General features: G+C 72.2%; 45 protein-coding genes, 1 tRNA gene and 1 pseudogene (1 of these 47 running past the window's edge). 20 read left to right on the forward strand and 27 right to left on the reverse strand.

The features are described 5' to 3' along the window. Positions 1-369 precede the first annotated feature (369 nt). Both AC061S_RS06780 and AC061S_RS06785 read right to left on the reverse strand, forming a co-directional pair. On the reverse strand, positions 370-1,107 hold the full coding sequence (locus tag AC061S_RS06780) for an HNH endonuclease family protein (RefSeq protein ID WP_478684928.1): 738 nt from the start codon (positions 1,105-1,107) through the stop codon (positions 370-372). A gap of 83 nt (positions 1,108-1,190) precedes the next feature. Continuing rightward, positions 1,191-1,673 (reverse strand): HNH endonuclease family protein, encoded by a 483-nt coding sequence (locus AC061S_RS06785; protein ID WP_478684929.1) that lies wholly within the window; start codon positions 1,671-1,673, stop codon positions 1,191-1,193. Between the two features lie 110 nt (positions 1,674-1,783). Here AC061S_RS06785 and AC061S_RS06790 point away from each other — a divergent pair, with 110 nt between their 5' ends. After that, a complete protein-coding gene (locus tag AC061S_RS06790) occupies positions 1,784-1,945 on the forward strand; it encodes an Rv0909 family putative TA system antitoxin (RefSeq protein ID WP_478684930.1) in 162 nt (53 codons plus the stop codon). 130 nt (positions 1,946-2,075) lie between these two features. Here AC061S_RS06790 and mfd read toward each other — a convergent pair whose 3' ends face one another. The 3 genes from mfd to AC061S_RS06805 all read right to left on the reverse strand — a co-directional run bounded on the left by mfd (position 2,076) and on the right by AC061S_RS06805 (position 9,306). Next, on the reverse strand, positions 2,076-5,636 hold the full coding sequence (gene mfd, locus AC061S_RS06795) for a transcription-repair coupling factor (protein WP_478684931.1): 3,561 nt from the start codon (positions 5,634-5,636) through the stop codon (positions 2,076-2,078). A gap of 323 nt (positions 5,637-5,959) precedes the next feature. Further along, the gene (locus tag AC061S_RS06800) at positions 5,960-8,533 is read right to left on the reverse strand and encodes an ABC transporter permease (RefSeq protein ID WP_478684932.1); all 2,574 of its coding nucleotides are present in this window, start codon (positions 8,531-8,533) and stop codon (positions 5,960-5,962) included. Next, positions 8,530-9,306, reverse strand: a complete 777-nt coding sequence (locus tag AC061S_RS06805; protein WP_478684933.1) for an ABC transporter ATP-binding protein — start codon at positions 9,304-9,306, stop codon at positions 8,530-8,532. The genes AC061S_RS06800 and AC061S_RS06805 overlap by 4 nt, the downstream gene beginning before the upstream one ends. Positions 9,307-9,649: 343 nt before the next feature. Here AC061S_RS06805 and AC061S_RS06810 point away from each other — a divergent pair, with 343 nt between their 5' ends. Together AC061S_RS06810 and AC061S_RS06815 are read left to right on the forward strand one after the other, a co-directional pair. Beyond that, positions 9,650-11,287: an MFS transporter gene (locus AC061S_RS06810; RefSeq protein WP_478684934.1), complete on the forward strand. Its 1,638-nt coding sequence runs from the start codon at positions 9,650-9,652 to the stop codon at positions 11,285-11,287. A 76-nt stretch (positions 11,288-11,363) separates the two neighbouring features. Then, positions 11,364-12,173 carry a hypothetical protein gene (locus AC061S_RS06815; RefSeq protein WP_478684935.1) on the forward strand — a complete coding sequence of 270 codons (810 nt, stop codon included), beginning with the start codon at positions 11,364-11,366 and terminating at the stop codon, positions 12,171-12,173. Positions 12,174-12,559: 386 nt separating this feature from the next. Here the strand turns inward: AC061S_RS06815 and AC061S_RS06820 are convergent, their stop codons facing one another. The 3 genes from AC061S_RS06820 to AC061S_RS06830 all read right to left on the reverse strand — a co-directional run bounded on the left by AC061S_RS06820 (position 12,560) and on the right by AC061S_RS06830 (position 17,173). Further along, positions 12,560-13,432: a DivIVA domain-containing protein gene (locus AC061S_RS06820; RefSeq protein WP_478684936.1), complete on the reverse strand. Its 873-nt coding sequence runs from the start codon at positions 13,430-13,432 to the stop codon at positions 12,560-12,562. A 170-nt stretch (positions 13,433-13,602) separates the two neighbouring features. Beyond that, positions 13,603-16,104, reverse strand: coding sequence for an SUKH-4 family immunity protein (locus AC061S_RS06825; protein ID WP_478684937.1), 2,502 nt, complete (start codon positions 16,102-16,104; stop codon positions 13,603-13,605). 7 nt (positions 16,105-16,111) lie between these two features. Further along, positions 16,112-17,173, reverse strand: coding sequence for an SMI1/KNR4 family protein (locus tag AC061S_RS06830; protein WP_478684938.1), 1,062 nt, complete (start codon positions 17,171-17,173; stop codon positions 16,112-16,114). 230 nt (positions 17,174-17,403) lie between these two features. On the opposite strand from AC061S_RS06830, the gene AC061S_RS06835 reads away from it, so the two are divergent. Next, on the forward strand, positions 17,404-18,060 hold the full coding sequence (locus AC061S_RS06835) for a YwqJ-related putative deaminase (protein ID WP_478684939.1): 657 nt from the start codon (positions 17,404-17,406) through the stop codon (positions 18,058-18,060). Positions 18,061-18,065: 5 nt separating this feature from the next. Beyond that, the gene (locus AC061S_RS06840) at positions 18,066-18,590 is read left to right on the forward strand and encodes an SUKH-3 domain-containing protein (protein ID WP_478684940.1); all 525 of its coding nucleotides are present in this window, start codon (positions 18,066-18,068) and stop codon (positions 18,588-18,590) included. Positions 18,591-18,663: 73 nt separating this feature from the next. Here AC061S_RS06840 and AC061S_RS06845 read toward each other — a convergent pair whose 3' ends face one another. The 3 genes from AC061S_RS06845 to AC061S_RS06855 are packed head-to-tail and all read right to left on the reverse strand — an operon-like array spanning position 18,664 to position 21,044. Continuing rightward, a complete protein-coding gene (locus AC061S_RS06845) occupies positions 18,664-19,206 on the reverse strand; it encodes a hypothetical protein (RefSeq protein WP_478684941.1) in 543 nt (180 codons plus the stop codon). A 29-nt stretch (positions 19,207-19,235) separates the two neighbouring features. Further along, positions 19,236-19,772, reverse strand: coding sequence for a hypothetical protein (locus AC061S_RS06850; RefSeq protein ID WP_478684942.1), 537 nt, complete (start codon positions 19,770-19,772; stop codon positions 19,236-19,238). A 6-nt stretch (positions 19,773-19,778) separates the two neighbouring features. Further along, on the reverse strand, positions 19,779-21,044 hold the full coding sequence (locus AC061S_RS06855) for a sensor histidine kinase (protein WP_478684943.1): 1,266 nt from the start codon (positions 21,042-21,044) through the stop codon (positions 19,779-19,781). 154 nt (positions 21,045-21,198) lie between these two features. Between AC061S_RS06855 and AC061S_RS06860 the strand changes: the two genes are divergently transcribed. The 5 genes from AC061S_RS06860 (at position 21,199) to pth (ending at position 25,390) form a co-directional block, all read left to right on the forward strand. After that, a tRNA-Gln gene (locus AC061S_RS06860) sits at positions 21,199-21,270 on the forward strand. Positions 21,271-21,379: 109 nt separating this feature from the next. Next, on the forward strand, positions 21,380-22,828 hold the full coding sequence (gene glmU / locus AC061S_RS06865) for a bifunctional UDP-N-acetylglucosamine diphosphorylase/glucosamine-1-phosphate N-acetyltransferase GlmU (RefSeq protein ID WP_478684944.1): 1,449 nt from the start codon (positions 21,380-21,382) through the stop codon (positions 22,826-22,828). Between the two features lie 133 nt (positions 22,829-22,961). Next, positions 22,962-23,939 (forward strand): ribose-phosphate diphosphokinase, encoded by a 978-nt coding sequence (locus AC061S_RS06870; protein WP_112451977.1) that lies wholly within the window; start codon positions 22,962-22,964, stop codon positions 23,937-23,939. Positions 23,940-24,132: 193 nt separating this feature from the next. Next, a complete protein-coding gene (locus tag AC061S_RS06875) occupies positions 24,133-24,708 on the forward strand; it encodes a 50S ribosomal protein L25/general stress protein Ctc (protein ID WP_327253104.1) in 576 nt (191 codons plus the stop codon). Between the two features lie 91 nt (positions 24,709-24,799). Continuing rightward, complete coding sequence (pth, locus tag AC061S_RS06880; RefSeq protein ID WP_327253105.1) at positions 24,800-25,390, forward strand: aminoacyl-tRNA hydrolase; 591 nt, start codon at positions 24,800-24,802, stop codon at positions 25,388-25,390. 79 nt (positions 25,391-25,469) lie between these two features. Here pth and ppc read toward each other — a convergent pair whose 3' ends face one another. Continuing rightward, positions 25,470-28,235, reverse strand: a complete 2,766-nt coding sequence (gene ppc / locus AC061S_RS06885; protein WP_478684945.1) for a phosphoenolpyruvate carboxylase — start codon at positions 28,233-28,235, stop codon at positions 25,470-25,472. A 362-nt stretch (positions 28,236-28,597) separates the two neighbouring features. Between ppc and AC061S_RS06890 the strand changes: the two genes are divergently transcribed. Next, complete coding sequence (locus AC061S_RS06890) at positions 28,598-29,578, forward strand: acyl-CoA desaturase (protein ID WP_478684946.1); 981 nt, start codon at positions 28,598-28,600, stop codon at positions 29,576-29,578. Beyond that, complete coding sequence (locus tag AC061S_RS06895; protein ID WP_250737780.1) at positions 29,578-30,249, forward strand: TetR/AcrR family transcriptional regulator; 672 nt, start codon at positions 29,578-29,580, stop codon at positions 30,247-30,249. The genes AC061S_RS06890 and AC061S_RS06895 overlap by 1 nt, the downstream gene beginning before the upstream one ends. A gap of 113 nt (positions 30,250-30,362) precedes the next feature. Here the strand turns inward: AC061S_RS06895 and AC061S_RS06900 are convergent, their stop codons facing one another. Further along, positions 30,363-31,277 carry a trans-aconitate 2-methyltransferase gene (locus AC061S_RS06900; protein ID WP_478684947.1) on the reverse strand — a complete coding sequence of 305 codons (915 nt, stop codon included), beginning with the start codon at positions 31,275-31,277 and terminating at the stop codon, positions 30,363-30,365. 161 nt (positions 31,278-31,438) lie between these two features. Here AC061S_RS06900 and AC061S_RS06905 point away from each other — a divergent pair, with 161 nt between their 5' ends. Continuing rightward, on the forward strand, positions 31,439-31,936 hold the full coding sequence (locus AC061S_RS06905; protein WP_243335294.1) for a MarR family winged helix-turn-helix transcriptional regulator: 498 nt from the start codon (positions 31,439-31,441) through the stop codon (positions 31,934-31,936). Here the strand turns inward: AC061S_RS06905 and AC061S_RS06910 are convergent. From AC061S_RS06910 to AC061S_RS06940, 7 genes are all read right to left on the reverse strand, one after another. Further along, positions 31,895-32,680 carry a response regulator transcription factor gene (locus AC061S_RS06910; RefSeq protein ID WP_478684948.1) on the reverse strand — a complete coding sequence of 262 codons (786 nt, stop codon included), beginning with the start codon at positions 32,678-32,680 and terminating at the stop codon, positions 31,895-31,897. The genes AC061S_RS06905 and AC061S_RS06910 overlap by 42 nt on opposite strands. A 488-nt stretch (positions 32,681-33,168) precedes the next feature. Beyond that, complete coding sequence (gene galE / locus AC061S_RS06915) at positions 33,169-34,143, reverse strand: UDP-glucose 4-epimerase GalE (protein ID WP_478684949.1); 975 nt, start codon at positions 34,141-34,143, stop codon at positions 33,169-33,171. 96 nt (positions 34,144-34,239) lie between these two features. Next, positions 34,240-34,929, reverse strand: coding sequence for a response regulator transcription factor (locus AC061S_RS06920; RefSeq protein ID WP_478685103.1), 690 nt, complete (start codon positions 34,927-34,929; stop codon positions 34,240-34,242). 156 nt (positions 34,930-35,085) lie between these two features. Then, positions 35,086-36,828: an outer membrane protein assembly factor BamB family protein gene (locus AC061S_RS06925; protein WP_478684950.1), complete on the reverse strand. Its 1,743-nt coding sequence runs from the start codon at positions 36,826-36,828 to the stop codon at positions 35,086-35,088. Positions 36,829-36,886: 58 nt separating this feature from the next. Continuing rightward, positions 36,887-38,563, reverse strand: coding sequence for an outer membrane protein assembly factor BamB family protein (locus tag AC061S_RS06930; RefSeq protein ID WP_478684951.1), 1,677 nt, complete (start codon positions 38,561-38,563; stop codon positions 36,887-36,889). Positions 38,564-38,715: 152 nt separating this feature from the next. Beyond that, entirely contained in the window at positions 38,716-40,515 is a 1,800-nt protein-coding gene (locus AC061S_RS06935) for an ABC-F family ATP-binding cassette domain-containing protein (RefSeq protein ID WP_478684952.1), read from the reverse strand. A 28-nt stretch (positions 40,516-40,543) separates the two neighbouring features. Next, positions 40,544-41,881, reverse strand: coding sequence for an acyltransferase family protein (locus tag AC061S_RS06940; RefSeq protein WP_478684953.1), 1,338 nt, complete (start codon positions 41,879-41,881; stop codon positions 40,544-40,546). 246 nt (positions 41,882-42,127) lie between these two features. Between AC061S_RS06940 and AC061S_RS06945 the strand changes: the two genes are divergently transcribed. From AC061S_RS06945 to AC061S_RS06965, 5 genes and pseudogenes are all read left to right on the forward strand, one after another. Beyond that, positions 42,128-42,727, forward strand: a complete 600-nt coding sequence (locus AC061S_RS06945; RefSeq protein WP_478684954.1) for a hypothetical protein — start codon at positions 42,128-42,130, stop codon at positions 42,725-42,727. 479 nt (positions 42,728-43,206) lie between these two features. Further along, positions 43,207-43,794 (forward strand): DUF5819 family protein, encoded by a 588-nt coding sequence (locus AC061S_RS06950; RefSeq protein ID WP_478684955.1) that lies wholly within the window; start codon positions 43,207-43,209, stop codon positions 43,792-43,794. A 7-nt stretch (positions 43,795-43,801) separates the two neighbouring features. Next, positions 43,802-44,992 (forward strand): HTTM domain-containing protein, encoded by a 1,191-nt coding sequence (locus AC061S_RS06955; RefSeq protein ID WP_478684956.1) that lies wholly within the window; start codon positions 43,802-43,804, stop codon positions 44,990-44,992. Positions 44,993-45,060: 68 nt separating this feature from the next. Then, positions 45,061-45,108: pseudogene (locus AC061S_RS06960) on the forward strand (hypothetical protein); the annotation flags it as partial. A 634-nt stretch (positions 45,109-45,742) separates the two neighbouring features. Then, the gene (locus AC061S_RS06965; RefSeq protein WP_478685115.1) at positions 45,743-46,441 is read left to right on the forward strand and encodes a phytoene desaturase family protein; all 699 of its coding nucleotides are present in this window, start codon (positions 45,743-45,745) and stop codon (positions 46,439-46,441) included. A gap of 2 nt (positions 46,442-46,443) precedes the next feature. Here the strand turns inward: AC061S_RS06965 and AC061S_RS06970 are convergent, their stop codons facing one another. From AC061S_RS06970 to rsmI, 6 genes are all read right to left on the reverse strand, one after another. Then, on the reverse strand, positions 46,444-47,355 hold the full coding sequence (locus AC061S_RS06970) for a 4-(cytidine 5'-diphospho)-2-C-methyl-D-erythritol kinase (RefSeq protein ID WP_478684957.1): 912 nt from the start codon (positions 47,353-47,355) through the stop codon (positions 46,444-46,446). Continuing rightward, entirely contained in the window at positions 47,352-48,218 is an 867-nt protein-coding gene (gene rsmA, locus AC061S_RS06975; RefSeq protein ID WP_478685104.1) for a 16S rRNA (adenine(1518)-N(6)/adenine(1519)-N(6))-dimethyltransferase RsmA, read from the reverse strand. Before rsmA ends, AC061S_RS06970 begins: the two co-directional genes overlap by 4 nt. A gap of 68 nt (positions 48,219-48,286) precedes the next feature. Continuing rightward, positions 48,287-49,501, reverse strand: coding sequence for a ubiquitin-like domain-containing protein (locus AC061S_RS06980; RefSeq protein ID WP_478685105.1), 1,215 nt, complete (start codon positions 49,499-49,501; stop codon positions 48,287-48,289). 1,006 nt (positions 49,502-50,507) lie between these two features. Continuing rightward, a complete protein-coding gene (locus AC061S_RS06985) occupies positions 50,508-51,386 on the reverse strand; it encodes a TatD family hydrolase (RefSeq protein WP_383956350.1) in 879 nt (292 codons plus the stop codon). A 20-nt stretch (positions 51,387-51,406) separates the two neighbouring features. Next, positions 51,407-51,778 carry a hypothetical protein gene (locus AC061S_RS06990; protein WP_478685106.1) on the reverse strand — a complete coding sequence of 124 codons (372 nt, stop codon included), beginning with the start codon at positions 51,776-51,778 and terminating at the stop codon, positions 51,407-51,409. A 292-nt stretch (positions 51,779-52,070) separates the two neighbouring features. Beyond that, positions 52,071-53,000, reverse strand: coding sequence for a 16S rRNA (cytidine(1402)-2'-O)-methyltransferase (gene rsmI / locus AC061S_RS06995; protein WP_478684958.1), 930 nt, complete (start codon positions 52,998-53,000; stop codon positions 52,071-52,073). A gap of 88 nt (positions 53,001-53,088) precedes the next feature. On the opposite strand from rsmI, the gene AC061S_RS07000 reads away from it, so the two are divergent. Both AC061S_RS07000 and AC061S_RS07005 read left to right on the forward strand, forming a co-directional pair. Further along, a complete protein-coding gene (locus tag AC061S_RS07000; RefSeq protein ID WP_478684959.1) occupies positions 53,089-54,870 on the forward strand; it encodes a dolichyl-phosphate-mannose--protein mannosyltransferase in 1,782 nt (593 codons plus the stop codon). A 143-nt stretch (positions 54,871-55,013) separates the two neighbouring features. Continuing rightward, complete coding sequence (locus AC061S_RS07005) at positions 55,014-56,660, forward strand: penicillin-binding transpeptidase domain-containing protein (protein ID WP_478684960.1); 1,647 nt, start codon at positions 55,014-55,016, stop codon at positions 56,658-56,660. 22 nt (positions 56,661-56,682) lie between these two features. Here the strand turns inward: AC061S_RS07005 and AC061S_RS07010 are convergent, their stop codons facing one another. Further along, on the reverse strand, positions 56,683-56,954 hold the 3' portion of the coding sequence (locus AC061S_RS07010; RefSeq protein WP_478684961.1) for a YbaK/EbsC family protein. Its footprint extends 202 nt past the window's final position; the window shows 272 of its 474 coding nt (coding positions 203-474); its start codon lies beyond the right edge, outside the window; its stop codon occupies positions 56,683-56,685.

Genomic DNA, 56,954 nt, shown 5'->3' on the forward strand with positions numbered 1-56,954 from the left:
GGGTGTCGTAACCGCGTCACTACCAAGGGGCCCGTTCTTTCATGCCCGCGGTCGCACCCGTACCTCCGTCCAGATGATCACCCGCGCCCGCACGCCTCGAACGAAATCCGGTTTGCCACAACGCACTTAGCCGGTCAGACCCAACATGCCTACCGAACGCCCTCTCGCGCGCAATATGGCTGAGCTGTTTCCGGGCATCGTCCTGGGTCATCTTGGGCTTCTTTGTCGATGGTCGGGGCAGCACTCTTGCACGGCCACCGACGCTTTCGCCATCGGGTTCCCAGGCGCCCACCTGGCGATCAGGACGTCAGGCACGCTTCTGCTGCAGACCGAAGCCGACACAGCCGGACATCTGGCGCCTGGGTCTCTTCAGTCGCCGCACTGCTTGAGCATCGCGCTCTGGTCCGCCGTCGTCACCGAGAGCTCGTACTTCTCCGCTACCTGCGCGAACCGGACCGCGTACGAACAGCGGATCTGCTTGTTCGGCGGCAGCCAGGACGCCGGGCCCGAGTCACCCTTTGCGGAGTTGGCGGGGCCCGACACCGGCAGGAGATTCAAGACGTCGTTGGCCAGGCGCTGCCGCTTCGGCTTGTCCCAACGGGCGGCGCCCATCTGCCAGGCGTAAGAGAGCGGCACGACATGGTCTATCTGGACCTCCGCCGCCTCTTCCTTCTTCCAGGCCAGGTCCTTGCCGGTGTACGGATCGGACAAGGTCATCGACACCACCACGCAATCCGAGCCGGACCGGAATCTGACCCCCTGGCCATCGCGTTTGAGCACGTCATTGCGGGTGTCGCAGCCGTTCCGCGCCAGGGGCACACCGTCCGCGGAGTCCATCCAGGCCGAGCCGAACTCCCTCCGGTCGTACCCCGTCTTCGGACCACGCCCCTTGGTGACGAGTCCGGAGATCAGCTTTCGCGCCGCCGCCTGGTCCTGCACGGAGCTGATGGCCGCCAGCCCCGGTTTCATGCCCTCCGGATTGGCCAGCGGACCGCTGCCCCTGGCACCGGACGACGACCCGGCCGCGGACCCCGTCGGCGCCCCGTTCACCGTGCAGCCGGCCAGCACCGCGCCGACCAGAACAGCCGCGCATCCGGCCGCCGACACGCGCGATGTCCACTCCCCGAGCCGCTTCACCCGCACACCCCATCAAGACGAATTCGTACGTGAGACACAACCGCATGAGACACCTAAACCGCCAACATAAGATCGTTGGCGAAGGCGACCCGCTTGCCCTTGTCCCAGGATCCGGCCCCCTTCTGCCAGGCGTCGGAGAGGGCCACGACGTGGTCGATGTCCACGCCGGTGCGGCCCCGTTCGTGTGCGATGCGGGCGCCGGTGTAGGGGTCCTTCTCCAGCACCCCGGTCAGCACCTTGCAGCCGTCCTTGAAGGTGGTCCGGGCCAGGTCCCGCTTGAGGATGTCCTCGCGGGTCCCGCAGCCGCTGCCGTCCGTGTCCAGCCAGCCCTTGCCGAACTGCTCGCGCGCGTACCCCGTCTTCGGCGCCCGCCCCTTGACCGCGAGCCCGTCCACCGAGGCCAGGGCCACGGGCCCGTTGGCCGGGCCCACGGCGTTCGCACCCGCACCGACGCCGGGCTCGGGAAGCCCCGCACAGCCGGAGACCGCGAGGGCCGAGGTGAGCAGGAGGGCGGGAAACAGCAGGTGGGGACGCATAGGACAAGATCATAAACTCCATGGCTTTACAGGGCGTTCCGACTCTCCAGCGGGCGAACCACCCCAAACGGGCGTAGCGTCGCAAACGGGATTACGGAAGGAGCCCGAGCATGGGGATTTTCGACAGGTTCAAGGAAAAGGGCAAGGACATCTCGGACAACCTCGAACAAGAGGCCAACGAGAAGACCGGCAACAAGTACGCCGACCAGATCGACAAGGCCCAGCAGCAGGCGGAAGAGAAGCTCGGCATCGACGACGACCCGAACAAGTAGCCCCCGCGGGAACGCGATCGGCCGCGACCCGGGACCGGAAGGCCCCGTCGCGGCCGTCGCCGTGCCTGCGCGCCGTGCCTAGGCGCCGTGCCTACGAGCCGCGCCTACGCGCCGTACCTACGCGCCACGCCTACGAGCCGAGGATCGTGGCAAGGAACTCCCCGGTCCAGCCCAGCAGTTCCCGTCCGACCAGCGGCTTCCCGCCCACCCGGGCGGTCTTCGGCCGCGGCACCAGCACCTGCGAGGCGGCCGACTTGATCACCGAACCCGGGTAGAGCCGCTTCAGCCGCAGCTCCTGCGACTCGCGCAACTCCACCGGCCCGAAGCGGATGTTGGGCCCCTGGAGGGTGATGTCGCCGACCCCGCAGGCGCGGGCGAGCATCCGCAGTCCGGCCACCAGGAGCAGGTTCTCCACCGGCTCCGGCAGCTTGCCGTAGCGGTCGGTGAGCTCCTCGCGGACCGCCTTGACGTCCTCCTCGGAGTTGGCCGACGCGATGGACCGGTACGCCTGGAGGCGCAGCCGCTCGCCCGGTGCGTAGTCGTGGGGGACGTGCGCGTCGACCGGCAGCTCGATCTTGACCTCCAGCGGCGGCTCCTCCTCCACCCCTCCGTCGATCGCGGCCCGGTAGTCGGCCACGGCCTCGCCGACCATCCGGATGTAGAGGTCGAAGCCGACGCCCGCGATGTGGCCGGACTGCTCGCCGCCGAGCAGGTTGCCCGCACCGCGGATCTCCAGGTCCTTCATCGCCACGTACATGCCGGCGCCCATCTCGGTGTGCTGGGCGATCGTCGCGAGCCGCTCGTGCGCGGTCTCGGTCAGCGGCTTCTCCGGCGGGTAGAGGAAGTACGCGTACCCGCGCTCGCGGCCTCGGCCCACGCGGCCGCGCAGCTGGTGGAGCTGGGAGAGGCCAAAGTTGTCGCCGCGCTCGACGATGAGGGTGTTGGCGTTGGAGATGTCGATGCCGGATTCGACGATCGTCGTGGAGACGAGCACGTCGAACTTCTTCTCCCAGAAGTCCACCACGACCTGTTCCAGGGCCTGTTCGGACATCTGGCCGTGCGCCGTCGCGATGCGCGCCTCGGGCACGATCTCGCGGAGCTTGGCGGCCGCCCGGTCGATGGACTCGACCCGGTTGTGGATGTAGAAGCACTGGCCCTCGCGGAGCAGCTCGCGGCGGATCGCGGCGCCGATCTGCTTCTCCTCGTAGGGGCCTACGAAGGTCAGGACCGGGTGGCGCTCCTCGGGCGGGGTGGTGATCGTCGACATCTCGCGGATGCCGGTCACCGCCATCTCCAGCGTGCGCGGGATGGGGGTCGCGGACATCGTCAGCACGTCGACGTTGGCGCGCAGCTTCTTGAGCTGCTCCTTGTGCTCGACGCCGAACCGCTGCTCCTCGTCGACGATGACCAGGCCCAGGTCCTTGAACTTGGTCTCCTGCGAGAACAGCCGGTGCGTGCCGATGACGATGTCGACGGAGCCCTCACGCAGGCCTTCCAGCGTCGCCTTGGACTCGCCCTCGCTCTGGAAGCGGGACAGCGGCTTCACCTTGACCGGGAACTGCGCGTACCGCTCGGAGAAGGTCCCGAAGTGCTGCTGCACCAGCAGCGTGGTCGGGACGAGGACGGCGACCTGCTTGCCGTCCTGGACCGCCTTGAAGGCGGCGCGCACCGCGATCTCGGTCTTGCCATAGCCGACGTCGCCGCAGATCAGGCGGTCCATGGGGACCGACTTCTCCATGTCCTCCTTGACCTCGGCGATGGTGGTGAGCTGGTCGGGGGTCTCCGCGTACGGGAAGGCGTCCTCCAGCTCGCGCTGCCAGGGGGTGTCGGGGCCGAAGGTGTGGCCGGGGGCCGCCATGCGGGCGCTGTAGAGCTTGATCAGGTCGGCGGCGATCTCCTTGACCGCCTTCTTCGCCCGCGCCTTGGTCTTGGTCCAGTCGGCGCCGCCGAGCCGGTGCAGGGTCGGGGCCTCGCCGCCGACGTACTTGGTGACCTGCTCCAGCTGGTCGGTGGGGATGTAGAGGCGGTCGCCGGGCTGACCGCGCTTGGCCGGCGCGTACTCGACGAGCAGGTACTCGCGGGTGGCGCCCTGCACCGTGCGCTGCACCATCTCGATGTAGCGGCCGACGCCGTGCTGCTCGTGGACGATGTAGTCGCCGACCTCCAGGGTGAGGGGGTCGATCGTCTTGCGGCGCCGGGTCGGCATCCGGCCGAGGTCCTTGGTGGCGGTGCGCTGGCCGGTCAGGTCGGTCTCGGTGAGGACGGCGAGCTTGAGGACCGGGTCGACGAAGCCGTTGTCGAGGGAGCCGCACGACACGTGGACCAGCGAGGGCTCCAGGACCGTGACGTCCGCTTCCAGGCGGGCCGCGATGCCCTCGCCGCCGAGCACCTCGACGGTACGGGCGGCCGGGCCGTGGCCCTCGGTGAGGTAGACGGTGCGCCAGCCGTCGGCGATCCAGGCCTTGGTGTCGGCGAGCGCGCGGGCGGTGTCGCCGCGGTAGGCCTCGGGGGCGTGCATGCCGAGGGTCAGGCTGTCGCTGCCCGCGGCCCCCGCCGCGTCAGCGGCATATGTGAGCGTGTCGTCGGCGGCGAACGGGGACACCGACCACCACATCATGCCGAGCTCGCGCGCGTGTTCCCGTACGTCGGCGATCCCGCGGAGCGAGGCCGCGCCCACGTCGATGGGGGCCTCGCCGCCGCCCGCGGTGGCCGCCCAGGAGGCCATCAGGAACTCCTGCGAGGTCGCCACCAGGTCCGAGGCCCGCGTCCGCACCCGCTCGGGGTCGCACACGACGGCCATCGAACCGGCCGGCAGTACGTCGATCAGCAGCTCCATGTCGTCGACCAGGACCGGGGCCAGGGACTCCATGCCCTCGACCGCGATCCCCTCAGCGATCTTGTGGAGCAACTCCCCGAGCTCGGGGTGGAGCTCGGCGAGGGCCGCGGCGCGCCCGCGCACCTGGTCGGTGAGGAGCAGCTCCCGGCAGGGCGGGGCCCACAGACCGTGCTCGGCGATCTCCAGGGAGCGCTGGTCGGCGACCTTGAAGTAACGGATCTCCTCGACCTCGTCGCCCCAGAACTCCACGCGCAGCGGGTGTTCCTCGGTGGGCGGGAACACGTCGAGGATGCCGCCGCGCACCGCGAACTCGCCGCGCTTCTCGACGAGCTCCACGCGGCCGTACGCGGCCGCGGCGAGTGCCTGCGTCACCGCGCCGAGGTCCACGCTCTCGCCCTGGCGCAGGCTCACCGGGACCAGGTCCCCGAGCCCCTTGACCTGCGGCTGGAGCACGGACCGGATCGGTGCGACGACCACGGAGACCGGGCCCGTGGCGGGGTCGTCCTTGCTCGGGTGCGCGAGGCGGCGCAGTACGGCGATGCGGCGGCCCACGGTGTCGCTGCGCGGGCTCAGGCGTTCGTGCGGCAGCGTCTCCCAGGACGGGTACTCGGCGACCTCGTCGGGGGGAAGCATCGAGCGCAGTGCGGCGGCCAGGTCCTCGGCCTCCCGCCCGGTGGCGGTGACCGCGAGCACGGTCCGCTCGGTACGGGCGGCCAGCGCGGCGATGGCGAAGGGCCGCGCGGCGGCCGGGCCGACGAGGTCCACGTGCATGCGGTTGCCGTCCCCGGCCGCGGTGACCGCCTCGGCGAGTGCGGGGTCCCGGGTGACGGCGTCGAGCAGTCCGTGCAGGCTCATGAAGGCGGCTTTCCGTCCGGTGAGGTGCGGCGAGTTCCCGCGAGGCGGCAACGCGAAGGACCCGACACGTCGAACGGGCCGGGGGTTCCCACCCTACGACGCGGGTCCGACAGCCGCGCGTGGGATTCGGGCCTCCCCCGGCGGTGGCGGGGCCGGGGGTCGCCGGCGGCGGCGAGGCGGTCGTCGGCGGGGCCGGTGAGCCGGTCCCCGAGGCGGCCGGCAGGCGCGCGGGACCGCCCGGTCCGCCCCTGGACGACCGCGGCCCCGCCCCACCCGAACGGGTGAGGCGGGGCGGGGCGTTCCCCCGTACGACCGGCCGGCGACTACTCGCTGGCGATCGCGTTCAGGACGTTCATCCGGCCCGCCCGGAAGGCCGGGACCAGCGCGGCCAGCAGGCCGACCAGGGCGGAGCCGGCGAAGACTCCGAGGATGGTGGGCCACGGGATCTCGAGGATCTTCATGCCCTGCAGTGCGAGGAGCTGGTGGGCGGTGGCCCCCCAGCCCATGCCCAGGCCGAGGCCGAGCAGGGCGCCGAAGAGGGCGATGACCACCGACTCCAGGCGGATCATGCGGCGCAGCTGGCGCCGGGAGAGGCCGATGGCGCGCATCAGGCCGATCTCGCGGGTCCGCTCGACCACCGAGAGGGCCAGGGTGTTCACCACGCCCAGGACCGCGACGATGATCGCGAGGGCGAGGAGGGCGTAGACCACGTTCAGGAGCTGGCCGACCTGGTCCTTCAGTGCCTGCTTGTAGTCGGTCTGGTTGAGCACCTGGTACTGCGGGTACTCGGCCAGATCCGCCTTGACCGCCTTGTACGCGGCGTCGTCCTGGCCGTCCTTGGCGGTGGCCAGCAGCATGAAGGGCCTGGGCAGCTTGTCGGCGGGCACGTTCGCCTCGGCGACGGCGGTGCTGATGTACTTCATGCCCTTGTCGAGGTTGCCCTCGTCGCTGGTGATCGCCGCGACCTTGAGCGTGGTGGTCTTGCCGCCGGTGAAGGCGACCGTCAGCTCGTCACCGAGCTTGACCTGGTGCTTGGTGGCGAAGTCGGAGCCCACCGACATCGCGCCCGGCTTGTACGCCGCCGCGTGCTCGCCGGCGATCATCTTGCGGCGGATGTCCTTGGCGTAGGTGGGGTCCATGGCTCCGAGGCCGTAGATCTCCGTGATGCCGTCGGGGGTGGTGATCTTGGCGTCCACCTCCCGGTAGGCCGTGACGTGGTCCAGACTCTGCGTGGCCCGCAGCGCCTCCTCGGCCTGCGGTACGACCGGCTGGCCCGTCATGGACTGCACGATGAAGTCCGCGCCGACCGACTTGTCGAGCTCGTCGGTGGCCGAGGCCACCATCGAGGAGCCGACCACCGACAGGCAGGCGACCAGCGCCAGCCCGATCATCAGCGCGGCGGCGGTGGCGCCGGTGCGCCGCGGGTTGCGCAGGGCGTTGCGCTCGGCGAGGCGGCCTATGGAGCCGAAGGGCCGCAGCACCGGAGCGGACAGGGCCCGGACCACGACTCCCGCGAGGAGCGGGCCGATCACGATGAACCCGATGAGGGTGAACAGCACACCCAGACCCAGCCACTGCGCTCCGGTACCGGCGGTGTCGGCGGTCCCGGCGAGGTACAGGGCCGCGGCGCCGATGCCGGTGAGGCACAGTCCCAGGGCGGCGCGGATCCGCCCGGCCTTCTTGTCGCCGGGGGTGCCGGACTCGCGCAGGGCGGCCATCGGGGAGACCTTGCCGGCCCGGCGGGCCGGTATGAAGGCGGAGATGACGGTGACGACCACGCCGAGGACGATGCCGATGACCGGGGTGGTCCAGGCGACGGTGAGGTCCTCGGTGGACAGGCTCATGCCGAGCCCGCTCATGAGCTCCATCAGGCCGATGGCCAGGCCGACGCCGGCGGCGACGCCGAGGATCGAGCCGACCACACCGAGCAGCAGGGCTTCGATGACCACCGACTTGAGGACCTGGCCGCTGTCGGCGCCGATGGCCCGCATCAGGCCGATCTCACGGGTGCGCTGGGCGACCAGCATCGAGAAGGTGTTGAAGATCAGGAAGATCCCGACGAGGAAGGCGATCGCGGCGAAGCCGAGCATCACCCACTTCATGATGTCGAGGAAGTCCATGTTCTTGCGGTTGGCGTCCGCGGCTTCCTTGGCGGTCTGCAGCTTGTAGGTGTCGGCGCCGACGGCGGCCGCGACGTGCTGCTTGAGCTGGGCGTCACTCACCCCGTCCTTGGCCGTGACGTTCACGTGCGTGAAGGTGTCCGGGGCGCCGAGCAGCTTCTGCTGCGCGGTGGCGGTGTCGAAGTAGACGACGGTCGCGCCCGGGTTGGTCACGGTGAAGGCGGCGATACCGGTGATCTTGGAGCGGATGTCGCCGGTGACGGCGATGGTGCGGATGTCGTCACCGAGCTTGAGGTGATGCTTCTTCGCCGTGTCGGCGTCGATCATCACGTCGGTGGGGCCGCGCGGGGCCTGCCCCTCGATGATCTTCATCGACTTCAGTTCGTTCTCGGTCCAGTTGCCCGCGAAGGTCGGGGCTCCCGTGGACGAGCCGAGGTTCTCGTTCTTGGAGTTGACGACGGTGACCGCCATCGAGGAGACGCCGCCCTCGACGGACTTCACGCCCTCGGCCTTCTTGACCTGCTCGACGACCGAGCCGGCCAGCGCCTGCGGCTTGCCGGTGTCGGGGGTCTCCCCGCTGTTCTCGGCCTCCTTCGGGGTGACCGTGACATTGGCGTTGGTGACCGCGAACAGCTTGTCGAAGGTGGTGTTCATGGTGTCCGTGAACACCAGCGTCCCGCAGACGAAGGCGACGGACAGCAGGACGGCAACGGCGGACAGCGCCATCCGCCCCTTGTGCGCGACGAAGTTGCGCCGCGCGGTCTTCATGACGGTCATGACGTCCGCCCACGGGCGTCGAAGTCCTTCATGCGGTCCAGGACCTGGTCGGCGGTGGGCGTGTGCATCTCGTCCACGATCCGGCCGTCGGCGAGGAAGATGACGCGGTCCGCGTAGGAGGCGGCGACCGGGTCGTGGGTGACCATGACGATGGTCTGGCCCAGCTCGTTCACCGAGCGGCGCAGGAAGCCGAGGACCTCCGCGCCGGCCCGGGAGTCGAGGTTTCCGGTGGGCTCGTCACCGAAGATGATCTGGGGCCGGGAAGCCAGGGCGCGGGCGACCGCCACGCGCTGCTGCTGGCCGCCGGAGAGCTCGGTCGGGCGGTGCTTGAGGCGGCCCGCCAGGCCCACGGTCTCCACGACCCGGTTCAGCCACTCCGCGTCGGCCTTGCGGCCGGCGATGTCCATGGGGAGCGTGATGTTCTCCAGGGCGTTGAGCGTCGGCAGCAGGTTGAAGGCCTGGAAGATGAAGCCGATCCGGTCCCGGCGGAGCTTCGTGAGCTTCTTGTCCTTCAGACCGGTGATCTCGGTGTCGTCCAGGAAGATCTCGCCGCTCGTGACTGTGTCCAGACCGGCCAGGCAGTGCATCAGCGTGGACTTGCCGGAGCCCGAGGGCCCCATGATCGCGGTGAACTGGCCGCGGTGGATGTCCACGTCCACCGCGTCGAGGGCGACGACCCGCGTCTCGCCGGAGCCGTAGGCCTTGACGACCTTCCGCGCTCGAGCCGCGACGGCCTCATGCCCTCCAGTACCCCCGTGCCTGGTTTCGGTCATAGCCGTTGTCACGGTGTTTCCCCTCGTCCTGATGCGTGGCTCGAAGCACGTGATGCGCTTCGTTCGAAGTCTGCTGGCCGGGGGTGCCGCGGCGCGCTGGTGCCAATCGCCGTATCCATAGGGGTGCTAGCCCTACCCCCCGGACTCCCGCCCTGTAGAAACCAGTTAAGGACTTCCGCGGCCTTTCCTCCTCCTCCCCCGGGACGAAGCGCCCCTGGAACCTTGTGAGGACCTACCCCTAGGGGATCTCGACCGTTGGGACGAGGCGACTGAGGGGATACCACCCCGCAATCCCGCAGTGAGATGGTGTCCGCGCAGGTAAGCGCGGGGGGAGGGGTTTTTCATGGGCTCAGGGGAGAGCACGGGCGCGAGTACCGACGACAGCGCCGGAGGCATACCCCGGGGCGGCCCCGCCGGATCCGGAGGCCAAGCCCCCAACGAGGACGACAAGGCCGACAAGGCCGTGAGCCGGCAGGCGGCCGCCCCGCCCGGGCGGCCCAGTACGGCCGTCGTCGCCGCCCTGATGCTGACCATGGGCCTCGTCGCCCTCGACAGCGCCGTCGTCGCCACCGCCGTCCCGCAGATCGTCGGCGACCTCGGCGGCTTCGCCGTCTTCTCGTGGATCTTCTCGGGCTACATCCTGGCCGGAACGGTCACCCTGCCCGTCTACGGCAAGCTCTCCGACACCTACGGCCGCAAGCCCGTCCTGCTCCTCGGCATCAGCCTCTTCCTGGTCGGCTCGCTGCTGTGCGCGGCCGCCTGGAACATGGCCGCCCTCATCGCCTTCCGGATCCTCCAGGGCCTGGGCGGCGGCGCCCTGCAGGGCACCGTGCAGACCCTGGCCGCCGATCTCTACCCGCTCAAGGACCGGCCCCGCATCCAGGCCCGGATGTCCGCGGTCTGGGCCACCTCGGCGCTGGCCGGCCCGGCACTCGGCGGGCTGATCGCCACGTACACCGACTGGCGCTGGATCTTCCTGATCAACCTGCCGCTGGCCGCCGGCGCCCTGTGGATCATCAACCGCCACCTGGTCGAGCCCACCCGCGCCCCCGGCCGCACCGGCCCAGTCGACTGGGCGGGTGCCCTCGCCGTCTTCGCCTGCGGGGGACTGCTGCTCTTCGCACTCGTCCAGGGCGGAGTCGCCTGGCCCTGGCTGTCGGCGCCCTCGCTGGGACTGTTCGGAGCCGCCGTCGCGCTGGGCGTGCTCGTCGTCCGGATCGAGCGCCGGGCCGAGCAGCCCATCCTGCCCGGCTGGGTGTGGCGCCGGCGCACCATCGCCGCCGTCAACCTCGCCATGGCCGGGCTGGGCCTGCTGATGGTCGCCCCGATGGTGTTCATGCCGACGTACGCCCAGTCCGTACTCGGCCTCGGCCCCACCGGCGCCGGCCTGGTCACCTCCGCGATGACCCTGAGCTGGCCGATCAGCGCCGCCTTCGCCCAGCACGTCTACCGGCGCATCGGCTTCCGCAACACCGCCGCCACCGGGGTCGGGCTGGCCGCCCTCGTCCTCGGCGCCTTCCCCCTGCTCCCCTATCCCGCCCCGGTCTGGCAGCCCGTACTGCTCCTGCTGCTGCTGGGCGGCGCCCTCGGCCTCTTCCAGCTCCCGCTGGTCGTCGGGGTCCAGTCCACGGTGGGCTGGGAGGAGCGCGGAACCACCACGGCCTCGGTGCTGTTCTGCCGCAACGTCGGGCAGAGCGTCGGAGCGGCCCTGCTGGGGGCCGTGGCCAACGCCACCATCGCGGGCCGGCTGGCGCAGGCCCCGCTGCCCGGGCTCCCCTCGAACCTGGACGACGCGTCCCAGGCCCTGACCCGGCCCGACCTGCTGTCCCCGGAGGCCGCCGAGTACCTGCGCCAGGCGGTGGCCGCCGCCGGGGACCACATCTTCCTCGGCGCGACCCTGGCGGCGGCCGCGTCGGCGCTGGTCCTGCTGCTGGTGGCGCCGCGGCGGTTCCCGGTGCTGCCGGAGCAGCGGGAGGGATGAGGGGCGAGCGACTTGTCATGCTCGGGCCGAGACGGTAACCCTCTTCGGAGACACCGCACTCCCCGGGGGGACCCACATGACATCCGCATTCCTCACCCTCGCCTTACTCGCCGCCCTGGCGGGCCCGATCGTCCTGCGCCTGCTCCGCCATCCAGGCTTCGTCACCGGCCGCGACGGGCGCCTCTCCACCTCGATCACGCTCGCCCTGGCCTGGACGGTGATCCTGGTCTGGCTGCTCCTGGCGACCCTCGGCTACGGGCTCACCGCGGGCGGCGGCGTCGACTGGTTCCAGGGCCCCGAAGGCCCCCTGTCCTCCCTGACGACCGTCTACCTCCCGCTGCTCGGTGGCCCGTACGCGGCCCTGATCGCGGCGAAGGCGGTGGTCGGCATGCGGGTGGAGCGGGGCTCCATCGCCAAACCGGCCCCCAAGGGCACGGAACGGCGCCCGATGCACGACCTGATCTCGAACGACGGCGGGCGGACCGACCTCGTCGACCTGCAGTACGTCGCCCTGAGCGCGGTCACGATGCTGTACGTGGTGGCGTTCTTCCTGGCGGACGTGGGCGGCGGGCTGCCGAAGCTGCCGACGGAGATGTGGGCGCTGACCGGGGCGCCGGCCGGGGCCTACCTCCTGAACAAGGTGGCGATGCGGGGGATCCCGGTGATCACCGGGCTCTCCGTGACGGACGGTCTCCTGACCGTCGAGGGCGGCGGCTTCGGGGACGACCCCCGGATCGAGCTCGACGGCACGTCCCTCCCGACCACGGCCACCCCGGCCGGGACCCTGACCTCGCCCCTCCCCACGACGGCGCCGCCCGCCTTCACCGTGGTGGCCACCACCCGCGGCCTCCGCAGCGACCCGGCCCCCTACACCCCGCCCTCCTAACGGCTCCGCTGCGCGGGCCGAAGTTCCCCTACCCGCCCTTCGACCGTTCCCAGGGCCAGCCCTGACCCGGTCCTCAAGCGCCGGACGGGCTGGGAAGAGGTCCCGGGCTACGCCCGGACCCCCTGGGGCTCCGCCCCAGACCCCGGTCCTCAAACGCCGGACGGCTGAAAAGCCAAACCCCGGGCGGCTGAAGAGAGCCAACACCCGGCGGCTGAAGGGACCCAACGCCCGGGCGGCCGAAAAGGCCCCAACGCCGGACGGCTAGACCCAACAGCGGGCGGCTGAAGAGACCCACCACCGGGCGGCGGGGAAGGCCCAACGTCGGGCGGCTGGAGAAACCCACCCTCCGGCGGCGGCGCGGTCGGCACCGTCCCCCACCCGCGCCCTCACCCCTCTGCCGGCGCGCGGCCCGTCAGCGCGGCCAGGCTGGAGCGGACGTGGTTCATGTGGGCCCGCATCTCGTCCTGGGACTCCCCGTGCTCCCGCAGGATCCGCTCCGTCTCCCGCCCGACCCGCTCCTCCCGCACCCGCGCCTCCGCGATCAGCTCCGCCGCCCTCGCCTCCGCGTCCTCCTGGCCGTGCCGCGCCGTCTCCTGGCCCTGCGCGAACGCCCGCTTCGCCTCCGCCAGCCGCGACTCCGCGTACCGCTCCAGCTCCGCGTACCGGGACTCCAGCTCCGCCTCCCGCGCCGCCAGCTCCCGCTCCGCCGCGTCCCAGCGCTCCCCGTGTTCCTGCTCGCGCTCAGCGAGCAGCGCGTCCGCCCGGCGAGCCGTGTCCGCCAGCGCCGCCTGCGCCTCCGCGCGCCACGCCGCCGCGTCGTCCCGCGCCTCGGTCCGCGCGTCGTCCGCCTCGCGCCCCGCCCGCAGCAGCCCCTGCCGGGCCCGGACCTCGGTCTGCTCGCGCACCGCCTCCGCGTCGCCGCGCGCCAGCTCCGCCACCCGGTCGGCGTGCGCCTCGGCCGCGGCCGCCGCCGCCAGCGCGTCCGCCCGCGCGTCCCCCCGCAGGGTCTCGGACTCCTCCTCGGCCAGCAGCAGGATCCGGCGGGCGCGCTCGCCGAGCTCCTCGTACATCTGCGGGGCCAGTCCGGAGACCTCCACGCGCAGCCGCTCCGCCTCCGCCTCCATCTGCTTGGCCAGCACGGTCAGCCGGGCCACCCGCTCCCAGGCCTCGTCCCGACTCCCCGACAGCCGGGCGAGGTACCGGTCCACCTCTTCCGCCCGGTAGCCACGGCCACGCACGGTCGTAAAGGGTGCACTCATCCTGGAAGCGCCTCTCTCGCGGGGGTTCCTGCCAAGGATGCGTCATTTGCTCCCAGAAGCCCGAATGGCCGGGCCGAGACCCCGTTCGAGGGTCACGACCCGGCCATCCGGATGAGCGGAGGATCCCAGGAAGATCCCAGGAGGATCCGCGCGAGATCAGCAGAAACCGGTCAGAGGAGCCCGTCCCACATCTGCTCCAGCAGCACCGACCACCAGTTCTCCGGCGACGCCAGCGCCGCACTGTCCAGCCCCGCCAGATTCGCCTGGAAATCGACGGTCCAGCGGCCCGCCTGCTCCGGCGTCAGATGCTGGCGCAGCCGCCACATGTGACCCAGCATCGCCAGGGACCGTACGAACTGCGGCAGCGAGGAGTTCACGAACTGCGGGGGCACCGGCGCCCCGCCCGGACCGCTCTCCACCGGCACCGCGACGATGTGCGCGGTCCCGTACTGCACGCACAGCGCCTTGCCGAAGTCGCTGCCCACCACCAGGTACGAGCCCGCGTCCGAGGCCGGCTGCACCTGCCGCTGCGCCGCCAGCTCGGCCAGCGTGGGCAGCGGGGCACCCGGTACGGCCTGGGCCCAGAAGAACGGCCCGAAGTCGACCGGAAGGCCCGACCACATCAGCGTCTGCGCCACGATCTCCGGCACACCCTGCCGGGACACCGCGCGCTGCTCGAAGCGGAACACCCCCTGCGGTCCGAACGCCCCCGCCAGCTCCTGCGCGATCGCGTCCAGCGGGATCGCCGGCTGCAACGGCACCTGCGGCAGCGGTGCGCGCACCGGCGCGGGGCGCGCCGGCCCGTCCGCCACCTGGTGCAGTTCGCCCTGGTGGGTCAGCAGGTGCCGCATGCCCTGCTGCCGGCCCGCGTGGTCCGTGCCGTACGGGGCCACGCTGGTGATCCGGACCTGCGGCCAGGTCTCCCGGATCATGCGCGCGCAGTAGCCGCCGGGGAGCTCGCACGAGGCCAGCTCGGTGTGCAGTTCCAGCACCTGCTGCGGAGGCACGTTCATCGCCCGCAGCTCGTAGAGGATCTGCCACTCCGGGTGCGGGGTGCCGGGCGCGGAACGGCGGATGAGCTGCTGCTCGGAGCCGTCGGGAGCCCGGTAGCGCAGCACGGCCTGGTAGCCGGGCCCGACCGTGGGCACCCCGGGAGCCGACGCCTGCGGCGCCTGGGCCTGCGGCGCGTGTACGGGTACGGGTGCCTGCGGCGCGGGGCCGGGAGGCGCGGGCTGCTGCGGACCGCCGGGACCGGCCAGCATGGTGGCGGCGTACGCGTCTCCGCGCCCGCCGGACGCCCCGGACGCCCCGGGAGCCCCCGGGGGACCGGGCGGCGCGGGCGGCTGCCCCGTCACGGCCGGACCCGCCAGCATCGTCGCGGCATGGTCCAGCCCACCGCCGGGCACGCCGGGGGGACCAGGCGGCTGGGGTACGCCGGGACCGGCCAGCATCGTGGCGGCGTACGCGTCTCCGCGCCCGCCGGACGACCCGGGAGCCCCCGGCGGACCGGGCGGCGCGGGCGGCTGCCCCGTCACTGCCGGACCCGCCAGCATCGTCGCGGCATGGTCCAGCCCGCCACCGGGAGCACCGGGAGCACCGGGAGCTCCGGGCGGACCGGGCGGCGCGGGCTGCTGCGGACCGCCGGGGCCCGCCAGCATGGTGGCGGCGTACGAAGGCGACTCCGCGGCGCCGCCCGGCGCACCCGGCGCACCGGGCGGACCCGGCGGAGTGACCGGCGCGGGCGCCCCGGGCCGGTTGACCCGGGCCTTGCTCGTCGGCGCGTCGGCGATGTCCCCACCGGACGCGGAACCGGGACCGGACGCGGGACCGGCGGCGGAGCCCTGCCCCGCCCCCTGCCCCGACTCCGGGTTCAGCGCGGGCACGACGGCGGTCTTCGGCAGCTCACTGCCCCTGGGCATCAGGGTCGTGCGCGCCTCCGGTCCCGGCCCCGACGGCGCCGGGGCGTCGTCCAGGTCCGACCCGGACAGCGGCGGCGCGAACACCGTCGCCGGCAGCGGTACGGACACGGAGTCCGCACCGGGGTTCACGTCGGTCCCGGCCCAGGGCGTGGCCCCGGACGGGACGGCGGCGGGCACCCCGTCGTTGGCGGTCGGCTCGTAGGGGACCTCTCCCCCCCGCCGCAGCGGCACCGGCTCCGAGGAGCCCGCCCCGGAGGCGGCCGGAGCCGCCTGCCCGGCCGGCCCCGAAGGCACCACCGGACCGTCCTGAGCAGCGGAAACAGCAGAAGCACCGGAAACAGCCGAAGCAGCAGGAGCCGCGGAAGCCGCCGGCGCAGCCGGGATCCCCGCCCGGTCCGCCGCCTCCTGCAGCCACTCCGGCGGACTCAGCATGAACGAGGTCTGCTCCGAGTCGATGCGCGGCACCGGCACCGAAGCCTCGGCCTGCGCGGCCGACGCCCCGTACTCCTCCTCGTAGCGGCGGATCACCTCGCCCACCGGCAGGCCGGGCCAGAGGGTCACCTCCCCGCTGTCCCGCGCGATGACCAGCCGCTGCCGGCCGCCCCCGGACACGGGGCCCGCCGGGCGGTCCTCCGCCCACACCACGAAACCGAGTCCGAACTCCCGTACGCGCACCTCGCGGTGCTGGTACCCGGGCACGTCCCCATTGATCCATTCCTCGGCGCGCTCCTGCGCCTGCGCAAACGTCACCATCGCGCCGTCACCCCTCCACCGGTGCCGCGGCCGGCCCGGCACCCGGAACCGAACCCGGAATCGAACCAGCGGCCGAACCCGCACCCGCGCCCGGACCCGTCACGGGAACCGAGCGTGCGAATCCGCCGTCCACCATCAGACCGGCCACCGTTTCCAGTTCCGGCGGATTGCCCGCCAGCCGCTCCAGGAAGGCGTCGAAATCCGTACCGCACGGCAGCAGCAACCGCTCCACGCGTTCCTGCACGGACCAGCCGTCCTGATCGCGCGCATCGTCGTACGGGGAGAACCAGACCGAGCCGATCCCCTCCCCGCGCACCTTCACCGCGAGGAGCCCGCCCTGCGCGAAGGCCACGCACAGGTAGTCCTTCGTCAGGTGGTCCCGCAGGCACTTGTTGACGTAGACGAGGTCGTTGACCGCCGCCTCCTCGCGCACCGTGAAGAACGGCTGGTCCACCAGCAGCCCCAGCTCCACGTCGAGCCCCGCGCCCACCGGCGCGCAGCCGCCCGCCGCCTTCAGGAAGGAGCGGTACGCCTCCGGGAGCCGGTAGCCGAGGTCCTCCTCGACGCCCTGGACCTGCTGCTCGGACACCGAGACCACCGTCTTGGGCAGTCCCAGGTGCACCGGGCGCACCTCCTGCAGCGGCCGCGTCCCGCGCTTGCCGTGGTCCACCGCCGCCGTCGCCAGACCGGCGTGGTGCCTCAGCAACGACTTCACCTCGACCGGGACCAGCTCCATCCGGCGGGTGCCGGACACGTGGTGCCAGGTCCAGCCGTGCGGGGTCGACACCGGGCCGACCGTGTCCCACAGTTCGTGGCCGGTGGCCCGCATGGCCGCGTTCGCGGACACGCAGTCGGTCAGGCGCAGCTCGTCCACGCCGAAGCCCTCCGGGGGCTCGGCGATCTCGACGGCCGCGCGCGCGTACAGCGCGAAGTCGGGGTGTCCGTTCGCGTCGATGCGGACCCCGTGGGGATGGCGCGCGGCCCGGACGGGGTCCGGGAAATGCACGACCTGCCCCGAATAAGCGGCGTTGGGTGGCGCGGCCTGATGCCCGAGCCGACCTGTCGTCATGGCGGTAGCCCCCTGCTGGATCTGGCTGGTTCACCACAGCCTATGTGCTCCGGCAAGGGCGTCACCCGCCCGTGTGCGGGGACCCCGCGGGACGGCCGGGAAGATCCGAATTGATACGAATATTCGACCCAGCTTCCACATGCCACGGGACATTTGACAGGCTGTCCCCACAGCACGGGGGCGTGCGCGACAGCGGTCAGCACCGCGGCCACGGGAGGGAAAGCGCAGCCATGCAGAACACGGCAACACGTACAGACGCGGCCGACGCCCACTCAGGAGGCGCGGGAGCCCGGGGATCCGCGGGCCCCGCGGACTCCCGCGGCCCGGCGGGCCCCGCCGGGCCCGCGGGATCCGGCGGCCCGGCGGCCGTCCCGGCACAGGCCCGCGCCGCGGCCGACCAGGGCGCCGGCGACCCCCGGCTGCGCTGGGGCGGCGGCGGGGACGGCCGCCCCGCCGTGCCCACGCTCCGCTTCCGCCGCGACGGGATCCTGCCCACCGTGGCCGCCGCCCTGTCCGTACGCGGCGAGACCCTGACCGGCACCGCCGGCAAGGCGGACCTGCCGCCCGTGCTGCACGCCCTCGTGCAGGATTTCCTCGACACCCTCACGAGCGGCCAGCGCGAACGTTTCACCGGCCGGTGTCCGGAGGCGATCCTGCTCTCCCGCCACCTCGCCACCGTCGAGGGCGCCCGCAGCAAGCGCGCCTCGCGCAAGCCCCTCACCCCCAGCGAGGCCCGCCGCTCGCTGAAGCACTCCAAGATCACCGCGCGCCGCATCCGCGAGGACGGCGACCCGCTCCACGGCAGCTACGCACCTCCCTGCCGCTCCTGCGAGGCCCTCCTCGCCCACTTCGGCGTACGCCCCGTCGACCTCACCCACCCCGAGTAGCCGCCATGACCACGACCTCCGCTTCGTACGCCCGCTCCTCGGCCACCCGCTTCCCCGTCGCCGTGGACTCCGCCCTGCGCACCGCCGGCTGGGAGCCGGGCCGCTGGGACATCAAGCAGGCCGAGTACTGGGCCGACGCCCTGCGCGACCACACCACCCCCGCGGGGCACCGGCACACCGTCTTCCCGGCCGCCGTCGAGGCCTGGGCGGAGTTCGGAAACCTCACCGTCAGCGCCCCCGGCCCGGGCCGCCAGATCGCGCCCACCGCGATCCGCCTGGACCCCCTCACGGGCCTCCACCTCGCCCGCACCTTCGCGGACCTCGGCCGCGCCCTCTCCACCCAGCTCTGCCCGCTCGGCGTCGAGGCCGACACCGAGCTGGCCGGCGGCGGCTCCCACCTCGCCCTGGACCGCGAGGGCCGGGTCTACTGCGTGGACCACACCGGCGACTGGTACCTCGGCGCGAGCCTCGACGAGGCCCTCACCCTCCTCCTCACCGGCCTCCAGCCGACCCGCCTGACGACGGGCTAGGTCGTCTCTTTCGGATCTTGCCGGTCAGGCCCGCGAGAGACGGCCTAGGAGCCGGCCCACGTCCCGGCACGCTTCAGCCGCCCAGCTCCGGAAGCCGCTCCCCGTCGCCGGGGTAGCGGCCCTCCTCCAGCCGGAAGAGGTACGCCCGCAGATCGGCGGCGAGCCCGCCCTCCAGGTACGCCCGGAACTCCCGCGCCCCCACGGCGGCGTCCCGGTCTGCGGGATGGACGCTGTCCCCGTACTCGGCCAGCGTGAGCTCCAGGTGCTCTTCGACCCGGCCCCGCCCGGCCCACCACCGGCGCACCGTCTCCGGGGTCCACCAGCGGTCCCCGTCGTACGCGTACTCCTGGAAGGGCTCCTCGTCGGCCGCGTCCACCACCTGGCGGACCTCGCCCGGACTCCGGGGCTGCCGGAACACGTATTCGAGGCTGCCCTCGGAGCTCGCCGCGTACATCACGTTGCCGGGCGCGTTCAGCCGCCCGGTCCAGCACGTGTCCGTCTCACCCGTGTAGAAGGGCCCCGGCACGTTCAGCCACAGCCGCTTCTCCCACCGCCCCTGGAACAGCTTCCGGTCCTCGTCCGTCAGCTCCGCCACCGGATCCCAGCCCACCGTCATCCCACTCTCCCCCTGTCCGCCGCCGCGCCTCACAGCTCCGGCAGCCTCTCCCCGGCCTCCGGGTACCGGCCTTCCCCCAGCCGGAAAACATACGCCCGCAGATCACCGGCGAGGCCACCGGCCAGATACGCCTGGAAGTCCCGCACCCCGGCGGCCGCGTCGTCCTCCTCCCGGGAGCCGCTCCTCCCGAAGTCCGCGAGCGCCTCGCCCAGATGCTCGGCGACCCGCCCCCGGTCCGCCCACCACTCGCGCACCGCGTCCGCGGTCCAGCGCAGGTCCCCATCGCAGTAGTACTCCCCGCAGGGCTCGGCCTCGGCCGCCGCGGCCAGTTCCCGCACCTCCGCGGGGTTCCGCGGCTGCCGGAACACGCACTCGGTGCAGTAGGCGCTCTCCGCCGTGTAGAGCACGTTGCGCGGCGCCTCCATCCGGCCGGTCCAGCAGTTGTCCGTCATCCCCGTGTAGAACGGCCCCGGCATGTTGAGCCACAGCCGCGCGGAGTGCTCGCCGAAGGTCCGGAAGGCCTTCCGCTCCCCGTCCCTCAGCTCCGCCACCGGATCCCACGCCATCCGCCCCTACCCCCGCTCGCTCGGCAGGACCGCCGAGACCTTGAAGCCGCCCTCGTCCGTCGGGCCGGACACGAACACCCCGCCCAGTCCGAGCACCCGCTCGCGCATCCCGACCAGGCCGTTCCCGCCGCTCGGCAGTCCCGGCTCGGCCGCCTTGCCGTCGCAGGGGCCGTTCTCCACCTGCATGGCCACCTCCCCCTCCCGGTGCGCCAGCCGTACGACCACCCGTGCGCCCGCGGCGTGCTTGTGGCAGTTGGTCAGCGCCTCCTGCACCACCCGGTAGGCGGTCTGCTCCACCTCCGCCACGTACGCGCGGTACTCGCCGCGCACGTCCAGCTCCACGGCCATCCCGGCCGCCCGCGACTGTCCGACCAGCGCCTCCAGCTCGCCCAGCGTCGGCCCGTCGTCGAAGCTCCCCACCAGAGCCGCCACCGGTGCCGTCACGGCCGCCGGCTTCGGCGCCTCCGCCCGGAGCACCCCGAGCATCTCCCGCAGCTCCGTCAGCGCCTGCCGTCCCATGTCCCCGACCAGCGCCGCGTTCTTGGCCGCCTTCACGGGGTCCTTGGCGGCGATCGCCTGGAGCGCCGCCGCGTGCACCACCATGAGCGACACCCGGTGCGCCACGACGTCGTGCATCTCCCGCGCGATGCGGGTCCGCTCCTCCGTACGGGCCCACTCGGCCCGTTCCTCCGCCCGGTCCGCGAGCAGCGACAGCTCCCGCTCCAGCGAGTCCGCCCGCTCCTGCAGGCTCTCCATCAGCCGTCTGCGGGCCGCCGTGTACAGCCCGAACAGCACCGGCGGCACGGTCAGCGCCACCGCCACGAACACGGACAGGGTGATGACGATGGTGAGGGTGACATCGGGGTCGGCCCGGGTGCGCATGTACATCACCACGAAGGTCGCGGCCAGCGACATCGACGCCAGGGTCCCGGTGATCCGCCGGGGCACCTCGGAGGCGGCCAGCGTGTACAGCCCGACCACCCCGAGCAGGAACCCCATGGCCGCCGGCGACACCGCGATGCCGACCAGCACCACGACGATCGGCCAGCGCTGCCGCAGGACGAGCACCGACCCGACCAGCAGCCCGAACAGCACTCCGGCGAAGACCGGGATGCCCGCCTCGTGGGCGAACCCGACGCCTTCCACCCCGCACTCGACGGCGGACACCCCGGCGAGCCCCACGTCCAACACGGCCGACCTGCGCCGCTCCCACCACAGGGGCCCGTCCCGCCCGGCCCCCGCCTCTCCCTGCTCTTCCCCCGTACTGGTCATACGGTCCAGCCTACGCAGCGGCCCCGGTCCGGAGGCGACCGGAAATCCCGCTCAAGGGCACGGATTTGTACCGTCGCATTCAGGGCGCCTGGTGCGGCATAGTAGGTCCCGGCGGCTCAACCACCAGGGCTCAATGTCCGGTTTAGTCCGTTAATCCCCTGTGGTGTAATTGGCAGCACTGAGGCTTTTGGTGCCTTATGTTCGGGTTCGAGTCCTGACAGGGGAGCTCCACGGTCCGGGTCCTGGCTTTCCCAGTCGGGACCCGCCCTCGTTTAGGGCCTTAAACCCACCGGTATCCTTCACGGGTCCACCACCCGAAGCCGAAGGGCACACCCGTGAGCGCCAACCGCCCGGCAGCCGTCGTCGTACTCGCAGCGGGTGAAGGCACCCGCATGAAGTCGGCCACACCCAAGGTTCTGCACGAGATCAGCGGGCGCTCGCTCGTCGGTCACGTCGTCGCCGCCTCCCGCGAGCTGGACCCCACCCACCTCGTCGTCGTCGTCGGGCACGCCCGCGAGCAGGTCACCGCGCACCTCGCCGCGATCGACGCCGACGTCCGCACCGCGGTCCAGTACGAGCAGAACGGCACCGGGCACGCCGTCCGGATGGCCCTCGAAGAGCTCGGCACGGACCGCCCCGCCGGCACCGTGGTCGTCGTCTGCGGCGACACCCCGCTGCTGACCGGCGAGACCCTGGCCTCGCTGACGGCCACGCACGAGGCCGACGGCAACGCCGTCACCGTGCTGACCGCCGAGGTCCCCGACTCCACCGGGTACGGCCGGATCATCCGCGGCGCCGACGGGGCGGTCACCGCCATCGTCGAGCACAAGGACGCCACCGACGCCCAGCGCGCCATCCGCGAGATCAACTCCGGGGTCTTCGCCTTCGACGGCGCCCTCCTCGCGGACGCCCTCGGCAAGGTCCGCACCGACAACAGCCAGGGCGAGGAGTACCTCACCGACGTGCTCGGCATCCTGCGCGAGTCCGGCCACCGCGTCGGCGCGGCCGTGGGCGCGGACCACCGGCAGATCCTCGGGATCAACAACCGGGTCCAGCTCGCCGAGGCCCGCGCACTGCTGAACGCCCGCCTGCTGGAGCGCGCCATGCTCGCCGGCGTGACGATCGTCGACCCGGCGAGCACGCTCGTCGACGTGACGGTGACTTTCGGCCAGGACGCGATCGTGCACCCCGGCACCCAGCTCCTCGGCACCACGCACATCGCTGAGCACGCCGAGGTCGGCCCCAACACCCGCCTGAAGGACACGCACGTCGGTGCGGGCGCCCGCGTGGACAACACGGTGGCGGACACCGCCGTCGTCGGCGCGGCGGCGAGCGTCGGCCCCTTCGCGTACCTGCGCCCGGGCACCAACCTGGGCCCGAAGGCCAAGGCCGGTACGTACGTGGAGATGAAGAACGCCACGATCGGCGAGGGCACCAAGGTCCCGCACCTGTCCTACGTCGGCGACGCGACGATCGGCGAGTACACGAACATCGGCGCGGCCAGCGTGTTCGTGAACTACGACGGTGAGCACAAGCACCACACCACCGTCGGCTCACACTGCAAGACGGGTTCGGACAACATGTTTGTGGCTCCCGTCACCATCGGGGACGGCGCCTACACGGCCGCCGGCTCCGTGATCACGAAGGACGTGCCGCCCGGCGCCCTGGCCGTGGCCCGTGGCCAGCAGCGGAATATCGAGGGCTGGGTGGCCCGCAAGCGTCCGGGAAGTGCCGCCGCCACAGCGGCTCAGTCGGCGGTCCACGAGGACTCCGCCGAACGCTGAGGTGAACTGACCGGAAACGGCTACGCCCGAGACGGCGTACCGTGATAGGCGAACGCAATTCGGCTGGCTCACCGTGTGCGGGACGGACGCACATGGGGGCGAGCAGCTTTCCCACGTCTGAGGAGACAGTGCTGTGACCGGGATCAAGACGACCGGCGAGAAGAAGCTGATGCTCTTCTCCGGCCGCGCCCACCCCGAGCTGGCCGAGGAGGTCGCGCACCAGCTCGGTGTCGGCCTCGTGCCGACCAAGGCTTTCGACTTCGCGAACGGCGAGATCTACGTCCGCTTCCAGGAGTCGGCGCGTGGCGCGGACTGCTTCCTGATCCAGAGCCACACGGCTCCGATCAACAAGTGGATCATGGAGCAGCTCATCATGATCGACGCGCTCAAGCGCGCGTCGGCACGCTCCATCACCGTGATCGTCCCGTCCTACGGGTACGCCCGCCAGGACAAGAAGCACAAGGGCCGCGAGCCGATCTCGGCCCGCCTGGTCGCGGACCTGCTGAAGACCGCGGGTGCGGACCGCATCCTCACGGTCGACCTGCACACCGACCAGATCCAGGGCTTCTTCGACGGCCCGGTCGACCACCTTTCGGCCCTGTCGGTCCTCGCGGACTACGTCGGTGCCAAGGTCGACCGCTCCAAGCTGACGATCGTCTCCCCGGACGCCGGCCGCGTACGCGTCGCCGACCGCTGGTGCGACCGTCTGGACGCCCCCCTGGCGATCGTGCACAAGCGCCGTGACAAGGACGTCGCCAACCAGGTGACCGTCCACGAGGTCGTCGGCGAGGTCAAGGGCCGCGTCTGCGTCCTGGTCGACGACATGATCGACACGGGCGGCACCATCTGCGCCGCCGCCGACGCGCTCTTCGCGCACGGCGCCGAGGACGTCATCGTGACGGCCACGCACGGCATCCTGTCGGGCCCGGCCGCCGACCGCCTGAAGAACTCCAAGGTCAGCGAGTTCGTGTTCACGAACACCCTGCCGGACCCGTCCGACCTGGAGCTCGACAAGATCACGGTGCTCTCCATCGCCCCGATGATCGCCCGCGCCGTGCGCGAGGTCTTCGAGGACGGCTCGGTCACCAGCCTGTTCGAAGAGCAGCAGTAAGCACGTCCGCTGTGCGCTAGATCATTTTTGGGTACGGCCTCCCCGCCGGGTACACTCCTTGAGTTGCTCGGCGAGGGAGGCCGTACCTGTTTTCCACAGGTGTGGATGCTCCGTTATCGACGCGCTCTTCGTAGCAGGCCGTGTTCCGGCCGGGTGACTGTCGTCCATTTCCGTCACCCCACGAGGAGTGAGCATGTCCGAGATCAAGCTTGCCGCGAAGGTCCGCGAAAACTTCGGCAAGGGCTCTGCCCGCCAGGCCCGCCGCGACGCCCTGACCCCCGCGGTCATCTACGGCCACGGCACCGACCCGAAGCACGTCAACGTGGACGCCCACGCGCTCCAGCTGGCGCTGCGCACCCCGAACGTCCTGCTCTCCCTGGACATCGAGGGCGCCGGCACCGAGCTGGTCATCCCGAAGGCCGTTCAGAAGCACCCGCTGAAGCGTTCGATCTCCCACGTCGACTTCCTGATCGTCAAGAAGGGCGAGAAGGTCACCGTCGACGTCGCGATCGTCACCGAGGGCGAGCTGGCCCCGGGCGGCAACATGCTGGAGACCCTCCAGAACACCATCTCCGTCGAGGCCGAGGCCACCCACATCCCGACCGAGGTCACCGTCTCGATCGCGGGCCTGGAGGCCGGTGCCACCATCACCGCCTCCGACCTGGTCCTGCCGGCCGGCACCACGCTGGCCGTCGACGGCGACATCGCCGTCCTGCAGGTCATCGGCGCGGGCGCCGAGGAGCCGGCCGCCGAGGGCACCGAGGCCTGAGCCTCGCGCCTCCCCCTCAGCACTTGCTGAACGACCGCCGTCCGGCTCCACTGGAGCGGGACGGCGGTCGTCTTCGTATAAGGAGCTTTTGATGTCGGACGACGCGGCGCCCTGGCTGATCGTGGGTCTCGGGAACCCGGGTGCGGAGTACGCGGGCAACCGCCACAACATCGGTTTCATGGTGGCCGACCTGCTGGCGGAGCGGATGCGCGGCAAGTTCAAGGCGCACAAGGCCCGCGCCCAGGTGGTCGAGGGCCGGATGGGCCCGCCGGGACCGCTCAACCGGCGCGTGGTGCTGGCCAAGCCCATGTCGTTCATGAACCTGTCCGGCGGCCCGGTGACGGCGCTGCGGGACTTCTACAAGGTGCCGCTGGACCGGATCATCGCGGTCCACGACGAGCTGGACATCGACTACCCGACGCTGCGGCTGAAGCTGGGCGGCGGGGACAACGGCCACAACGGGCTGAAGTCGATGACGAAGTCGATGGGACCCGACTACCACCGGGTGCGCTGCGGCATCGGCCGCCCGCCCGGCCGGATGCAGGTCGCCGACTTCGTGCTGAAGGACTTCTCCTCGACGGAGCGCAAGGAGCTGGACTGGTTCGTCGACCGTTCGGCGGACGCCGTGGAATGCCTGATCCAGGAGGGCCTGGAGCGCGCGCAGTCCACGTACAACAGTTAGTACAGGCAACAGCCGGCACGGCAGAGGGCCCGCACACCTGACGGTGTGCGGGCCCTCTGCCGTGCCGTAGTACGAAACCTCAGCCGGTGTTGCGCAGACCGGCCGCGACGCCGTTGACGGTCAGGAGCAGGGCCCGGGACAGGATCGGGTCCGCTTCCTCGCCGCGCTCGGCGGCCGCGCGCTGGCGGGCCAGCAGGGAGACCTGGAGGTAGGAGATCGGGTCCAGGTAGGCGTCGCGGACCGAGAAGGTCTGCTGGAGCACCGGGTTGGAGTCGAGGAGCTTCTCACCGCCGGTGATCCGCAGGACCTCGCGGACCGTGAGCTCGTGCTCGGCCTCGATGCGGGCGAACACGTGCTTGAGCTCGTCGGGCACCAGGGTGTCGACGTAGTGGCGGGCGATCCGCAGGTCGGTCTTGGCCAGCGTCATCTCGACGTTGGACAGGAAGTTGCGGAAGAAGTGCCAGCGCTCGCCCATCTCGGCCAGCGCGTCGCCCTGGCCCGCCTCGCGCAGGGCCTTCAGGCCCGAGCCGACCCCGTACCAGCCGGGGACGATCTGGCGGGACTGGGTCCAGCCGAACACCCACGGGATGGCGCGCAGGCCGTCGAGGCCGGCGCCGGAGTCGGGGCGGCGCGAGGGGCGCGAGCCCAGGTGCAGGTCGGCGAGCTGGTCCACGGGGGTGGCGGCGAAGAAGTACGCCGGCAGGTCCGGGTCCTCGACGAGCTCGCGGTACGCGTCGTGCGCGGCGTCCGAGACGGTGTCCATGGCCGCATCCCAGCGGGCCAGGTCCTCGTCGGACTGGCGCGGGGCGGTGTGCAGGGCGGAGGCCTGGAGGGTGGCCGCGACGGTCAGCTCCAGGTTCTCGCGGGCCAGCGAGGGGACGAGGTACTTGTCGGAGATGACCTCGCCCTGCTCGGTGACCTTGATCTCGCCCTCCAGGGTGCCCCAGGGCTGCGCGAGGATCGCGTCGTGCGAGGGGCCGCCGCCACGGCCGACGGTGCCGCCGCGGCCGTGGAAGAGGCGCAGCCGGACGCCGTAGCGGTGGGCGACGTCGCGGAGCCGGCGCTGGGCGCGGTGGATCTCCCACTGGGAGGTGGTGATGCCGCCGAACTTGGAGGAGTCGGAGTAGCCGAGCATGACCTCCTGGACGTCGCCGCGCAGCGAGACGAGGCGCCTGTAGGAGGGGTCGGCGAGCATCTCGTCGAGGATGACGTCGGCGGCCTTGAGCTCGTCGGTGGTCTCCAGGAGCGGGACGATGCCGATCTTGGCCCAGCCGCCGTGCAGGTCGATGAGACCGGCCTCGCGGGCGAGGACGGCGGCGGCGAAGACGTCGTCGGCGCCCTGGCACATCGAGATGATGTAGGACTCGATGACCTCGGGGCCGAACTTCTCGAAGGCGTCCTTGATGGCGCCGAACACGCCGAGCGTCTTCTGGCCGGCCGCGTCGAGCGGGGCCGGGGTGGGCGCCAGCGGGCGGCGCGAGCGCAGCTCCTTGGCCAGGAGCCGGCCGCGGTAGTCGCGGGGCATGTCCGCGTAGCGCCAGGACTCCTCGCCGAGCCGGTCGAAGAGCTGGCCCAGCGCGTGGTGGTGGGCGTCCGCGTGCTCGCGCACGTCCATCGTGGCGAGCTGGAGGCCGAACGCGGCCAGCGTGCGGATGGTGCGGTCCATGCGGCCGTCGGCGAAGAGAGCGCCGCGGTGCTCCCGCAGGGAGGTCTGGATGAGGGTGAGGTCGGTGAGCAGCTCGGCGGTGCCGAGGTAGTCGCGGCCTTCCTCGTGCGGGATGCCCTTGGCGAGGCGCTCGCGGGTGTTGAGGAGCTTCTGCCGGATGCAGGTGGCCTTCAGGCGGTACGGCTCCTCGGCGTTCAGCCGCTTGTAGCGCGGGCTGATCTCGGGGAGGCGCTCCAGGTCGGCCTGAAGGGAGGTGAGGAGTTCCTCGGTGGCACCGGTGTAGCGGATGGAGTTCGACAGCAGTCCGCGCAGGAAGTCGATGAGTTCCAGGGCGTCGGTGATGCCGTGCTCGTGCTGGAGGATCAGCACGTCCCGGGTCACGTCGGGGGTGACGTTGGGGTTGCCGTCGCGGTCGCCGCCGATCCAGGTGCCGAAGGTGAGCGGGCGGGTGCCGGCCGGGATCTCGATGCCCACGCGCTGGAGCTCGGCGGCGAGGTCTTCGAGGACGTCGCCGACGGCGCCGGCGTGCAGCTCGTCGAGGTAGTAGATCGCGTTGCGGGCCTCGTCGGCGGGCTCCGGGCGGACCACGCGCAGCTCGTCGGTCTGCCAGACGAGGTCGATGTTCTCCGCGAGGCGCAGGTCGTGGCGGCGGCGCTCGCCGGCGCCCGCGACGGGCTCCTCCAGCAGGGCCGCGATGCGGCGCAGCTTGTTCAGGACGCTGCGGCGGGCCGCCTCGGTGGGGTGCGCGGTGAAGACGGGGCGGACGTTGAGGTTCTTGACCGTCTCGCGCAGGTGCTCGGGGTCCGCGTCCTTGAGCATGTCGGCCGTGCGGGCCAGCAGGCCCCCCTCGGCGGCGCGGTGGGCGCGCAGCTCCTTGCCGCGGTGCACCTGCTCGGTGACGTTGGCGAGGTGGAAGTAGGTGGAGAAGGCGCGCACCAGCTTGGCGGCGGTCTCCAGGTCGGTGTCGCCGAGCAGCTCGGCGGCCGCGATGCCGTCGGTGCGGGTGAGGGCTCGGACGCGTTCGACCAGGTCGAGGAGGTCCTGGCCCTCCTGGCGTACGAGGGTCTCGCCGAGGAGGTCGCCGAGGCGGCGGATGTCCGCGCGCAGCTCGGCGTTGGCGGCGCCGGCGGGGGACGTCGCGGTGGCGGTGGTCGAGTGGGCCTGGTCGGCACTGCTCACAGGTGCGGCTCCTTGCAGTGTTTCGAGCGCTACTGGGAGGTGGGCCCCGGATACGCGCGGTGGTGCCCGCCCGGACGTGGGTCCGGCGGTGCCACCGCTCCTGATGCGCAGCTCGGGCTGCCCGTGCGGACCGCGCTGTCCGACGACACCAGGATAGGTGGCCCGTACCGGTGACCAGGCCCGTGTGTCACCAGGCGGGACGGCGGCCCTGCGGCTCGGGCCCATGGACCCTGCTGCGGGCGCGCTCCTCTTGCCCCGCGGGGGACCTTTGCCATACTTACGTTGCCGTAGGTTACGCGTCCGTAGGGACGCATGGCCGGGCGGCGCGCCTGCCGACTCCCTCACCCTCAGGGGACACACCTATGACCATCAGTCCCGACGTGATCGAGGACGCCTCGGCGTCTTCCGGCGCGTCCGCGCCGTCCGCGACCCTCGGCGGTGAGAACAAGCGGTCCGTCGAGCAGATCGCGCTGCTGCTGTTCATCACCGTCCCCTTCCTCGCACTGCTGGTGGCTCTTCCGCTCGCCTGGGGCTGGGGGGTGAGCTGGCTGGACGTGGGCCTGATGGTGTTCATGTACTTCCTGGCCTGCCACGGCATCACCATCGGCTTCCACCGCTACTTCACGCACGGTTCCTTCAAGGCGAAGCGGCCGCTGCGCATCGCCCTGGCGGTCATGGGCTCGATGGCGGTCGAGGGCCCCCTGGTGCGCTGGGTGGCCGACCACCGCAAGCACCACAAGTACTCCGACCACGAGGGCGACCCGCATTCGCCGTGGCGCTTCGGCGAGACGGTGCCGGCCCTGATGAAGGGCCTGTGGTGGGCGCACATCGGATGGCTCTTCGACGAGGAGCAGACCGACCAGCAGAAGTACGCCCCGGACCTGATCAAGGACCCGGCGATCCGCCGCATCTCGCGCGACTTCGTCTTCTGGACGATGTTCTCGCTGGCGCTGCCGCCGCTGGTGGGCGGTCTGGTGACGATGTCGTGGTGGGGCGCCTTCACGGCGTTCTTCTGGGGCTCCCTGGTCCGGGTCGCGCTGCTGCACCACGTGACGTGGTCGATCAACTCGATCTGCCACGCGGTGGGCAAGCGCCCGTTCAAGTCGCGCGACCGCTCCGGCAACGTGTGGTGGCTGGCGGTGCTGTCCTGCGGTGAGTCCTGGCACAACCTGCACCACGCCGACCCGACCTCCGCCCGGCACGGTGTGCTGCGCGGCCAGGTCGACTCCAGTGCGCGGCTGATCCGCTGGTTCGAACAGCTGGGCTGGGCGTCCGACGTCCGCTGGCCGTCCGAGGCCCGCATCGACGCCCGGCGCAAGGAAGAAGTGTCGAACGCGGCATGATGGGGGGCGTGGGAAACGACGGCAGCAGTTCCAGCAGCGAGAAGCCCAGGCGCAGCCGCCGGGTCCGGATGACGGGCGCCGAACGGCGTCAGCAACTGCTGGACATCGGCCGCACCCTGTTCGCCGAGAAGGGGTTCGAGGGCACGTCGGTGGAGGAGATCGCGGCCAAGGCCGGAGTCTCCAAGCCGGTGGTCTACGAGCACTTCGGCGGCAAGGAGGGCCTCTACGCGGTCGTCGTGGACCGGGAGATGCGCCAGCTGCTGGACGGGGTGACGGGCGCGCTGACGGCCGGGCACCCGCGGGAGCTGCTGGAACAGGCGGCGTTCGCGCTGCTGGACTACATCGAGAACTACACGGACGGTTTCCGGATCCTGGTCCGGGACTCCCCCGTGGCCCAGTCGACGGGCACCTTCGCCTCGCTGATCAGTGACATCGCCACGCAGGTGGAGGACATCCTCGGCCTTGAGTTCAAGGCCCGCGGCTTCGACCCGAAGCTGGCCCCGCTGTACGCACAGGCGCTGGTCGGGATGGTCGCGCTGACCGGGCAGTGGTGGCTGGAGACGCGCCAGCCGAAGAAGGCGGAGGTCGCGGCGCACCTGGTGAACCTGTCCTGGCACGGACTGGAGAACCTGGAAGCCAAGCCGCGGCTGGTGGGCCACCGCAAGAAGTGAGCCCGTACCGCGTGCGCACGACGGCGCCCCGTCACCGGATTCCGGTGGCGGGGCGCCGTCGTGTGGTGCGCGGCGGGCCGTGCGGGCCCGTACGCCTGTGGGGTCGGGCCCGCTCAGGCCTCCCTGCGGGCGACGGCGAAGATCCGGCGGAACGGGAAGACGGTGCCGCGGGGGCCCGTCGGGTAGGCCTCGCGGAGCAGGGCGCGGTATTCGGCGAGGAAGGCCTCGGCGGCCTCCTCGTCGTCGGCCAGCGCGGTGAGCACCGGCCGCAGTGCGGTGCCCTTGACCCAGTCCAGTACCGGGTCGGGGCCTTGGAGCAGCTGGTGGTAGGTGGTCTCCCACACGTCGGCGGCGCAGCCGAGTTCGGTGAACCGCTCCAGGTATCCGGAGGGTTCGAGGATGTGGATGTAGCGGGCTCCGTGTCCGGCGAGCCGGGCCCGCCAGCGCGGGGTGTCGCACAGCTCGGCGAGGATCCGGTGGCTGGGGGCGGTGAAGTTGCCGGGGATCTGGAAGGCGAAGGTGCCGCCGGGGCGCAGTCCGTTGATCCAGGGGGCGAAGGATCCGGCGTGGCCGGGGACCCACTGGAAGGCGGCGTTGGAGACGATCAGGTCGTGGGGCTCCTCCGGGAGCCAGTCGGCGAGGTTCCCGTGCCGGAAATCGAGCGTGCCGCCCCCGCCGGTGGGCCCGGCGTACTCGGCGTCGGCGCGGTGGAGCATCTCGGGGGAGAGGTCGTAGCCGGTGATGTGGGCTTCCGGCCAGCGGTCCGCGATGAGCGCGGTGACGTTGCCCGGGCCGCAGCCGAGGTCGGCGATGCGGGCGGCTCCGGAGGGGAGCTCGGGTATGCGGGCCAGAAGGTCGAGGAAGGGCCTGGCCCGGTGGCCGGCGTGCCGGAGGTACTGCTGCGGGTCCCAGGTGGGGGCCGTGGGGGCGATGGGGGCGTCATCCGTGGGGGATGCGGATGTCGGTGGCGCCGTCGTCGTGGTCGTGGTCGACGCCGGAATCCTGGCCGGCGCGGTATCGGAATGCATGTTCGAGCCTCCCTGCTGGCGGTGCGGTCGGAATCGGAAGCTGCTCCGGCCCCCTCCATGCCCCATGGTGGCGGAAAATATATCTCGACGTCAAGATACTCGACATCGAGATGCTCGATTTAAAGAGACTTCACATCGACAGACCCTTTACACTGATCCGCATGGAGGACGAGGTCGACCGACTGGTCGCGGCATGGCGGCGGGAACGCCCTGACCTCGACGTGGAACCACTTGAGGTGCTCAGCCGCGTCAGCAGGCTCGCGCGGCACCTCGACCGCGCCCGCCGGCTGGCCTTTTCCGAGCACGGCCTGGAGCCGTGGGAGTTCGACGTCCTGACCTCGCTGCGGCGGGCCGGCGCCCCCTACCAGCTCTCCCCCGGCCAGTTGTTGACGCAGACCCTGGTGACCTCCGGGACCATGACCAACCGCATCGACCGGCTCGCCAAGAAGGGCCTCGTCGAACGGCTGCCGGACCCCAACGACCGCCGCGGGGTCCTGGTGCGCCTCAGCCCCGAGGGCCGCGACCGCGCCGACCAGGCGCTCGCCGGGCTGCTGGCCCAGGAACGGGCGATCCTGGCCCAGCTCTCGCGGACGCAGCGCGGCGATCTCGCGGGCCTGCTACGCCAGTTGACCGCTCCGTTCGACAACATCCCCGGCTAGTCCCTGCCCGGGCAGTCCCGGCAGGTCCGCGGGCCGTACGCCGGCCCTCCGGGCCAGGGCGACCGCAGCGAGCGTCGAGTGCACGCCCAGCTTGCCCAGCACGTTCTGCATGTGGGTGCGGACGGTGTGCGGGGAGAGGAACAGCCGCGCGGCCACGTCCTTGCGGCCCAGCCCCGCCACCATGCAGCGCAGCACCTCGTGTTCCCTGGGCGTGAGGGACTCCACCAGCCGTTCGCTGTCGGTACGGTGCTTGCGCGCCGCGGTCAGTTCGCGGAGCACCCCGGTGAGCAGCGCGGGCGGCAGGTGCGTCTCCTCGCGCAGCACTCCCCGGATGACGGCCAGGAGCCGCGAGAGCGAGCAGTCCTTGGCCACCCAGCCCGAGGCTCCCGCCTGGAGCGCGAGGGCGGCCCGGCGCGCGTCGTCGCGCTCGGCGAGCACGACCGTACGGACCCCGGGATGGGACACACGTACGCCTGCCACCAGCGCGATCCCGTCGGCGGTGGGCGGGGCGGAGCCGGACTCCCGCTGGGCGGGGACGCCCGCGGAGACGGCGGCCAGGTCGGAGTCGACCAGCATGACGTCGAAGCGGCGGCCCTCGGCCACCGCGCGTTCGAGGCAGCGCAGCGCTGCGGGGCCGCTGCCGGCCGCGGAGACGTCCACGTCCGGTTCGGCCGCGAGCGCGGCGGCGAGAGATTCGGCGAAGATGCGGTGATCGTCGACCACGAGTACCCGGATACGGACCACAAAACCCCCAAGGGTCGGGGAACGGACGACTGCGGGTACGACGCCCGGACCGGGTGATCCGCAGGCGCCGCGGCCGCCGCCGTGACATCTCTGCACTACCCCGGACCGGACGTCGTACCCGACTTGTCTCGACCCCTGAATCAACACCGGCCCCCACCGGTGTCACGCATCAGCGTAGGGCCGGGGTCGGCTCGTGGTTGGCCGAATTACAGAAGTTTTCCGAGCGATTTTCCGGCGAGGCGCTTCCGAAGGGGCTCCGGGGTGGCTTGAAATCGTCCACTTCCCGTGAGCGGAGGTCCCGTTCCGGCCGGTCGTGTGCCACGGGCAGTTGCACGGAGGGTATTTCACTCGGCGTGCGCACGCCGGGCGCCCGCGCGCAGCGCCCGGCGAGGGCGCGCCCGGAACGCACGTGCGCCCCCGCCCTGGTCGGGGCGGGGGCGCGGGTGGAGCAGAGGGGGGCAGCGCTGGGGCCGGAGGTGCCGGAGGGGTCAGCCGCGCCGGGCGCGGGTGAAGTTCCAGGCGTCCGTCACGATGCCCGTGAGGTCCGAGCGGGCCGGGGTCCAGCCGAGGCGTTCGTGGGCCCTGCGGGCGGAGGCGACGAGGAAGGACGGGTCGCCGGCCCGGCGGGGAGCCACCACCTCGGGAATCGCCTTCCCGGTGACCTTGCGGACCGTCTCGATGACCTCGCGGACCGAAAACCCGTTGCCGTTGCCGAGGTTGCACACCAGGTGCTCCCCCTCGACCGCGACCCGCAGCGCGGCCAGGTGGGCCTCGGCCAGGTCGGCGACGTGGATGTAGTCCCGTACGCAGGTGCCGTCCGGGGTCGGGTAGTCCTCGCCGAACACGGAGATCGACTCCCGCTCGCCGAGCGCCACTTGCAGCACCAGCGGGATCAGGTGGGTCTCGGGGTCGTGCAGCTCGCCGAACTGTCCGTACGCCCCGGCCACGTTGAAGTAGCGCAGCGAGACCGCCGCGAGGCCGTGCGCCGCGCTCTCCCCCGCGATCATGTGGTCGACGGCCAGCTTCGAGGCCCCGTACGGGTTGGTGGGGGCGGTCACCGAGGACTCGGTCAGCGGCCCGTCGCCGGGCTCCCCGTAGGTGGCCGCGGTGGAGGAGAACACCAGCCTGCGCACGCCCGCCCCGCGCATCGCGGCCAGCAGGGCCATGGTGCCGCCGACGTTGTTCTCCCAGTACTTGCCGGGGTTCACCACGGATTCGCCGACCTGCGAGGAGGCCGCGAAGTGCAGGACCCCGTCGTAGGAGGGGTCCAGGTACTCGGCGGCGTCCTGGATGCGGCCTTCGATGAACGCGGCGCCGGCGGGCACTGCGGAACGGAAGCCGGTGGAGAGGTCGTCGAGGACGGTGACCTCGTGACCCGCCTCCAGGAGGTGGGCGGCGACCACCCCGCCCACATATCCGGCTCCGCCGGTGACCAGGTATTTGGAAGACGCCGTCTCGCTCACGTGCCTGCTGCCTCTCGCGTGGGAACGCACGCGCAATCCACGTGCTGATCACCGGCTTACCCCAATCCGGCCCACCAGGGAAATCCGCGGCCCCGATCAGAGCCGGGCGGCCCCGGACGGCGGTGCTCCGGCCCGGTCCAGCAGCCCGGTACGGGCGGCCAGCGCGGCCGCCTCCAGCCGCGAGCCCACGCCCAGCTTCATCAGCACCCGCTGGACGTGCGTGCGCGCGGTGCTCGGCGCGATGGCCATGCCGGCCGCGATGAGCCGGGTGTCCTCGCCCTCGGCGACCCGGACCAGCACCTCCACCTCGCGCGGGGTGAGCAGTCGCAGCAGCCGGCTGCCCTCGTCGTCGGGCTGGGCGGCGGGGTTGAGCAGCTCCGCGAAGGCTCCCTGCAACAGCTGCGGCGCGATGGCGACTTCCCCCGCCCGGGCCTTGGCCAGGGCCCGCTCCACGCCCTCGATGCGCTCGTCGTGGCGTACGTACCCCGAGGCGCCGGCCGCGAAGGCGGCGGCGATCCCGCGCGGGCTGGGCACCGGGCCCAGCACGACCACGGCGATCTGCGGACGCTCCCGCTTGATCCGGACGATCGGCTCGAAGACCCCGGGCTCCGCGGGCGTGGCGGTGCCCAGCAGGCAGACCTCAGGGGCGCGGCTGATGACCAGTTCGGCGGCGCCCGCGGCCGGGGCGGCGGCCGCCAGCACCCGGTGGCCGCGCAGTTTCAGGGCCGAGGCGAGCGCCTCGGCCAGCAGCCGGTGCTCGTCGACCACCATGACCCGTACGCCCATTGAGGCACCCACCCCCGCCCTTCTGCCCCGGCAAGCTACACGCTTGTTCGACGGCGCGGTGCGGTTACCGCGCAGAAGCCCCCGGAAGGACGGATCTTCCGGGGGCTTCGGGGCTTTCGTGGCCTTACGGGGGTGCTGCGCGGGTGCCGCTGCCGGTCAGCCCGTCGTGAAGGAGACGAAGGTGTAGTACGGGTCGGAGGACGCGGAGGACTTGCTGCTCACGGCGTCACGGGCGATGAAGAGCTTCCCGTTGCCGTAGCGGTACTCGTGGGCGTCCGGCACGTACTGGGTCTCGGCGCGCTGGGATTCCTTGGTCGCCGGGTTCTGCATGAGGACGGTCTCCTTCATCGTCTTGCCGTCGATGGAGACGACCTGGCCGCCGCCGTCGTAGGGCGGGACCTTGTAGGCGATGAGATTGGAACCGTCCATGCGCAGCGGGAACACGCTGTGGCGCTCGCCGGCGTCGGCGCGGTCGGCGGTCAGCTTGCCGGTCTCCAGGTCGAAGGAGACGATCTCGTTGGTGCGGCCGGAGTCGGTCGTGCCCTTGTGCTCCTCGGTCGGCATGTAGACCTTGCCGTTGCCGACGACCATGTGGGTGCAGTCCTCGACCTCGGTGGCCCCGCACTCGGGGTCGTAGTTGCCCGAGGTGAGCGGGATGCGCGCCTTGAGCTGGCCCCCGTCGTCGAGGACGAAGAGGTCGCTGACGCCCGTGGCGTTCTTGGAGGTGTCGTTGACGTCCGCCGCGACGACCAGCGGCTTCGTGGAGACGATCTGGGCGAAGTCGAGGCCCGCGGGGAGCTTGTACGAGGACTTCTGCGCGCCGGTGACCGGGTCGAGGCTCTGGGCGGACAGCACGTAGTTCGGGTGCTGTCCGCACCGGCGGATCACGGCGAGGGCCGGACCGCCCGCGTAGCCGAGGTCCGCACAGCGGTCCGCGTCGGTCTTGGGCGCCCACAGGGGCTTGCCGTCGGCGAGGTTCCAGGCACCGCCGCCGCTCAGGCCGCCCGCGGCGACGGTCTGGCCGCTGACGGTGACCTCGCCGAAGGTGACCGGCTTGTCCCCACCGGTCTGGGACTTGGCACTGGCCTTCCACAGGAGCTTGCCGGTGTTCAGGTCGATGACGCCGACCTGGTTGCACGGCTGGTACTTCTTCTCGGCCGTCGGCATGGCCTCGTCGAAGAGGATCGCGGTCTTGTTGTCCGAGACCCAGCGGCTGGCACCGCAGACGTTGGCACCGAGCGGGACTTCCCACTTCTTGGCGCCGTCGGTCAGGTTGTAGCCGACGACCTTGCCCATGTCGGACTTGGCGTAGGTGGTGTCGGTGAGCCAGGAGCCGGGGATCTGGACGATCTCGGCCGACTCCGGCATCGGGACGTTGACCAGCGTCTTCGACTTGGTCTTGGCCGGGGCCTTCTCGGTGCCGCCGCCGCCCGGGGCCTTGTCGCCGCCGGGGCTCGCGCTGCCGCCGGCCACGGGCTGGTTGCCGGAGCCCTCGTCCTCGCCGGAGACGTACCAGAAGCCGCCGCCGACGATGAGGACGATGGCCAGGAGGGCCGCGCCGACGATCATCAGCTGGGTGCGGACCTCGTTGCCGCCGCCGGCGGGGGCCGCCGGGCTCTGGGCCGCGTACATCGGCGCGGTGACGGGCTGCGGCTGCTGCGGGTAGCCGTAGGGCTGCTCCTGCGGGTAGCCGTACGCGGGCTGCCCGGCCGGAACCGTCGGCGGCTGGGCCGGCGGCTGCGGCGGGCCGGCCGGCATGGCCGGGGGTGCGGGCGGGGCCGCGGGAGGGGCCGCGGGCGGGGCGGCGGGCGGGGGCGTGCCGAAACCGCCCGGCGGCGGGTCCTGCGGCGCGCCGAAACCGCCGGAGGGCGGCTGGCTGGGGGGCGGCGGGGTACTCATCGGTGCTACTGCCTCTCGGTGGACGGCTCGGCGGACTGCTCGTTCTCGGGTCGGTCGCTCACTTGCCGAACACCATCAGGAACTTCTCGCTCTGGTTCTTGGCCTGCAGGTGGGAGGCGGAGACGAAGAGCCGGCCGTCCACGTAGTCCACGTTCGGGGCGAGGAAGGAGCTCTCCACCGGGGCGGCGGCGCCGGACGGGTTGCGCAGGACCGCGGTGGGCGTGCCGCCGGCGGCCGGGATGGTGAGGACCTCGCCGCCCTTCTCGCTCTCCGCCTCGCGGTAGACGACGACCTGGCCGCCCGCCGCCTTCAGCGGGGTGAGGGTGCGGCCCTCGCCGGCCGGGGTGCGCCACTTCACCTTGCCGGTGGCGAGGTCGAAGGCGACGATCTCGTTCGGCTTGCCGATGTCGGCCTTGGTGGGCAGGTAGAGCGTGTTCGCGTCCACGTAGGAGGAACCGCAGCTCTGGAGCGAGCGGTTGAAGAGGCCGCCGCAGCCGACCGGGAAGGTTCCTTCGCCGGAGACCGTGGTGCGCTGCTTGCCGTCGGGTCCGAGGACCACGATGGAGCGCTCCTTGCCCTCGCTGTTGCCGAGGTCGAGGACGATCGGGTCCAGCGAGTAGACGTTCTTGACCTGGAAGCCCTTGGGGAGCTTGTAGATCCAGGTGTTCTTGCCGGTGGCCGGGTCGGCGTCCGTGACCTGGACGGTCTTGTCGGCGTCCTGGCAGGACCCGACCGAGATCATCTTGCCGTTCATGGCGACGAAGTCGGTGGGCTGGCAGCCCTCTTCCCGCTTGTTGCTGAAGAGCTTGTCCCCGGTGCTGACCTTGAACGCGCTGCTCGTGCCCATCCGGTTGACGACGAGGGCGTCGCCGGTGAGGGCCAGGTCCGGGGTGGAGAAGATGTCGAAGAGTCCTTCCTTCGGGACCTCCTTCGTCCATCCCTCCTTGCCGGCCTTGAGGTCGATCATCCGCATCTGGTTGCAGTCGGCGGTGTCGGACTCGCCGTTCTTGTACATGACGACGGTCTTACCGTCCGCGGTCATGTCGGTGACCCCGCAGATCACGGTGGGGAGCGTGAGGGTCCACTTCTCCTTGCCGTCCTTGACCCCGTAGCCGGTGACCGACTTCCAGAGGCTCTTGACGACGGTGTCGCCGACGATCCACTGCCCCTTGGAGTCGACGCCCGAGCCGGGTCCGTCGATCTTGCTGGTCTTGAACCAGAGGACCTTGTCCTCGCCCTGCTTGCGGCCGGCGTTGAGGTCCTGCTCCTCCTCACCGCCGTTGCCGCTGCCGTCGCCCTTGTCCACGGAGGCGGAGGGCGAGGCCTTGTCGTCGGCGGGCGGCGTGGTGTCCTGCCCGACGACCTTGTCGGTGCCCTTGCCCTTGCCGTCGAAGAGCAGGAAGTAGCCGCCGGCGCCCAGGACGAGCACGCCGGCGACGGCCGCCGCGATCAGCACGGCCGCCTTCTTCTTCGGCCCGGAGGGCGGCACGGGCGCCATGCCGGGTGCGCCGGGCGGCATGTTCGGGGGCGGCGGTGGGAAGCCGTGGCCGCCGGGCGGCTGCTGGCCGTACGGGCCCTGCGGCTGCTGCCCGTACGGGCCCTGCGGCTGGGGCTGCTGCGCGTACGGGTTCTCGCCCTGCGGCGGGAAGCCGTAACCGGGCTGCGGGGGCCCTGGCAAGTGCCCGTAACCGGAAGGGTTCGGCGGCTGGTTCGGCGGCTGGGGCGGCTCGGTCATCAGCGCATACCTTCGGCTTCGGGTGTGGGAGGAAGCCCTTTCTATCACTGACGGCGAGAACTGCGCCGGGCCGGTCCGACCCCTGTTCCCAAGGGAGGACCGGCCCGTGATGCCGCCGTTATCGGCCAGTTGGGGCCCGCGGGCCCCGGAGGCTACGCGTCCTCGGCGAGCTCCAGCCAGCGCATCTCCAACTCGTCCCGGTCCGAGATGAGTTCCCGCAGCTCGGCGTCGAGCTTGGCGACCTTGTCGAAGTCGGTGGAGTTCTCGGCGATCTGGGCGTGCAGGCTGCTCTCGCGGTCCGTCATCTTGTTGAGCTGCCGCTCGATCTTCTGCAGCTCCTTCTTCGCGGCGCGCGCGTCCCCGGAGGCCGAGGACTTTCCGGCGGCGGCCGGGGCGGGCGCCGGAGCGGCCGCGTCGATCATCTTCTGGCGGCGCTCCAGGTACTCGTCGAGGCCGCGCGGCAGCATCCGCAGGCTCGCGTCGCCCAGCAGGGCCATGACCGTGTCGGTGGTGCGCTCGATGAAGAACCGGTCGTGCGAGATCACGATCATCGACCCGGGCCAGCCGTCGAGGAGGTCCTCCAGCTGGGTCAGGGTCTCGATGTCGAGGTCGTTGGTGGGCTCGTCGAGGAAGAGGACGTTGGGCTCGTCCATCAGCAGGCGCAGGATCTGCAGCCGGCGCCGCTCACCACCCGAGAGGTCGCCGACGGGCGTCCACTGCTTCTCCTTGGTGAAGCCGAACTGCTCGCACAGCTGCCCGGCCGTCATCTCGCGGCCCTGACCGAGGTCGACCCGGTCGCGGACGCGCTGTACGGCCTCCAGGACCCGCAGGGACGGGTCGAGTTCGCCGACCTCCTGCGAGAGGTAGGCCAGCTTGACGGTCTTGCCGACGGTCACGGTGCCGGCGGCCGGCTGGACCTCGCCCTGGGTGCGGGCGGCCTCGCCGAGGGCGCGCAGCAGGGAGGTCTTGCCGGCGCCGTTGACACCGACGAGGCCGACGCGGTCGCCGGGGCCCAGGTGCCAGGTGAGGTGCTTGAGGAGGGTCTTGGGGCCGGCCTGGACGGTGACGTCCTCCAGGTCGAAGACCGTCTTGCCGAGGCGGGCGTTGGCGAACTTCATCAGCGCGGACTTGTCGCGCGGCGGCGGCACGTCGGCGATCAGCTCGTTGGCGGCCTCGATGCGGTAGCGCGGCTTGGAGGTACGGGCCGGGGCGCCGCGGCGCAGCCAGGCGAGCTCCTTGCGCATCAGGTTCTGCCGCTTGGACTCCTCGGTCGCGGCGATGCGGTCGCGCTCGGCGCGGGCGAAGACGTAGTCGCTGTAGCCGCCCTCGTACTCGTGGACGTCACCGCGCTGCACGTCCCACATGCGGGTGCAGACCTGGTCGAGGAACCACCGGTCGTGGGTGACGCAGACGAGCGCGGAGCGGCGTTCCTGGAGGTGCTTGGCCAGCCAGGAGATGCCCTCGACGTCGAGGTGGTTGGTGGGCTCGTCGAGTACGAGGAGGTCCTGGTCGGCGATGAGCAGCTGGGCGAGCGCGATGCGGCGCCGCTCGCCACCGGAGAGCGGGCCGATGACCGTGTCGAGGCCCTGCCCGAAGCCGGGCAGGTCGAGGCCGCCGAAGAGGCCGGTCAGCACGTCGCGGATCTTGGAGTTGCCGGCCCACTCGTGGTCGGCCATGTCCCCGATGATCTCGTGGCGGACGGTGGCCTTGGGGTCGAGGGAGTCGTGCTGGGTGAGCACGCCCATGTGCAGGCCGCTGTTCTGGGTGACCCGGCCGGTGTCGGGTTCCTCCAGCTTGGCGAGCATGCGGATGAGGGTGGTCTTGCCGTCGCCGTTGCGGCCTACGACACCGATCCGGTCCCCCTCGGATACGCCGAGGGAGATGCCGTCGAGCAGGGTACGAGTGCCGTACACCTTGCTGACTGCCTCGACATTGACCAGGTTGACGGCCATCAGGAGCGCTCCAGGGAAGGGGTGTGGATCAGCCCCTCAGCCTAACCCTCCGCGAAGTGCCGGACCGTTCCACCAGCAGCCAGCCGCCCAGCGCCATGCCGATCGCGGCGGGCGCGGTCAACGGGAGCGCGATCAGGGTGGCGCTGTGGCCTTCCAGGAGCCCGCCGAGGCCGGTCGTGGAGAGCCCGAGGACGCCGAGGAGGCAGAGCGCGGTGCCGAGGGCGGCGCGGGGGCCGGAGCCGGGGCCGGAGCGCGTGTCGCTCGCCACGGGCGCCTCGAAGCGCCGGAAGACGGCGACGAGTACGCAGGTCAGCGCGGCGGCGGCGAGGAACCGGACCGGGACCTGGGCCCACCAGGCCGCCCCGGCGGGCTCGGGCAGGGCGATGCCGAGGCCGAGCTGGGCGGCGTAGACGGCGAGCATCGCCGTGAGGTGCCAGAGGAAGGCCGTCATGGCGACCCCGTTGGCGGCGACCACGCCGCGCCAGACCCGGGGCCGGGCCAGCCACGCGCCTGCCGGGGCCCTGAGCAGCTCCACGGCGCCGACGAGCCAGATCCCGTGCGCGAGCAGGGCGAGGGTGGGCGGGGCCATGTTGGAGACCTTCTCGCCGGGCATCCCGACCATGGACAGCGGGTACGGCCCGTACGCCACCAGCAGGACGGCCCCGGCGAGCCCGGCGGCGGCGAGGGCGCCGGGACGGCGGAGCTGCCCACGGCCAGGGCCGGTGGCGCGCAGGAAGCCGAGCTGGTGGACGGCGAGCCAGACGAAGGCGAAGTTCAGGAACTCGGCGTACGGGACCCCGCCCGCGAAGCGCAGCAGGTCGACGGCGGCGGCCGCCGCGGCCAGGGCACCGAAGGCGGCCCAGCCGTAGCGCTCGTGCAGCTTCAGCAGGGGCGGGGTGAGGGCCACCATCGCGAGGTAGATCCCGATGAACCACAGCGGCTGCGTGACCAGCCGGAACGCCGCCCCGGACAGGCGGCCCCCGCCACCGCCGAGGAGCTGCGCGGTGAGGGCGGCGGCGGTCCAGACTGCGACGAACACGAGGGTGGGCCGCAGCAGCCGCCGGAGGCGGGCCCGCAGGAAGGCGGCGTAGACCGGGCCCTCGGTCCGCCGCGCGAGGGACCGGTAGGAGAGGGCGTGCGAGAACCCTCCGACGAAGAAGAACACCGGCATGACCTGGAGCGCCCAGGTGAGCACCTGGAGCGGCTCGACGATCGCGAGCAGGTTCCCCATGCCGTCGCCGCTGACGGCGGCCATCAGCCAGTGCCCGGCGATGACGGTCCCGAGCGAGGCGACCCGGAGCAGGTCGACGTACCGGTCCCGGGTGGCGGGGGTGGCGGCGGCCATGGCGCTTGCGCTGACATCCATGTCCACAAGGTCGCGCGCGGGGCACCGGGTCCGTCAGCGCGCCCGTACTCATTTCGAATCTGAGTACCCGTGGCGCATCCTGCCGCCGGGGTCGCGCAAGCGATTTGTCGCCATTTCCGAAGGGCTCCCGAATATTGCTCCATTTCAGCGAGCCGGATACCGACTGCGTTACCACCTTCCTCTATTTAGCCCGGTTACGAGCGCTAGGGCGGGCCCTGAATTCCCGCCGGACGAAAGGAAATATCCATGCGGTACATCCGCAGTCTGCTCATCGCCGTTTCGGTGGGCGCCCTGTCTCTGGGCACGGTCACCGCATCCCAGGCCACGAACGAGGCGCCCACCAGGACCGCGCACACGCAGCGTGACGGCGTCGACCACGACGGCAAGGGCAAGGGCGGACCGAGCCACGTCGTCGACCACTCGAAGTACAACCTCGACCACAGCTGCAAGGGCGGCACCTTCGGGTACTGCACCCAGAAGGTGAACTTCGCTCCCGTCCTGGTCGGCCCCATCGACCTCACCACGGGTCTGATCGGCCTCATCGGCGGACCGACCACGGGCGGCCCCACCACCGCTGGTCCCACCACGGCTGGTCCCACCACCGCCGGACCCACCACGGCCGGACCCACCACCGCCGGTCCCACCACGGCCGGACCCACCACCGCCGGTCCCGGCACCACCACCACGCCTCCGCCGCCCGCCCAGTGGTGCTCGCCGGGCTATTGGAAGAACCACTACCCCGAGGCCTGGGGCCCGACCGGCTTCACCGGGAACGAGCTCTACAGCACCATCTTCGGCGCGGCGCCCCCCGGTCGAACCTCGGCGAGGCCCAGAACGCTCCGGTAGACCCGAGCATCCTCGTCGCGGTCTCGAACCCGCAGTGGTACGGCGGCGGGCCGGCGAACAATGTGGCCGACCTGCTGAGCGACGCCCACCCGGATATCAACTACCAGGGCGAGCGCGTGCAGAACAGCTGCCCGCTCAGCTAATTTCGACCTGCATTCCCCCGGGTAATTCCGCTGGAAATAGGACCGCCGTCAACCGACTTCGTCGTCCCCGTCCTTTAGCGGACCGCATCGGGGGATGTGGCTCGTACGGCAGGCCACCGTACGAGCCACACACCAGAAGGAGCAGCATGCGAGCATCCAGCGAAACCGGTGGCGACCGCACGGCGGACGCGGAACCCCTGACGCACGGCGCGAGGGACCTGCCCGCGCCCCGTACGGGCGACGGCGCGGACCCGCCCTGCGACGATCCCGGGCCCCGGCCCCGACACCGGCGACGGCACGACCCCGCGGCTGTCCCGGTGGTCCGTCGGCGCGCTGGTGACGACCGCGTTCGTCCTCGCGGGCGCCGTGCTGGTCCATCTGGCCATGATCTTTCTGAGTCTCGCCCCCTACAACGTGCTCGCCAAGGAGCACAGGGGGCTGATCGACTCGTACGTACAGCCGGAGTTCGGCCAGGACTGGAAGCTGTTCGCGCCGAACCCGATGCAGCGCAACGACGCCGTCGGAGTACGGGTGCACACCGTGGGCGCCGACGGCGGCCAGCACCTCTCGGACTGGATCAACCTCACGGACCAGGACGTCGAGGAGACCAAGCACAACGTGGCGCCCAGCCACGTGAACCAGAACATGCTGCGCCGCGCCTGGGACTCCTACGTGAACACGCACAGCATGAGGGAACGCCACAAGGGCGTGCGCGGCGAGATCACCGCCAACTACCTCAAGCGCATCGCGCTGCAGCGCCTGGGCCGGGAATGGGAGGGCGAGCGGATCACCGCCCTTCAGGTGGCCGGCCGTTTCACGAACGTGGCGCCCCCGGCATGGAGCACGGAGACGCCGTCGGACACCACCAACTACCGGATGCTGCCCTGGTGGTCGGTGACCGACCAGGACTACAGGGGGCTGTGAGTTGAGCTTGACCACGACACGGATCAGGGCGGGGCTGGTCGAGCACTGCTCCCGGATCGCGCCGCTCGTCCGCACCACCCGCGCCCCCTACCAGGCCGCCGTCTTCCGCATCGGGATGGCGGCGGTCATCTTCGTCTTCCTCGTCCGGGAATGGCCCCACCGCCGCGTGCTGTGGGGCGACCGCAGTCCGCTGTCCCACGACATGGCCCGCACGCTCACCCGGGAGGACGGCGCCGCCTTCACCGTCCTCGACTGGAGCGCGGGGCACCTGTGGTTCGAGACGGTCTACACGCTGACGATCGTGGCGGCGCTGGCCGTCATGGCCGGCTGGCGGACCCGGACCATGTCGGTGCTCCTCATGATCGGCGTGATGTCCCTGGAGAACCACAACGGGCTCGTCGGTTACGGCGGCGACAACATCATCCGCATCATGGTCGTCTACATGGTCTTCACCCGCTGCGCCCGGGTCTGGTCGCTGGACGCCCGCCGCGAACGCGCGCACGGGAAGAACCGTCCCACCGCACACGACGCCACCGGCATCGCCCTGTGGGTGCTCTCGGGCGTCCTCCTGGCCTTCATGTGCGCGTTCCCCGCCGGGGCCTGGCCGGCCGTCCTGTTCGCGCTGTGGGCCGTTCACGGGCTCTGGTACGCCGTCCGGTACCGCTTCCCGGAGCACGAGCTGCGTTCCGTACTGGACGCGGCCGCCTCGATGCTGCACAACAGCGCGATGCTGGTGATCGCGGCGCAGGTGTGCCTGATCTACGCCACGGCCGGCTGGTACAAGATCCAGGGAACGCGCTGGCAGGAGGGCAGCGCCCTGTACTACGCCCTGCACCTCGACTACTTCATGCCGTGGCCCTGGCTGTCCGCGACCCTGGCCGCGAACGCGGTGATGGTGCTGCTGCTGAGCTACGGAACGGTCATGGTCCAGGTGGCGTTCCCCTTCACCCTCGCCAACCGGCGGGTGAAGAACGTGCTCCTGGTGGTCATGATCCTGGAGCACCTGGGCATCGCGGTCCTCCTCGGCATCCCCTTCCTGTCGCTGACCATGGTCGTCTGCGACGCGGTCTTCCTGCCCACCGCCTTCCTGATCAGGCTCGGCGGCTGGTGCACACGGCGCGCGCGGCACCAGAGCGGCCCGCGCCACCAGGACGGCCCGCGGCCCCGGATCCTCGTCTCCGCGGCGGGGGCGCCGTGACGGATGCCGTCGTGGTCGGCTCCGGCCCCAACGGCCTGGCCGCGGCGCTCACCCTCGCGCGGGCCGGGATGTCGGTCGAGGTCTTCGCCGCCCACGCGAGCGCGGGCGGCGGCCTGCGCACCGAGTCCCTGTTCGACTCCGAGGTGGTGCACGACCTCTGTGCGGCCGTGCACCCCATGGCCCCCGTCTCCCCCTTCATGCGCTCCCTCGGGCTGGCGGAGCACGGCGTGCGCCTGCTGCACTCGCCCGCCGCCTACGCCCATCCGCTGCTGGGCGGGCCCGCGGCGATCGCCTGGCGCGACCTCGACGCCACCTGCGCGGATCTGGCCGGGGACGGAGCGCGGTGGCAGCGCCTGATGGGACCGCTGACGGAGCACACGTCCGCCGTGGCGCAGGCGATGCTGTCCACCTGCCGGAGCCTGCCGCCGCTGGCCGCCGTGCGGGTGCTCGCACCGCGCCTGCCGGTCCACACCCTGCGGCTCGGCGGGAACCTGCGCACCCCGCAGGGCAGGGCCCTCCTCGCGGGAGTGGCGGCCCACGGAATCGGGCGGCTGCCCTCGCCGGCCACCGCCGCGGTGGCCCTGCTGCTGGGGCACCTCGCCCACAGCAGCGGCTGGCCCGTACCCGAAGGCGGATCGGGGGCGATCGCCGCGGTGATGACGGCCCGGATTCGAGGAGCTGGGCGGGCGCATCCACACCGGGACCCGCATCGACGACCTGCGCGACCTGCCCCGCTCCCGGCGCATCACCATGCTCGACGTCTCCCCCCGGGAGCTGGCCCGGATCGCGCCCCTGCCCGAGCGGTACCGCCGCAGGCTGTCGCGCTACCGGTACGGGCCGGGGGCCGCGAAGGCGGACTTCCTCATCCAGGGCCCGATCCCGTGGACCGACCCCCGCGTCTCGGGAGCGGCCACCATCCACCTCGGCGGAACGCACGGGACGGCCGCGCAGCTCGCGGAGGCGGAATCGGCCGCGGCGAAGGGCGTCCGCACCGAGCGCCCGTTCGTGATCGTGGTCGATCCGGCGGCCGCCGACCCCGGGCGGGCCGTTCGCGGGCGGCGTCCCGTGTGGGCCTACGCCCACGTCCCGAACGGGGACACCCGCGACCCCCTCGACCTGATCAGCGCGCAGATCGAGGCGCACGCACCCGGGTTCCGCGACACGGTCATCGCCGCGCGCGGCCTCTCCGCCGCCCAGCTCGGCCGCTACAACGCGAACTACGTCGGCGGTGACATCGGTTCGGGCGCCATGACCCTGCGCCAGACACTGGCCCGTCCCGTGGCCCAGTGGAACCCGTACCAGGTCCCCCTTCCCGGGACCTGGCTGTGCTCCGCGGCGACTCCCCCGGGCCCCTCGGTCCACGGCATGTGCGGGTACCACGCGGCCACCGCCGCCCTACGGGAACACACGGCAGGGCGGCGAAGCGTCGCGGAGCCGTCCCTGCCGTAGGCCTACGGCCTCAGGCCCGGCAGTACCGTCGCGCCCGGGGCCGGGCTCGTGGCCGTGTGCGTGCTGCGGCAGGTGCCCGAGGCGTCCAGCGCGGCCGCCACCTTCACCGCCGACTCCGCGTCGCGGACCAGGAAGGCCGTCGTCGGACCCGAGCCGGACACCAGCGCGGCCAGCGCCCCGGCCTCCGTACCCGCCGCGAGGGTGTCGGCGAGCGACGGCCGCAGCGAAAGGGCAGCGGGCTGGAGCCCGTTGGCCAGGGTGGCGGCCAGCTCGGCCGGGTCCCCGGAGGCCAGCGCCGCGAGGAGCGCCGGGGAGGCCTCCGGTACGGGCACGTCCGTGCCGGCGGTGAGCCGGTCGAACTCGCGGAACACCGCCGGGGTGGAGAGGCCTCCGTCGGCCACCGCGAACACCCAGTGGAAGGTGCCGGCCGGCACCGGGGTCAGGATCTCCCCGCGCCCGGTGCCCAGCGCCGCCCCGCCGACCAGGCTGAACGGCACGTCGCTGCCCAGCTCGGCGCAGATGGCCAGGAGTTCCCGGACCGGGGTCTTCAGGCCCCACAGGGCGTCGCAGGCGACCAGGGCGGCCGCCCCGTCGGCGCTGCCGCCCGCCATGCCGCCCGCCACCGGGATCCGCTTCTCGATGTGCAGGTGGACGTCGGGGCTCAGCCCGGCCCGCTCGGCCAGGATCTCCGCCGCCCGGGCCACGAGGTTGGTGCGGTCGAGCGGCACCTTGTCGGCGTCCGGGCCGGCGCAGGTCACGGTCAGCGCGTCGGCGGCGGTCGCGGTGACCTCGTCGTGGAGCGAGACGGCCAGGAAGACGTTCGCCAGGTCGTGGAAGCCGTCCGGCCGGGCGGCGCCCACCGCCAGCTGGACGTTGACCTTCGCGGGGACCCGTACGGTGATCTTCTCGGTCACAGCGCGGGCCTCTCCGCAGCGGGCTTGTGTTCGGCGATCGCCGCGAACTCCTCGACGGTGAGGGATTCTCCGCGGGCCTGCGGGGAGACGCCGGCGGCGACCAGCGCCGCCTCGGCGCCCGCCGCCGACCCGGCCCAGCCGGACAGCGCCGCGCGCAGCGTCTTGCGGCGCTGCGCGAAGGCCGCGTCGACGACCGCGAAGACCTCGGCCTGGGTGGCGGTGGTCTTCACCGGCTCGGCCCGGCGCACCAGCGAGACCAGCCCGGAGTCCACGTTCGGCGCGGGCCAGAACACGTTGCGGCCGATGGAGCCGGCCCGCTTGACGTCCGCGTACCAGTTGGCCTTGACGGAGGGGACTCCGTAGACCTTGTTCCCGGGCTTGGCGGCGAGCCGGTCGGCGACCTCGGCCTGCACCATGACCAGCGTGCGCTCGATGCTCGGGAAGCGGCTGAGCATGGTGAGCAGGACCGGCACGGCCACGTTGTAGGGCAGGTTCGCGACGAGCGCGGTGGGCGGCGGCCCGGGCAGCTCCTTGACCAGCATCGCGTCCGAGTGGACCAGTGCGAAGCGGTCCTTGCGCTCCGGCATCCGCGCCTCGATGGTGGCGGGCAGCGCGGCGGCCAGGATGTCGTCGATCTCGACGGCGACGACCCGGTCGGCTGCCTCCAGCAGTGCCAGCGTCAGCGAGCCCAGCCCGGGCCCGACCTCGACGACCACATCGTCCGGCCGGACCCCGGCGGTGCGCACGATGCGGCGCACCGTGTTGGCGTCGATGACGAAGTTCTGGCCCTTCTGCTTCGTCGGCCGTACGCCGAGTACGGCGGCCAGCTCCCGGATGTCGGCCGCCCCGAGGAGGGCCGACATCTCGGGCGGGGAGGTCTCGGACGGGGAAGTCTCCGACGCGGAGGTTTCGGGCTGCTGCTCTGCGGTGCTCACCGATAAAGGGTACGGCCGCAGTGTGGCCAGGGACTCGCCCCCCGCTGTACGTAGAGCTTCTTGGCGCGGTACGTCTGTTCCGGGGCCGGAGCGTCCTGTGGACGGCCGCTGCCGCCGAGGGCCTGCCAGGTCTGTACGTCGAACTGGTAGAGCCCCCCGTACGTCCCCGAGGGGTCCGTGGCGCCGGGCCGGCCGCCCGACTCGCAGCGGGCCAGCGCACCCCAGTCCAGGCCGTCCGCGCCCTGCACGGAGGTCGGCAGCGGCTTGGTGCCGACCTTGACGAGCTGGCCCACCGGCTCGCGGACGATCTCCTCGGCGACCCGGCGGGGCTTCTGCCGGACCCCGTTGACGGTGCGCAGGCTGTACGTGACCCTGCGCGCTCCGGGCCGGCCCGAGCGCTCGACGACTTCGGTGCCGGCGAAGAGGGTGGAGTCCTTGACCCGCTCGGTCGCGTACGGGATGCGTTCCTCGCGGATCTCCCGGGTGCCGGTGATGCGGAGCACGGTGACGGTCTGGCCGTCGCGCGGGAAGGAGCCGGCGGGCACGGAGGTGGTGTCCTGGCCGTGGAGGGTGATCCCGGCTTCATCGAGGGCCTCCTGGACGGTGGCGGCGTTGGTGCGGATCGCCCGCTCGCGGCCGTCGGCCATGAAGGTGATGCTGCGTTCGGTGCGGACGGCGAGGGCCAGGCCGGTCCGGGGGACGGGGGCGGTGCGGGGTGCGGAGAGGTAGGCGCCCTCGGCGCGGATGCCGAACTGGCGCAGCGCGCCGTCCACGGTGCGGGCGGTGGTCCACACCTCGCGCCGCTGTCCGTCGAGGGTCAGGCTCAGCGGGCGGCCGTAGCGCAGGACGATCTCGTCCCCGTCGTCCAGGGCCTCCGCTCCGGCCGGGGCGACCAGGTCGTGGGGGCCGATGCCGAGTCCTTCGGCGGCGAGCAGCTCGTCCACGTCGTCGGCGAAGGTGTGCAGGGTCCGCGGGACTCCGTCGACGGTGAGGCGCACGGCCTTGTCCGCGGCGACGAAGGCGGTGGTGCCGCCCGCCAGGAACGCGACGACCAGGGCCTGCGGCACGATGCGCCGCCAGGTGTCCCGGGGCGCGGGGGCGGCGCTCCGGCGCCGCCGGGGACCGGGGGCGGGGCCGGTGCCCGGGCCTGATCCGATGCCGGGGCCGGGGCCAGGGCCAGGGCCGCTGCCGGGGCCGGTCGGTGCGGGCACCGTGCCGAGTCCGCCCCTGCGCCGCCCGGTCCCCGCGGGGGCCGGTCCGGCCTGGGCAGGGGCGGTGTCCGGGGGCGCCGCCGGCGCGCTGCGACGACGACGGCCGGTGGCCGGGGCTTCCGGCTCGGGGGCGAGGTCCGGAGCGAGGGCCGCGGCGGGGCCGGCGGCCGGGGCCGCTGCGGGGGCCGCTACCGGGGCGGGCGTCCGGCCGCGTGCCCGGCGGCCCGCTCCGGGCTCGGCGGCCGCCCGTCGGCGCCCGCCGCCCCGCGGCGCGGGCACCCCGGGCTCCGGGTGCGGGCTCGGGGAGCGGTACGGGTCCGGGTCCGGGCCCGTACGGGGGCTCGGGTACGGACCCGGGTAAGGCCCCGGCTCGGCGTCCGGGCCCGGTCCCGCCGCCCCCGAGCCCCGGAACGGATCGAGGTCGAGGTCCAGGGCCAGGCCCGAGTACGGGTACGGGTACGGGTCCCGATGAGGCCCGGGGTCGGCGTCCGGGCCCGGATCCGCCGCCCTCCGACCCGGGTACGAGCCCGCGTCCGGGCCCGGGTAGGGGTCCAGGGCCGGACCTGCGCCCGGGTACGAGGCCGGGTCCGGGCCCGCGTAAGGGTCCTGGTCCCGGTCCGCGTAAGGGTCCTGGTCCGGGCCCGCGTACGAGCCCGGGTCCGGGCCCGAGTAAGGGTCCTGGTCCGGGCCCGCGTAAGGGTCCTGGTCCCGGTCCGCGTAAGGGTCCGAGTAAGGGTCCGGGTCCCCGTCCGCGCCCAGGCCCGGGAACGGGTCCCGGTCCGGGTGGGGCACCGGTTCCGCGGTCGGGTCCGGGGCCACGGCCCACGGGTCGCGTCCACCGGCCGGCCAGGCCACATCGCTCATCGCGCTCGCTCCACTGGTCCGTCCGGCTGCTTCGGGCACGGCACCCTAACGGAGCGGCCGTCACGCTACAAAGCGGGACGGCTACGGAACGTGGCGAACGGGTGAGCGCGGTCGCGACGGCCCGGCGGGCCCCGCTCCGCCCTCAGTAGGCGAAGGCGCGAGCCGTGTTGGCCGCCAGCGCCGTCGCCATGGCGTCCTCGTCGATGCCGCGGACCGCGGCCATGGCCCGTACGGTCAGCGGAATGAGGTACGGGGCGTTGGGCCGTCCGCGGTACGGGGCCGGGGTGAGGTACGGGGCGTCCGTCTCCACGAGCACCAGCTCCAGCGGGGCCACGGCGAGGGCTTCGCGCAGCGGCGCCGCATTCTTGAAGGTGACGGTCCCGGCGAAGGACATGTAGTAGCCGGCGGCGGCGCACTCCCGCGCCATCTCCGCGTCGCCGGAGTAGCAGTGGAAGACGGTCCGCTCGGGGGCGCCCTCCTCGCGCAGGACGCGCAGCACGTCCGCGTGCGCCTCGCGGTCGTGGATGACCAGGGCCTTGCCCTGCCGCTTCGCGATCTCGATGTGCGCGCGGAAGGAACGCTCCTGCGCGGCCATGCCCTCCGGGCCGGTGCGGAAGTAGTCGAGTCCGGTCTCGCCGACCGCCTTCACGTGCGCGAGGGCGGCCAGGGCCTCGATCTCGGCGAGCGCGTCGTCGAGCGCGGCCTCGCCGCCGCCCGTGCGGGCGCCCTGCCGCGACCAGCCGTCGGGGTCGCCGTGCACGATCCGCGGGGCTTCGTTGGGGTGCAGGGCCACGGCCGCGTGGACGTTCTCGTACGCGGCGGCGGTCTCGGCGGCCCAGCGGGAGCCCTTCACGTCGCAGCCCACCTGGACGACGGTGGTCACCCCGACGGAGGCGGCCTTGGCCAGGCCCTCCTCGACGGTGCCGGACTGCATGTCCAGGTGGGTGTGGGAGTCCGCGACTGCCACCCGGAGCGGTTCGGGCAGCGGGGGCGGCGCGTCGTTCGGCGTACTACGGCTCATACGGCCGATCTTATGACCGGCTATGGCCGGCGGAAGAACCCCAGCAGCCGGGCCATCAGCCCGGGCCGTTCCACATGGACCGGGCCGGGGGCGTCGTGCAGGGCCGCCTTGCGGGGCTTCGGGGTCCTCTCGGTGTACCCGGCGGGCACCGGGCCGGCGATCCCCGGGGCGGCGCGGTGGTGGTAGAGCTGGTCGAGCATGCCGATGACCGACTTGACCTGGCCCTCCCGCATGATCCGCACCACGTGCCCGCCGCAGTTCATGCAGGTCGGGTTGGACAGGGGGGAGGGGACCCGCTCGCCGTCCGCCGTATAGACGATGAACGGCAGGCCCCGGCCGTCGGTGTGGTGCTCGATCTCGTATCCCTGCTCCCAGCCGTATCCGCACTTCATGCACGCGAAGGAGTACGCCTCGTGCACGGTCGGCACGGCCGCGGGAAGGGGGTCCGCCGGGACGGCCGGTGCGGCGACCGTTGAAGTGACGGGTCCGGCGGACGGGGGTCGGGGTTCGGCGATCTCACTCATGCCAGCTCCTCTTGTTCCACTGCTGCCATTGCCAGTGGACGCCTCTTCGGGCGGGAGCGCATCAGGCCCTGTCTAGTGTTGGACGGTCCTTGGGCGAGTCATGCCCAAAGCGCCCGGTGCGCGGTCTGAGCTTTGCTTTTCAGGTTAGCCCTTTACCGTCTCACGGCGACTTTTGTGCCGCGTTCTTTGCCGCGACGACCGCGTCGAACACCTCGCGCTTGGGTACCCCGGCCTCGGCCGCGACCGCCGCGATGGCCTCCTTGCGCCGCTCGCCCGCCTCCTCGCGCACCCGGACCCGGTTCACCAGCTCCTCGGCGTCCACATCGCCGGGGGCCGCGGCCGGGGCGCCCTCGACGACCACGGTGATCTCCCCGCGCACGCCTTCGGCGGCCCAGGCGGCCAGCTCGCCGAGCCCGCCGCGCTTGACCTCCTCGTAGGTCTTGGTCAGCTCGCGGCAGACGGCGGCGCGCCGGTCGGCGCCGAAGACCTCGGCCATGGCGGCCAGGGTGTCGTCGAGCCGGTGCGGGGCCTCGAAGTAGACGAGGGTGCGGCGTTCGGCGGCGAGCTCGCGGAGCTTGCCGAGGCGCTCGCCGGCCTTGCGCGGCAGGAAGCCCTCGAAGCAGAAGCGGTCCACCGGCAGCCCGGAGAGGGCGAGCGCGGTGAGAACGGCGGAGGGCCCGGGTACGGCCGTGACCTTGATGTCCTTCTCCACGGCGGCGGCGACGAGCCGGTAGCCGGGGTCGGAGACCGAGGGCATGCCGGCGTCCGTCACCAGCAGGACGCGCTTGCCGGCCTCCAGGGCCTCGACCAGTTCGGGGGTGCGCGCGGACTCGTTGCCCTCGAAGTACGACAGGACGCGCCCGGTGGTGTACACGCCGAGCCCCTGCGTCAGCCTGCGCAGCCGCCGGGTGTCCTCGGCGGCGATCACGTCGGCCCGCTCCAGCTCGGAGGCGAGCCGCGGCGGGGCGTCGGCGAGGTCGCCGATGGGGGTCCCGGCGAGGACGAGGACGCCCGCCCCGTGCCCGTCGGAGGAGGCCGTGGCGGGGGCCGGGGAGGGGGCTTCGGCGGAGCGGGGCTGGTCAGTGGTCACCGCCCCATCCTCTCAGCCGCCCCAACCGCCGCGCCCCACACTCCCGTCCCCCTGGGTCCGGCACAGGGTCGTTCCCTACGATGTGCCGGTGACCAGTACCGCGACGCCGCCGCCCAGCCCTGCGGGGGCCCCGCCCGCCACCGAGGCCGGGCCCGGCCCGGACCCAGCCGACCAGCCGTCCGCCTGGCTGCGCCGGCTGCGCGGCTTCGGCTACGCACCGCCCGCCGGGTCGAAGCGGCAGTCGGACGTCCGCACCCGCCTGGTGCCGCCGTACGCGCGGCCGTCCGCGCAGCTGTGGGCGCAGCTCGGGGTCGGGCCGGCCGCGGCGGAGCGCTGGGAGCGGGTGCTGGCGTGGGCCGGGCCGCTGCTGGTGGCGCTGGTCGCCGGGGTGCTGCGGTTCGCCCATCTGGGCAGCCCGAAGGCGGTGATATTCGACGAGACGTACTACGCCAAGGACGCCTGGGCCACGATCAAGCAGGGCTACGAGGCGAGCTGGCCCAAGGACATCGACAAGTCGATCCTCGCCAACCCCGACGGGGTCCCCCTCCCGCTGGACCCGGGCTACGTGGTGCACCCTCCGGTCGGCAAATGGGTGATCGGCCTGGGCGAGTTGATGTTCGGCTTCGATCCGTTCGGCTGGCGGTTCATGACCGCGCTGCTCGGCACCCTGTCCGTGCTGATGCTGTGCCGGATCGGCCGGCGGCTGTTCCGCTCGACCTTCCTGGGCTGCCTGGCCGGGCTCCTGCTGGCGGTGGACGGGCTGCACCTGGTGATGAGCCGGACCGCGCTGCTCGACCTGGTGCTGATGTTCTTCGTCCTGGGCGCCTTCGGCTCGCTGGTGATCGACCGGGACAAGGTGCGGGAGCGGCTCGCGGCGGCGCTCCCGGTGGACGAGGAGGGGCGGACCCGCCCGGACGCCCGGATCGCGGAGACGCTCAAGCTGGGCTGGCGCCCGTACCGGATCCTGGCCGGCGTCTGCCTGGGCCTGGCCTTCGGCACGAAGTGGAACGGCCTGATCGTGCTGGCCTTCTTCGGCGTGCTGATGGTCCTGTGGGACGTGGCCGCGCGCCGCACGGCGGGCGCGGGCACCCCGTACGCCGCGATGATGCGCCACGACAACTGGCCCGGGTTCCTCTCCCTCTTCCCCGTGGCGGTCTCCGTCTACGTGGCCTCGTGGCTCGGCTGGATCCTCTCCCCCGACAACGGCAAGGGCGGCTACTTCCGCGACTGGGCCGCCAAGAACGACCAGAACAGCTCGTGGTCCTTCCTGCCGGAGTGGCTGCGGAGCCTGTGGCACTACGAGACGGAGGTCTACAAGTTCCACGTGGGCCTGACCTCGGGCCACACCTACGAGTCGAACCCGTGGAGCTGGCTGGTCCTGGGCCGCCCCGTCTCGTACTTCTACGAGTCCCCCGCACCCGGCACCAACGGCTGCCCGGCGACGGAGACGGCCAAGTGCGCGCGCGAGGTGCTGGCGCTCGGCACGCCGCTGCTGTGGTGGGCGGGCTGCTTCGCGCTGCTGTACGTGCTGTGGCGGTGGTTCTTCCGCCGCGACTGGCGGGCGGGCGCGATCGCGTGCGCGCTGGGCGCGGGCCTGCTGCCCTGGTTCAACTACCAGGAGCGGACCATCTTCTTCTTCTACGCGGTGGTCTTCGTCCCGTACCTGTGCCTGGCGGTGGCCATGATGATCGGCGCCCTCCTGGGCCCGGCCGGCTCCTCGGAACGCCGGCGCGCCCTGGGCGCGGTGGCGGCGGGCGTGCTGGTGCTCCTGATCGTGTGGAACTTCATCTATTTCTGGCCGATCTACACGGGCCAGACCATCCCGATGGATTCCTGGCAGAACCGCATGTGGCTGGACACCTGGGTCTAGGAGGGCCTGTGTGAGCCTGATCAAGCTCCGGTAACAAACCCCGGGACCGCGCGTCTGTTCGACGTAAGGTCTACTCCACGGGCTCCTTGAACGCGTTCAGTGTTCATCGACGGGGGCCGCGGACGACGGGGACGGGGACAGGAATGAACGGGGCGGCAAAGGGCACCATCGTCGGCGGGGTGTTCCTCGCGATGCTGGGCGGGGCCGGGTACGGGGTGTTCGCGCTGGTGGGGGACGCCGGCGAGGGCGACGCGAAGAGCACGAGCGCGACCGGCCCGGCGGTGCCCGCCAAGGGCAGCGGGCCGGTCAGCGACAAGGACGCCGCGGCGACCGCCAAGGCGTTCTTCGCCGCGTGGACGGCCGGGGACGCCCGGGCGGGGGCCGATCTGACGAACAACCCGGCGGAGGCGCAGGTCGCCCTCGGCGATCTCACGGCCAGGGCCTACGTGTCCAAGGTCGCGGTCACCCCCGGCACCCAGACCGGGACCACGGTGGCGTACTCCGTCGCTGCGGAGGTCACCTACGAGGGGGTCACCAAGCCACTCGCCTACGAGTCCAAGCTGACCGTGGTCCGCGGCAACACCACCGGGCTGCCGCTCGTCGACTGGCAGCCCTCGGTGCTCCACCCGGAGCTCCAGAAGGGCGAGAAGCTGCGCGCCGGCACCCCGGCCAACCCGCCGGTCAAGGCCGTCGACCGCAAGGGCAGGGAGCTGACGGCCGAGAAGTACCCGTCGCTGCGCCCGGTGCTCGACAGCCTGCGCAAGACGTACGGGGAGCGGCTGGGCGGCAAGGTCGGCGCCGAGCTGTGGATCGAGCCGGTCGCCCAGGAGGCCCCCCGGCGGACCCTGCTGACGCTGGTCGAGGGGAAGGCGGGGGAGATCGAGACCGTACTGGACGCGGACGTCCAGGCGGCGGCCGAGCAGGCGGTCCTGAAGTTCCCGCAGGCGTCGGTGGTGGCCGTCCAGCCGAGCACCGGGAACATCCTGGCCATCGCCGACCACCGCGGGGACGGCTTCCCCGCGTCCCTCAGCGGAGCCCGCGCACCCGGCTCCACGATGAAGATCGTGACCGGCGCGATGCTCCTGGACCGGGGTCTGGTGGCGGCGGACAAGGTCGCCGAGTGCCCGGCGGAGGTGACGTGGGAGGGCAAGCCCTTCAGGAACCTGAAGGGGTTCAAGCTCGACGGCGAGACCTTCGCGACGAGCTTCGCCCAGTCCTGCAACACCGCCTTCATCAAGCAGATCAAGCCGGTCGGCGACAACGACGCGCTCCCGAAGGAGGCCCGTGAGGTCTTCGGCATCGGCGCGGGCATCGAGTGGAAGGTCGGCGTGCCCACCGTCGACGGCAAGGTCCCGGACGCGACCGGTCCGGCCGCGGCCGCCGCGTACATCGGCCAGGGCCAGATCCAGATGAACCCGCTGACGATGGCCTCGATCACGGCGACCGCCCGGACCGGTGTGTTCCGCCAGCCGGTCGTCGTCAAAGCCTCGCTGGACGGCCGCAAGCTCGCGAAGGCCACCCGGACGATGAAGCCCTCGGTGGCGGCGCAGCTGGTGCGGATGATGAAGCTGACGGCCACCGCGGGCACGGGCCAGGGTGCGATGTCCGCGGTCCGCGGCTCCGACAAGGGCGCGAAGACCGGCTCGGCGGAGGTCGACGGGGCGCAGAACCCGGACAGCTGGTTCACCGGCTTCAGCGGCGACGTGGCGGCCGCCGCGATGGTCGAGGGCGGCGGCCACGGCGGAGACGCGGCGGGCCCGATCGTGGCGGCCGTCCTGAACGCGGGCTGACCGGCGGGAGGCCCGGCCCCGCTCAGCGCTCCCGTACGTCGGCCAGGGCGGCCCCCGCGTGCCGGATCAGCTCGCGCGGATCCATCGGGAACACACTGTGCGGGGTCCCCGCGGCCGCCCAGACCACCTCGTGGGCCAGCAGGGAGCGGTCCGCGAGGACCCGGGTGCGCGTGCGGTGGCCGAAGGGCGGGACCCCGCCGATGGCGTAGCCCGTGGTCTCCCGGACCAGGGCCGCGTCCGCCCGGGTGACGGCGCCCGCGCCGAGCTCGCGGCGCACCGCCTCCACGTCCACCC

Source organism: Streptomyces sp. CA189 (assembly GCF_056428985.1).

What these genes read in the sequence shown, in the direction of transcription:
- AC061S_RS06855 (WP_478684943.1), bottom strand. Translation starts at nt 21,044, where the DNA reads ATGACCAGTACGGGGGAAGAGCAGGGAGAGGCGGGGGCCGGGCGGGAC.
- AC061S_RS06785 (WP_478684929.1), bottom strand. Translation starts at nt 1,673, where the DNA reads ATGCGTCCCCACCTGCTGTTTCCCGCCCTCCTGCTCACCTCGGCCCTC.
- pth (WP_327253105.1), top strand. Translation starts at nt 24,800, where the DNA reads ATGTCGGACGACGCGGCGCCCTGGCTGATCGTGGGTCTCGGGAACCCG.
- AC061S_RS06790 (WP_478684930.1), top strand. Translation starts at nt 1,784, where the DNA reads ATGGGGATTTTCGACAGGTTCAAGGAAAAGGGCAAGGACATCTCGGAC.
- AC061S_RS07005 (WP_478684960.1), top strand. Translation starts at nt 55,014, where the DNA reads ATGAACGGGGCGGCAAAGGGCACCATCGTCGGCGGGGTGTTCCTCGCG.
- AC061S_RS06990 (WP_478685106.1), bottom strand. Translation starts at nt 51,778, where the DNA reads ATGAAGTGCGGATACGGCTGGGAGCAGGGATACGAGATCGAGCACCAC.
- AC061S_RS06940 (WP_478684953.1), bottom strand. Translation starts at nt 41,881, where the DNA reads ATGGATGTCAGCGCAAGCGCCATGGCCGCCGCCACCCCCGCCACCCGG.
- AC061S_RS06925 (WP_478684950.1), bottom strand. Translation starts at nt 36,828, where the DNA reads ATGAGTACCCCGCCGCCCCCCAGCCAGCCGCCCTCCGGCGGTTTCGGC.
- AC061S_RS06875 (WP_327253104.1), top strand. Translation starts at nt 24,133, where the DNA reads ATGTCCGAGATCAAGCTTGCCGCGAAGGTCCGCGAAAACTTCGGCAAG.
- AC061S_RS06965 (WP_478685115.1), top strand. Translation starts at nt 45,743, where the DNA reads ATGCTCGACGTCTCCCCCCGGGAGCTGGCCCGGATCGCGCCCCTGCCC.
- AC061S_RS06845 (WP_478684941.1), bottom strand. Translation starts at nt 19,206, where the DNA reads ATGACGGTGGGCTGGGATCCGGTGGCGGAGCTGACGGACGAGGACCGG.
- AC061S_RS06935 (WP_478684952.1), bottom strand. Translation starts at nt 40,515, where the DNA reads ATGGCCGTCAACCTGGTCAATGTCGAGGCAGTCAGCAAGGTGTACGGC.
- AC061S_RS06890 (WP_478684946.1), top strand. Translation starts at nt 28,598, where the DNA reads ATGACCATCAGTCCCGACGTGATCGAGGACGCCTCGGCGTCTTCCGGC.
- AC061S_RS06825 (WP_478684937.1), bottom strand. Translation starts at nt 16,104, where the DNA reads ATGGTGACGTTTGCGCAGGCGCAGGAGCGCGCCGAGGAATGGATCAAT.
- AC061S_RS06810 (WP_478684934.1), top strand. Translation starts at nt 9,650, where the DNA reads ATGGGCTCAGGGGAGAGCACGGGCGCGAGTACCGACGACAGCGCCGGA.
- AC061S_RS06945 (WP_478684954.1), top strand. Translation starts at nt 42,128, where the DNA reads ATGCGGTACATCCGCAGTCTGCTCATCGCCGTTTCGGTGGGCGCCCTG.
- AC061S_RS06850 (WP_478684942.1), bottom strand. Translation starts at nt 19,772, where the DNA reads ATGGCGTGGGATCCGGTGGCGGAGCTGAGGGACGGGGAGCGGAAGGCC.
- AC061S_RS06835 (WP_478684939.1), top strand. Translation starts at nt 17,404, where the DNA reads ATGCAGAACACGGCAACACGTACAGACGCGGCCGACGCCCACTCAGGA.
- AC061S_RS06930 (WP_478684951.1), bottom strand. Translation starts at nt 38,563, where the DNA reads ATGACCGAGCCGCCCCAGCCGCCGAACCAGCCGCCGAACCCTTCCGGT.
- AC061S_RS06820 (WP_478684936.1), bottom strand. Translation starts at nt 13,432, where the DNA reads ATGAGTGCACCCTTTACGACCGTGCGTGGCCGTGGCTACCGGGCGGAA.
- rsmA (WP_478685104.1), bottom strand. Translation starts at nt 48,218, where the DNA reads ATGTCGGCCCTCCTCGGGGCGGCCGACATCCGGGAGCTGGCCGCCGTA.
- AC061S_RS06840 (WP_478684940.1), top strand. Translation starts at nt 18,066, where the DNA reads ATGACCACGACCTCCGCTTCGTACGCCCGCTCCTCGGCCACCCGCTTC.
- AC061S_RS06800 (WP_478684932.1), bottom strand. Translation starts at nt 8,533, where the DNA reads ATGACCGTCATGAAGACCGCGCGGCGCAACTTCGTCGCGCACAAGGGG.
- AC061S_RS06805 (WP_478684933.1), bottom strand. Translation starts at nt 9,306, where the DNA reads ATGACCGAAACCAGGCACGGGGGTACTGGAGGGCATGAGGCCGTCGCG.
- AC061S_RS06920 (WP_478685103.1), bottom strand. Translation starts at nt 34,929, where the DNA reads ATGGGCGTACGGGTCATGGTGGTCGACGAGCACCGGCTGCTGGCCGAG.
- AC061S_RS06985 (WP_383956350.1), bottom strand. Translation starts at nt 51,386, where the DNA reads ATGAGCCGTAGTACGCCGAACGACGCGCCGCCCCCGCTGCCCGAACCG.
- AC061S_RS06815 (WP_478684935.1), top strand. Translation starts at nt 11,364, where the DNA reads ATGACATCCGCATTCCTCACCCTCGCCTTACTCGCCGCCCTGGCGGGC.
- AC061S_RS06830 (WP_478684938.1), bottom strand. Translation starts at nt 17,173, where the DNA reads ATGACGACAGGTCGGCTCGGGCATCAGGCCGCGCCACCCAACGCCGCT.
- AC061S_RS06905 (WP_243335294.1), top strand. Translation starts at nt 31,439, where the DNA reads ATGGAGGACGAGGTCGACCGACTGGTCGCGGCATGGCGGCGGGAACGC.
- AC061S_RS06900 (WP_478684947.1), bottom strand. Translation starts at nt 31,277, where the DNA reads ATGCATTCCGATACCGCGCCGGCCAGGATTCCGGCGTCGACCACGACC.
- AC061S_RS06895 (WP_250737780.1), top strand. Translation starts at nt 29,578, where the DNA reads ATGGGGGGCGTGGGAAACGACGGCAGCAGTTCCAGCAGCGAGAAGCCC.
- mfd (WP_478684931.1), bottom strand. Translation starts at nt 5,636, where the DNA reads ATGAGCCTGCACGGACTGCTCGACGCCGTCACCCGGGACCCCGCACTC.